The following is a 55,448-nucleotide window of genomic DNA, read 5'->3' on the forward strand; positions in this document are numbered from 1 at the left end:
CCATGTGAGAGTAGGTCATCGTCAAGATTAAATTCCGAAACCCCTATCTGCGTATGCAGGTAGGGGTTTTGTTTTGCTCGCAGAAAAAGTCTACTTCTCTGGCAACACAAAAATGCACAGTTATTTTCGAGTCAGGACACTAGAATAGGTCCAACATTTTTGGAGCCAGAGCCTTTATGCCAGATCCGGTTGACGCCCCTGGGCTGTCAGATTTACCACTGGACGGTTTGGTGGCGTGTCATGAGTGCGACTTGCTGATGCGCAAGCCTGAACTCGCCCATGGTGAGAAGGCCATTTGTCCACGCTGCGGTTATGAGCTGTATGCCCATCGGCACAATGTCGTGCAGCGCAGTCTCGCCTTGGTCATTGCCGCACTGTTGTTGTATATCCCCGCGAACTTTTTACCCATCATGCAGCTCCATCTACTCGGGCAGTCATCGAATGACACTGTCTGGAGCGGTGTTCTCGGTTTGTTCGATACCGGTATGCAGGGCGTAGCAGCAGTCGTATTCCTCTGCAGCATGGGGATTCCGCTGCTCAAGCTGCTCTGCCAATTGGTGGTGCTGCTGAGTATCCGATTCAATATCGGACGCAGCTACGGTTTGCTGCTCTACCGCATTTATCACCATCTTCGGGATTGGGGGATGCTTGAGGTTTACCTCATGGGCGTGCTGGTCGCGATCGTCAAATTGGCCGATATGGCGGCGATTACCGTAGGTCCCGGTTTGGCGTGCTTCATCAGTTTGTTGTTGGTCCAGGTCTGGCTGGAAGTGGTGATGTCGCCGCACCAGATCTGGCAGGCATTATCAGGAGAAGATGCCCATGCGGGCGATTGATGCGGGCATTCTGATTTGTGCCGAATGCCACGAGTTGAACAAGCAGGAAGCTGGCACCGACGAGCAGGTCTGCACCCGCTGTGGTGCGTTGGTTCATGCGCGCCGACCGAACAGCCTGATGCGTACCTGGGCGCTGCTGGTCACCGCTGCGATCATTTACATCCCGGCCAATGTGCTGCCGATCATGACCGTCAGTTCCCTGGGGCAGGGTGATCCGAGCACCATCATGTCCGGCGTGATCCAACTGGTTCAGCACGGCATGATTCCAATCGCGGCTGTGGTTTTTATCGCCAGTATTCTGGTTCCTACGTTCAAACTGGTGGGCATCGGGTTGCTGCTGTTTTCGGTGCAGCGCCGCCAGCCACTCTCCGCACGCCAACGTATATGGATGTACCGCTTTATCGAGTTCATCGGCCGCTGGTCGATGCTCGATATTTTTGTGATCGCCATCCTGGTGGCGGTTGTGAATTTCGGACGGCTAGCCAGCGTCGAAGCCAATCTTGGCGCCATCGCCTTCGCCAGTGTGGTGATTCTGACGATGCTTGCCGCAGTAACTTTCGATCCCCGACTGATTTGGGATAACACGGAGTCGGACGACGACCATGACTGATTTGCCTACAGCGAAAACCCGACCGGCCTCTAACTGGTCTGCCATTTGGGTATTGCCCCTGATCGCCTTGCTCATTGGCGGTTGGCTCGCCTGGCGTGCCTATAGCGAGACAGGCATTGAGATCCATGTGCGCTTCGAAAGCGGCGAAGGTATTCAGGCCAACAAGACCGAAGTCGTTTACAAAGGTATGTCGGTCGGTAAGGTGAAAGCCCTCACACTCGATGACGAAGGCAGCTCCAAAGGCGTGATCGCCACCATCGAGATGAATAAGGACGTGGAGCAATACCTCAGAACCAGCACGCGTTTCTGGCTGGTCAAGCCGAGCGTAACCCTGGCCGGTATCACGGGCCTGGAGACGCTGGTCTCGGGTAACTATGTGGCTGTCAGTCCGGGAGAGGGCGAACCGACCCGCAAGTTCAAGGCCCTGGCCGAAGAGCCGCCGCTGTCGGACGCCAAGCCTGGTCTGCACCTGACCATCAAGGCTGATCGTCTCGGTTCGCTGAATCGCGGCAGCCCGGTGTTCTACAAGCAGATCCAGGTCGGTCAGATCAAAAGCTATTTGCTGTCCGCGGACCAGAACACCGTTGAACTCAAAGTCTTCATCGAACCGACCTATGCCAGCCTGGTACGCAAACACACGCGTTTCTGGAATGCCAGCGGTATCAGCATCGATGCCAACCTGTCCGGTGTGAAAGTGCGTAGCGAGTCCCTCGCCAGCATCGTCGCTGGTGGTATTGCGTTTGCTACACCGGAAAACCGCAAGGACAGCCCGCCCACCGATCCAAGCCTGCCGTTCCGTCTCTACGAAGACTTCGATGCAGCCGCCGCCGGTATTCGGGTCAAGGTCAAACTCAGCGATTTCGAAGGCCTGCAGGCCGGTCGTACACCGGTGATGTACAAAGGCATTCAGGTCGGCAATCTGAAAGCGCTCAAGATTGACCCGGACCTCTCCAGTGCAACCGCCGAGCTGACGCTCGACCCATTGGCTGAGGATTACCTGGTCACCGGCACACAGTTCTGGGTGGTCAAACCATCAATTTCGCTTGCCGGTATCACCGGTCTGGAAGCATTGGTCAAAGGTAACTACATCGCCGTACGCCCTGGCGACAAGGGTGGCGCACCGCAGCGCGAGTTCGAAGCACGGGCCAAGGCTCCGCCGCTGGATCTGCGTTCGCCGGGCCTGCATCTGGTGCTGTTCACCGAAAACCTCGGCTCACTGGAAGTCGGCAGTCCGATTCTCTACAAGCAGGTCAAGGTGGGTTCGGTGCAGAGCTATCAGTTCTCTCGCACTAAAAAACAGCTGATGATCGGTGTGCACATCGAGAAGGAATACGAGGGGCTGGTCAACGCCTCGACGCGCTTCTGGAATGCCAGCGGTATTACGCTGACGGGTGGACTGACCGGCGGCATCCAGGTCAAAAGTGAGTCTTTGCAAAGCCTGATGGCCGGCGGCATTGCTTTCGAAACCCCGGAAGCCAAAGCGCCGTTGCAGAAGCGCATTCCACGTTTCCGTCTGTTCGCCAGTCATGAAGAGGCAAACCAGAAAGGCGCCGTGGTGACCATCAAGGTCGATCGCGCCGATGGTCTGCGCACGGGCACGCCGATCCGGTTCAAAGGCCTCGACGTCGGCAAGGTCGAAGACGTCGACCTCAGCGACGACCTGCAATCGGTGCTGCTGACTGCGCGAATCACGGAAGTGCCGGAGCGTATCGCTCGAGTGGGCAGTCAGTTCTGGGTGGTCAAACCTGAATTAGGTCTGATCAAGACGTCCAACCTTGAGACTCTGGTGACCGGGCAGTACATCGAAGTGCAACCGGCGCCGAAGAATCTCGGTCCGCAAAAGGACTTCGTAGCGCTGACCAATCCTCCGGAAACCGCCAAGGAAGAGGCCGGTTTGAGCCTGGTATTGAGTGCTGCTCGTCGAGGCTCGCTGAAGACCGGTGTGCCCGTCACCTATCGCGAAATCACGGTGGGCAAGGTGACTGGCTATGAGCTGGGCCAGACGGCGGATCGAGTGTTGGTACACATCCTGATCGAGCCGAAGTACGCGCCATTGGTGCGCAGTGGCACGCGGTTCTGGAACACCAGTGGTTTTGGTTTTGACTACGGCTTGTTCAAAGGCGCAACCATACGCACCGAATCGCTGGAGACGCTGATCCAGGGCGGTATCGCCTTTGCCACACCGGATGGCGACCGCATGGGTGTCCCGGCGCGGCCCGAGCAAACGTTTCCGCTGTTCGACAAGTTTGAAGATGAATGGCTGACTTGGGCGCCGAAGATTTCTATCGGTAAGTAACCTGAGGTTAATTTGGCGTTTATCAGGACGTCTTCGCGGGCAAGCCTGCGAAGACGGTCTACCTGACGCCGACGTCTCCGGTGGCTTATCATTAGCCCCCTAACGACGCCCACCCAAGGTTCCCCCGGCATGCTGGCTATTTTCCTCGAAACCCTGAACATCACTGCGCCGGTGTTTGCCATGCTGTTTCTGGGTGTGCTGCTCAAGCGCATCGACTGGATCAACGACAACTTCATCCATACTGCGTCGGCCCTGGTGTTCAATGTCACCATGCCGGCGTTGCTGTTTCTGGGCATCTTGCATGCCGACCTGCACGCTGCGTTGCAACCGGCGCTGCTGATCTACTTCTCGGTCGCGACCCTGATGTGCTTTGCAATTGCCTGGGGTTGGGCGATCTGGAAATGCCCGCGGGAAGATCGGGGCATTTACACCCAAGGCGCGTTTCGCGGCAATAACGGGGTAATCGGCCTGGCCCTGGCGGCGAGCATGTACGGCGACTATGGCATTTCCCTTGGGGCGATTCTCGCGGCGCTGGTGATCCTGTTTTACAACACGCTCTCAACCATTGTGCTGGCGGTCTATAGCCCGGTGATCAAGTCTGATCCGTGGAGTATCTGCAAAAGTGTGATGGCCAATCCGCTGGTCATCAGTGTGATTGCGGCCGCACCATTTGCCTGGTTCCAGATCGGCTTGCCGGGATGGCTGGAGAGGTCCGGTCAATATTTGGCGCAAACCACCTTGCCATTGGCATTGATCTGCATCGGTGGCACGTTGTCGCTGGCGGCAATGCGTAAAAGCGGCACGATGGCGCTGAGTTCAAGTCTGGTGAAGATGATCGGCCTGCCGGTGCTGGCGACACTCGGCGCCTGGCTCTGGGGCTTTCGTGGGGCGGAGTTGGGGATTCTGTTTCTGTACTTCGGCAGCCCGACCGCCGCGGCCAGTTTCGTCATGGCCCGGCAGGCCAATGGCAATCATGAACTGGCGGCGGCGATCATCGTGATTACTACACTGATGGCGGCGGTCACCACCAACATCGGGATCTTTCTGTTGCAGTGGGGTGGGTGGATCTAACCTCGGGATTTGCGGTGTTCTTCAGGTCGCCTACTCCGGCTTCTGATAGGTGTCGATCACTTCCTGCGCCGCCCGAAATGCATCGATCGCCGCCGGCACACCGGCATACACCGCGCAATGCAGCAGCGCTTCGCGAATCTCTTCCACCGTGCAACCGTTGTTCAACGCACCGCGCACATGGCCTTTCAGTTCTTGCGGGCACTTCAACGCGGTCAGCGCAGCGAGAGTGATCAGGCTGCGGGTTTTCAGCGGCAAACCTTCACGGTTCCACACGCCGCCCCAGGCGTGCTCATTGACGAAGTCCTGCAGCGGCTGGGTGAATTCGGTGGCGTTGCCCAGGGCGCGGTCGACGAACGCGTCGCCCATCACTTGGCGGCGGATTTCAACCCCAGGCTTCTTATCAGTGCTCATGGCATTTCCCTCTTGTGGTGTTGGCGACGCCAGGCGCGAAGCGAGGTGAACAGCAAAAACGCCACCAGCGCTGGCAGGACGAAAAACAGCATCAGGTGTTCAAGCTTGCCGGCCAGTGGCATGCCCGCGGTGAACGACACCACGTGCAGCCCATAGGCCAGGTACAAGCCCAAAAACAGCAGGCCTTCGGCGCGGGTCACCCGGTAGCCGGAATAGAACACAGGCAGGCACAGCAGCGCGACTCCAAGCATCACCGGCAAATCGAAATCCAGCGCGTTGGGCGAGACCGACAGTGGTGATGGCGCGATCAATGCGGTCAGCCCGAGCACGCCCAAGAGGTTGAACAGGTTGCTGCCGATCACGTTGCCCACCGCGATGTCCCGCTGACCGCGCAGCGCGGCGATCAACGAAGTGGCCAGTTCCGGCAGGGAGGTGCTGACGGCGACGATGGTCAGGCCGATGATCCGCTCCGACAACCCCAGGTCGGTCGCGACCGCCACCGCGGCGCCGAGCAACAAGTGCCCGGCGAACACCAGCATCGCCAGCCCGGCGACAATCATCAGCAGGCTGCTGAACCACGGTGCCTGCGACGCTTCATGAGCCCCTGATGGCGGACGGGTCGAGTGCCGCGACTGGCGCAGCAGCAAGCCCAGGTACAGCGCCAGCGCGGCCAGCAGCATCATGCCGTCGACCCGATTCAGTTCTTTGTTCCACGCCAGTACGAACACCAGCAGGCTGGCGCCGATCATCAGTGGAATATCCAGACGCACCAATTGTCGCGAAACCCGCAATGGAGTAATCAGCGCCGAGAGCCCGAGGGTGACGAGGATGTTGAAGATGCTGCTGCCGATCACGCTACCGACGGCGATGTCGGCGTTTTGCGCCAGGGTGGCTTGCAAGCTGACCGCCATCTGCGGTGCGCTGCTGCCGAGGGCCACGATGGTCAGGCCGATGATCAGCGGCCGCACATGCAGGCGCGCGGCCAGGCGTACCGCGGCGCGCACCATCAGTTCGGCGCCGGCGATCAATAAAAACAGACCGCAGAGCAATTCAATCACGCTGATCAGGGGTAAATCGGCCAGTCCGAAAATAGTCAGCGCTCCATCTATCAGTCGTCGAGGGCTTGCACGCGAACCTTCGCGGTGCCACTGCGCAGCATGCCCAACTGTTCGGCCGCTTCACGGGACACGTCGATCAGGCGCCCGCGAGAATACGGTCCACGGTCGTTGATGCGTACCACGCAGGATCTGTCGTTATTCAGGTTGGTAATCTTCACCCGGGTGCCGAATGGCAACTGGCGATGGGCAGCGGTCAGGCCATGCTGGTTGAAACGCTCACCGCTGGCGGTGTTTTTGCCATGGTGCTTGGCACCGTAATACGAAGCCGTGCCGGTCTTGTCGTAGCCGTGTGGATCGATGGTGTCGGTACTGGCACAACCGGCCAGCAGAGAGAGTAAGGCGCAAGCGCTGAGCAGACGTTTCATTTGGACGGCTCCCAAAATAAATGTGGCGAGGGCGCTTGCTCCCGCTCGACCAAGAAACGGTCGCAAAATCGGCTGATGCATTCTCGCTGAAAGAGTGCGGTTGCCGATTTGGGCCTGCTTCGCAGACCAGCGGGAGCAAGCTCCCTCGCCACAAGGAATGGAGCCAATATTGAAAGTTGGCTCCATTCTCATCAGCCTTCGAGCTTGCTTTTAAGCAGTTCGTTGACCTGTTGCGGGTTGGCCTTGCCTTTGGAGGCTTTCATGGCCTGGCCGACGAAGAAGCCGAACATCTTGCCGCGTTTGGCTTCGTCTGCCGCGCGGTATTGTTCGACCTGTTCAGCGTTGGCCGCGAGCATTTCGTCCAGTACCGCCGAGATCGCGCCGGTGTCGGTCACTTGCTTGAGGCCGCGTTTGTCGATGATTTCGTCCGCGCTGCCTTCGCCGTTGGCCATGGCTTCAAACACCACTTTGGCGATCTTGCCGGAGATAGTGTTGTCCTTGATGCGCAACAGCATGCCGCCCAGTTGCTCGGCCGAAACCGGCGACTGGTCGATGTCCAGGCCTTGCTTGTTCAGCAGGCTGCCCAGTTCAACCATGACCCAGTTGGCCGCCAGTTTGGCGTCGCCACTGATGCTCACGACTTTCTCGAAGTAATCGGCTTGTTCACGGCTGGTAGCCAGGACGCTGGCGTCATACACCGACAAACCGAACTGCTGCTGGAAACGCTCGCGTTTCTGCGGCGGCAGTTCCGGCAGGGTGGCGCGCACCTCGTTGAGGAACGAGTCCTCGATGACCACCGGCAGCAGGTCAGGGTCGGGGAAGTAACGGTAGTCGTTGGCTTCCTCTTTGCTGCGCATTGGACGGGTTTCGTCCTTGTTCGGATCGTACAGGCGAGTCTGCTGGATCACCTTGCCGCCGTCTTCGATCAGCTCGATCTGGCGCTGTACTTCGCTGTTGATTGCCTTCTCGATGAAACGGAACGAGTTAACGTTCTTGATCTCGCAGCGAGTACCGAACTCGGCCTGGCCTTTCGGACGGATCGACACGTTGCAGTCGCAACGCAGCGAGCCTTCGGCCATGTTGCCGTCGCAGATGCCCAGGTAGCGTACCAGCGCGTGGATCGCCTTGACGTAAGCTACGGCTTCCTTGGCGCTGCGCATGTCTGGTTCGGAAACGATTTCCAGCAGCGGCGTGCCAGCACGGTTCAGGTCGATGCCAGTGGCGCCGCTGAATTCTTCGTGCAGGCTTTTACCGGCGTCTTCTTCCAGGTGCGCGCGAGTGATGCCGACGCGTTTGACCGTGCCGTCTTCGAGGGCGATGTCCAGGTGGCCCTTGCCGACGATCGGCAATTCCATCTGGCTGATCTGGTAGCCCTTGGGCAGGTCCGGGTAGAAGTAGTTTTTGCGGGCGAACACGTTGTGCTGACCGATCTCGGCATCGATGGCCAGGCCGAACATCACCGCCATGCGCACTGCTTCCTGGTTCAGCACCGGCAATACGCCGGGCATGCCGAGGTCAACCAGGCTGGCCTGGGTGTTCGGCTCGGAACCGAAGGTGGTGGAACTACCGGAAAAGATTTTCGACCGGGTGGTGAGCTGGGTATGAATCTCCAGCCCGATCACGACTTCCCATTGCATGTGTTTCTCCTCAGAAGCCGGTTGGGGTGCGGGTGTGCCAGTCAGTGTTTTGCTGATACTGATGGGCAACGTTCAACAGGCGACCTTCCTGGAAATACGGGGCGAGCAGTTGCACGCCGACCGGCAGGCCATCGACAAAACCTGCAGGCATGGACAAGCCCGGCAGACCGGCGAGGTTGGCGGTGATGGTGTAGACGTCTTCCAGATACGCGGCGACCGGGTCGTTGTTCTTGGCGCCGAGCTTCCAGGCCGGGTTCGGCGTGGTTGGGCCGAGGATGATGTCGACCTCATTGAAGGCGGCCATGAAGTCGTTCTTGATCAGACGACGGATCTTCTGCGCCTTCAGGTAGTAGGCGTCGTAGTAACCGGCCGACAGCGCATAGGCACCGACCATGATCCGGCGCTGCACTTCCGGGCCGAAACCTTCGCCACGGGAACGCTTGTACAGGTCTTCCAGGTTTTTCGGGTCTTCGCAGCGATAGCCGAAACGCACGCCGTCGAAACGCGACAGGTTGGAAGACGCTTCCGCCGGGGCGATCACGTAGTACGCGGGAATCGCGTGCTGCATGTTCGGCAGGCTGATTTCCTTGATCACGGCGCCGAGCTTTTTCAGCTCTTCGACGCTGGCCATGACCAGGTCGGCGATGCGCGGGTCCAGGCCGGCGCTGAAGTATTCCTTCGGCACGCCGATGCGCAGGCCTTGCAGCGAACCGTTGAGGCCGGCGCTGTAATCAGGCACGGGCTCGTCGATGCTGGTGGAGTCCTGCGGGTCGAAACCGGCCATGCCTTGCAGCAGGATCGCGCAGTCTTCGGCGGTACGGGCCAGCGGGCCGCCCTGATCGAGGCTGGATGCGTAGGCGATCATGCCCCAGCGCGAAACACGACCGTACGTCGGTTTCAGGCCGGTTAGGTTGGTCAGCGCAGCGGGCTGACGAATGGAGCCGCCGGTGTCGGTGCCCGTTGCCGCCGGCAACAGACGAGCGGCCACCGCCGCCGCGGAACCGCCGGACGAACCGCCCGGAACATATTCCAGGTTCCACGGGTTTTTCACCGCGCCGTAGTAGCTCGACTCGTTGGCCGACCCCATGGCGAATTCGTCCATGTTGGTCTTGCCCAGAGTCACGGCCCCGGCAGCGGCCAGTTTGGCGACCACGGTGGCGTCGTACGGCGCCTTGAAGTTGTCGAGCATCTTCGAGCCGCAGCTGGTGCGGATGCCCTGGGTGCAGAACAGGTCTTTGTGGGCGATCGGCGCGCCGAGCAGGGCGCCGCTCTCACCGTTGGCCCGACGTGCGTCAGCGGCTTTCGCCTGCTGCAGTGCCAGGTCTTCGGTGAGGCTGATGAAACTGTTGAGCTGCGGGTCGAGCTGGGCGATGCGCGCCAGCAGGACTTTGGTCAGCTCTTCGGAGGAAAACTTTTTATCGGCGAGTCCGCGGGCGATCTCGGCCAGAGTCAATTGATGCATTGCAGGCTCTTTCCCTTTAGTCGATGACTTTCGGAACCAGGTACAGGCCGTTTTCGACCGCTGGTGCGATGGACTGATAGGCCTCGCGATGATTGGTCTCGGTCACGACGTCTGCACGCAGGCGCTGGCTGGCTTCCAGTGGGTGGGCCAGCGGCTCGATACCGTCGGTATTGACCGCTTGCATTTCGTCGACCAGCCCGAGAATGCTGTTCAGGGCCGAAGTGATGTGTGGAAGATCGGCATCATTGAGGCCAAGGCAGGCCAGATGAGCGATTTTTTCCACGTCGGAGCGTTCAAGCGCCATGGGAATCTCCAGTGGAAAACAAAACGGACCGCGTCCGTGTGTTAGATTGTCGGAACACTACCGCATATCTACGGTCTCAAGGCCGCGATTGTGGTGCTTGGTGCACAGAAAAGCAGCCAATTTAACATATTGGCGCCTTGCCCAAAATCCCTGTCGTTGTTAGAGTTTGCCGCACTTTTTTACCCACGCGTTGCCTAGGGTCCCTTTCCCATGTTCAAGAAACTGCGTGGCATGTTTTCCAGCGATCTTTCCATTGACCTGGGCACTGCCAACACCCTTATTTACGTGCGCGAGCGCGGTATCGTCCTGAATGAGCCATCGGTTGTGGCTATTCGGACACACGGTAACCAGAAAAGTGTCGTTGCTGTCGGCACCGAGGCCAAGCGCATGCTCGGTCGTACGCCGGGCAATATTGCAGCCATTCGTCCGATGAAGGACGGCGTGATCGCCGACTTCAGCGTTTGCGAAAAAATGCTGCAGTACTTTATCAACAAGGTTCACGAAAACAGCTTTTTGCAGCCTAGCCCTCGTGTGCTGATCTGCGTTCCATGCAAATCCACCCAGGTTGAGCGTCGTGCCATCCGTGAGTCGGCCCTCGGTGCCGGCGCCCGTGAAGTGTTCCTGATTGAAGAGCCAATGGCTGCTGCGATCGGTGCCGGCCTGCCGGTTGAAGAAGCTCGCGGTTCGATGGTTGTCGATATCGGTGGCGGTACCACTGAAATCGCGCTGATCTCCCTCAACGGTGTGGTCTATGCCGAATCCGTACGGGTTGGCGGCGACCGCTTCGACGAAGCGATCATCACCTACGTGCGTCGCAACTACGGCAGCCTGATCGGCGAATCCACCGCCGAGCGCATCAAGCAGGAAATCGGTACGGCCTACCCGGGCGGCGAAGTTCGTGAAGTCGACGTTCGTGGCCGTAACCTGGCCGAAGGCGTTCCACGCGCATTCACCCTGAACTCCAACGAAGTGCTGGAAGCTCTGCAAGAGTCGCTGGCCACTATCGTTCAGGCAGTGAAAAGTGCGCTGGAGCAATCGCCTCCGGAACTGGCTTCCGATATCGCCGAGCGTGGTCTGGTACTGACCGGTGGTGGCGCTTTGCTGCGCGACCTCGACAAGTTGCTGGCCCAGGAAACCGGTCTGCCGGTGATCGTCGCCGAAGACCCGCTGACCTGCGTTGCTCGCGGCGGTGGCCGTGCATTGGAAATGATGGATAAACACACCATGGACCTGCTGTCGAGCGAGTGATCTCGCCCGATGCATCTATGCTGGTGAGCCCGCAGGCAGCACTTTGCAGTGCTGCCTGTTGGCGTTTATCTTCTGTCAGTCTGCATCCAGGCCGGTTTGATGCCGTATGAATAAAGAGAACATTTGCCTGGGAGGAGCGGCTTATTAAACCGCTTTTCACCAAAGGCCCCTCACTGGGCGTGCGCTTGTTGGTGCTGGTCGTGCTATCGGTCGCGCTGATGGTGGTCGATGCCCGCTTCACACTGCTCAAGCCAGTGCGTAGCCAAATGTCGCTGGTGCTGATGCAGTCTTACTGGATCACCGACCTGCCACAGCGGCTATGGCAAGGTGTGGCCAGCCAATTCGGCAGCCGGACCGAACTGGTCGCCGAAAACGAAAAACTCAAAACCGAAAACCTGCTGTTGCAGGGCCGCATGCAAAAGCTTGCCGCCCTCACCGAGCAGAACGTTCGGCTGCGCGAGTTGCTCAACTCTTCCGCGCTGGTCAACGAGAAGGTCGAAGTGGCCGAGTTGATCGGCATGGACCCCAACCCCTTTACCCATCGCATCATCATCAATAAAGGTGAGCGCGACGGTGTGATCCTCGGTCAGCCGGTGCTCGATGCCCGTGGCCTGATGGGGCAGGTGGTCGAGTTGATGCCGTACACCTCTCGGGTACTGTTGCTGACCGACACCACCCACAGCATTCCGGTGCAGGTGAACCGTAACGGTCTGCGTGCGATTGCCAGCGGCACCGGCAACCCGGAACGCCTTGAGCTGCGTCATGTGGCCGATACCGCCGATATTAAGGAAGGCGATCTGCTGGTCAGCTCCGGCCTCGGTCAGCGTTTCCCGGCGGGTTACCCGGTAGCGACGGTCAAGGAAGTGATCCACGATTCCGGTCAACCGTTTGCCATTGTGCGTGCGGTGCCGACTGCCGCGCTGAACCGCAGTCGTTATTTGCTGTTGGTGTTCAGTGATGGTCGCACAGCCGAGGAGCGCGCCAACGAAGCCGCCCAAGCTCAAGAGGCTCTGGACCGGCAAGGTGGCGGGCCGATCATTCCTGCAACCGTGCCGAAACCGGCCGCGTCGGTGGTACCGGCTGCCGCTGCAACTCCGGCTGCCGCACCTGCCGCACCTGCCGCCGCGACCCCAGTCAAACCTGCCGCGTCCCATCCTGCTGCCGCCAAGCCACCCGCGACGGCGACGGCCGCCAAACCCAAACCCGCGGCCGTGAAGCCTGCTGCCAAACCGCCTGTCGCCGCGCCGGCCACTACTGGGGGAACAGAATAATGGGCGGTGCAACTTCCTCCCGAAACGGCTGGATGGTCTGGCTGACGTTCGCCATCGGCATGTTGCTCAGCGTTTCACCGCTGCCGCAATTCATGGAAATCCTGCGTCCTTTGTGGCTGGCCTTGCTGTTGGCCTTCTGGGCGTTGGCCATGCCGCAGAAAGTCGGCATGGTGACGGCCTGGTGCCTGGGGTTGGCCGAAGACGTGCTGTATGGCACGTTGCTGGGCCAGAACGCATTGATCCTCACGCTCATTACATTCCTGGTGCTGTCGCTGCAACAGCGCCTGCGCATGTTCCCGATGTGGCAGCAGAGCCTGGTGATCCTGGTGATCTTCGGCCTCGCCCAACTGGTTCAGTTGTGGCTGAGCGCCCTGACCGGTAATCGTCAGCCGACCCTGGCGCTGGTGTTGCCAGCGCTGGTCAGTGCGTTGCTCTGGCCTTGGATCAGCTTCGGTTTGCGCGGTTTGCGTCGACGCTACAAAATCAATTAATTCGGTCAGGCATGTGCTCGCACCCGGTGCCCTGTCTCGCCAAAAAGGAACAGTATTCGTGAGACAGGGCACTAGACAGGGAGATGTCTTGATGAAACAGCTGTACCTCGCCTCAGGCTCGCCGCGTCGGCGTGAACTGCTCGCTCAGATCGGCGTGCCGTTCACCACCATCAGCGCGGACATCGACGAAACCCCTTTCCCTGAAGAATCCCCATCGGCCTATGTCGAGCGTCTGGCGCGCGGCAAGGCCGAGGTCGGGCGCGGGGCGATCGTGTCCGACGCGGATTTCTGCGTGCTGGGCGCCGACACTGCCGTGGTGCTGGACGGGAAAATTCTCGGCAAACCGGTGGATGAAGCCGAAGCGTGCGCCATGCTTATGCTGTTGTCCGGGTGTGAGCATGAAGTGCTGACGGCGATTGCGGTGCACGATGGTGAACGTTGCGAGTCTCTGGTGGTGCGCAGTCTGGTGCGTTTTCGCACCATCGGCCGCGTTGAAGCGGCGGCCTATTGGGCCAGCGGCGAACCCCGGGACAAGGCGGGCGGCTACGGGATTCAAGGGCTGGGCGCGGTGTTCGTTACCGGGCTCAATGGCAGCTACTCGGCGGTGGTCGGTTTGCCGCTGTGCGAAACCGCAGAACTGCTCGGCCATTTCGGCATACCCTGTTGGCAAACCCTTAACGCGCACTGAGCGTCGTACTGACAAGATGCGGCCATTATCGTGAACATGCCAGAACGAGACCCTGCCATGAGTGAAGAGATCCTGATCAACATCACGCCGATGGAATCACGCGTGGCGGTGGTCGAAAACGGTGTTCTGCAAGAGGTCCATGTCGAACGCACGCAAAAACGCGGGATCGTCGGCAACATCTACAAAGGCAAGGTCGTTCGGGTATTGCCGGGCATGCAGGCCGCCTTCGTCGATATCGGGCTAGACCGCGCCGCATTCATTCACGCCTCGGAAATTTCCCTGCGCGAAGGCCCGGCGGTGGAGAGCATCAGCTCGCTGGTTCACGAAGGCCAAAGCCTGGTGGTGCAAGTCACCAAGGACCCGATCGGCTCCAAAGGCGCACGCCTGACCACGCAACTGTCGATCCCGTCGCGCTATCTGGTGTACATGCCGCGCACTGCCCACGTCGGTATTTCCCTGAAGATCGAAGACGAAGCCGAGCGCGAACGCCTCAAGCAAGTGGTCACCGACTGCGTGGAGAAAGAAGGTATCAAGGAAGCCGGCGGTTTCATTCTGCGTACCGCTGCCGAAGGGGCCGGAGCCGATGAAATCCTCATGGATATCCGCTACCTGCGCAGGCTTTGGGACCAGATCAACGCCCAGATCAAAACCATCAGCGCACCGAGTGTGATCTACGAAGACCTCGGCCTGGCGTTGCGCACCTTGCGCGACCTGGTGAGCCCGAAGATCGAAAAGATCCGCATCGACTCCCGGGAAACCTTCCAGAAAACCACACAGTTCGTCGCCGAACTGATGCCGGAAATCGCTGACCGTCTGGAGCATTATCCGGGCGAGCGGCCGATTTTCGACCTGTATGGCGTCGAAGACGAAATCCAGAAAGCCCTGGAGCGCAAAGTGCCGCTCAAGTCCGGCGGCTATCTGGTGGTCGACCCGGCGGAAGCCATGAGCACCATCGACGTCAACACCGGAGCCTTCGTCGGTCATCGCAATCTCGAAGAAACCATCTTCAAGACCAACCTCGAAGCCGCCACCGCCATTGCCCGTCAACTGCGTCTGCGCAACCTGGGCGGGATCATCATCATCGACTTCATCGACATGGAAGATGAAGAGCATCAGCGTCAGGTACTGCGCACCCTCGAGAAGCAACTGGAGCGCGATCACGCCAAGACCAACATCATCGGCATCACCGAGCTGGGCCTGGTGCAGATGACCCGCAAGCGCACCCGCGAAAGTCTCGAGCAAGTGCTGTGCGAACCGTGCAGCAGCTGCCAGGGGCGCGGCAAGCTCAAGACCCCGGAAACCGTCTGCTACGAGATCTTCCGCGAAATCCTGCGTGAGGCCCGTGCCTATCAGGCCGAAGGCTATCGCGTGCTGGCGAACCAGAAAGTGGTCGACCGCTTGCTCGATGAAGAGTCGGGCAATGTCGCTGAGCTCGAAGGGTTTATCGGGCGCACCATTCGGTTTCAGGTAGAAACCATGTATTCCCAGGAACAATACGACGTGGTGCTGCTCTGAAGCGTTGTATTTCAATTCCACTAGAACGGCTGGCCTCAGCTTTTTGCAGTATTTTTGCCATGGGAGCCAACTGACATGGACCGTCTGACACGCATTTTGGCCGCACTGACCCGCTGGGGTCTGGGCCTGTGTGCGTTGGTTTTGGTGTTGATGGCGCTGTTTGTCAGCCTCGGCCGGGAGCTGACACCGCTGGTGGCCGAATACCGTGCCGATGTCGAAACCAAAGCCAGCACCGCCGTGGGCATGCCGCTGCACATCGGCGAACTGGAGGGCAACTGGAGTGGCCTCGCCCCGGTTCTGCTGGCTCATGACGTGATGGTTGGCGAAGGCTCCAATGCCTTGCGCCTGGACCAGGTGCGCGCGGTGCCGGATCTGTGGGCCAGCCTGCTGGCGCGCGAAATACGCATCGCACATCTGGAGCTCAACGGCTTGAAGATCAGCCTCAAGGAAGGCGAGGACGGTCATTGGGCGCTGGAAGGGTTGCCGGTGCGGCAGGATCAGCCGCTGGACCCGGAGCAGTTGTTCAATCGTATGCAGATGGTCCAGCAATTGTCGGTGCTCGACAGTCAGGTGACCTTGCAGCCACTGGATCAGCCGCCGCTGACCCTGACCTACGTTGGCCTCAATCTGAGAACCGGTGTGTCGCGTCAGCGCCTCGACGCCCGTTTGACCCTGCCCGATGGCCAGCCGGTTGCGATGAGCCTGCGTACCCGTATCCGCGCCAGCCAGTGGCAGGACGGCGAGGTTGAGGCTTATTTGAGCCTGCCGCAAAGCGATTGGTCGAAATGGTTGCCCGAGCGCCTGACCCAACAATGGAATTTCTCCGAGATCAAGGCCGGTGGCGAGCTCTGGGTGAACTGGAGCGAGGGCGCCCTGCAAAGCGCCGCGATCCGTTTGAACGCACCGCAACTCAAGGGCGCCTACGCCGAGCGCAAGCCAATCCAGATCAACAATCTGGCGCTTAACGGCTATTTCCAGCGCAGCTCCACGGGTGTGCTGGTGACCCTGGATTCCCTGGCGATGAGCCTGGGTGAAACTCGCTGGGAATCGAAACTGCAATTTCAACAAACCGCGGCGACCGACGAGACGCCAGAGCTTTTGCATCTGCAAGCCGACCGCATCGACCTGACGCCGCTCACCCCGTTACTGAACGCTTTGGGGCCGCTTCCGGAAGGTGTCGCTACGGCCGTCGAGCGGCTCAAGGTCACCGGGGTATTGCGCAACGTGCTGATCGACTTGCGCCCCGCGGCTACCGATGACAGCAAGTTCAGCTTTGCCGCCAATCTGGAGCGGGTCGGCTTCGACGCCTATCACGGCGCACCGGCGGCGCGAAACGTCAGTGGCAGCATCAGCGGCGATCTCGGGCAGGGTGAGTTGCGCATGGACAGCAAGGATTTCTCCCTGCACCTGGACCCGATTTTCGCCAAGCCATGGCAGTACATTCAGGCCAATGCGCGGTTGAACTGGAAGCTCGATAAAGAAGGTTTCACCCTGATCGCGCCGTACCTGAAGGTGCTGGGCGAAGAGGGCAAGATTGCCGGCGACTTCCTGATTCGCCTGCATTTCGATCACACCCAGGAAGACTACATGGACCTGCGGGTCGGCCTGATCGACGGCGACGGTCGCTACACCGCCAAGTACCTGCCGGCCGTGTTGAGCCCGGCGCTGGACGAGTGGCTGCGTACGGCGATTCTCAAAGGTGCGGTGGATGAAGGTTTCTTCCAGTACCAGGGATCGCTGAACCATGGCGCCCCGGAAACGGCTCGCAGCATCAGCCTGTTTTTCAAGGTTCATGATGCCGAGCTGGCGTTTCAGCCGGGTTGGCCGCATGTCAGCAAAGTCAGCGGCGATGTATTCATTGAAGACAGCGGTGTGCGGATTCTCGCGAACAAGGGGCGATTGCTCGACACCCAGGTCAACGACGTCTACGTCAATATTCCCCATGTGCCTGCCGGACAGAATCCTCACCTGTTCCTCGATGGCACGTTCGCCGGCGGGTTGGGCGATGGCCTGAAGATTCTGCAGGAAGCACCGATCGGCACGGCCGATACGTTCGCCGGCTGGGAGGGCGAGGGCGATCTGCAAGGCAAACTCAACCTGGATGTACCGCTGGTCAAAGGTGAGCAACCGAAAATCCTCGTCGACTTCAAGACCGACAAGGCCCGCTTGAAACTTCGCGAGCCCATCCTGGAACTGACACAACTCAAGGGCGACTTCCGCTTCGACAGCGCCAAGGGGTTGAGCGGACAGAAGATCACCGCGCGAGCGTTCGACAAGCCCGTGACCGCGCAGATTTTTGCCGATGGCAGTGCGGGCAAGCTCAACACTCGGGTCACCGCAGCGGGTCAGGTCGAGGTCAAGAAACTCACCGAGTGGCTGAACGTCACTCAGCCGCTACCGGTGTCTGGTGTGGTCCCTTATCAGCTGCAACTGAACCTTGATGGCGCCGACAGCCAATTGATAGTCAGCTCCGATCTAAAAGGCGTGGCGGTGGATTTGCCGGCGCCGTTCGGCGTGGCGGCGGATGTCGGCCGCGACACCGTGTTCCGCATGACCCTGCAAGGACCGGAGCGGCGTTACTGGGTCAACTACGGTGAGCTGGCGAACTTCACGTTTGCGGCCCCGACTGGCAACTTCGTCGACGGTCGCGGTGAGTTGTTTCTCGGCGGTGGTGATGCTGTGCTGCCCGGCAACAAAGGCCTGCGCATACGCGGTGTACTGTCCGAGCTGGATGTGTCTCCCTGGCAGGATCTTGTCAGCAAGTATGCTGGCCAGGATCCAGGCGGCAGCGCCAAGCAATTGCTCAGCGGCGCGGATTTCAAGGTTGGCAAGCTCAGCGGTTTCGGCACCACCCTTGATGAGGCGTCGGTGCAGTTGACGCGCAAGCCGGCCGCCTGGGCGCTGCAACTCGACAGTCAGCAGGCCAAGGGTACCGTCGGTATTCCCGATGCCAAAGCCACACCGATTGCGGTCAATCTGCAGTACGTACGTTTGCCGGCCCCAGACCCGACGGTGCTGGCCGACGAGAATTCGCCGGATCCGCTGGCCACCGTGGACCCGACGAAAATCCCGGCGCTGGATATCACCATCAATCAACTGTTCCAGGGCCAGGACCTGGTGGGCGCCTGGCTATTGAAAGTTCGCCCGACCGGCAAGGGCATCGCCCTCAACTCCCTGGATATGGGACTCAAGGGCATCTTCCTGCAGGGCAGCGGCGGTTGGGAAGGCGCGCCCGGCAATTCCAGCAGTTGGTACAAGGGCCGGGTCAGTGGCAAGAACCTTGCCGATGTGCTCAAGGGCTGGGGCTTTGCGCCGAGCGTCACCAGTGAAGAGTTTCACATGGATGTCGACGGTCGCTGGCCTGGCTCACCGGCGTGGCTGGCCACCAAGCGCTTCTCCGGCAGCCTCGATGCGTCGCTCAATAAAGGTCAGTTTGTTGAAGTCGAGGGCAGCGCCCAGGCTCTACGGGTATTTGGCCTGCTCAACTTCAACTCCATTGGCCGCCGCTTGCGCCTGGACTTTTCCGACCTGTTCGGCAAAGGCTTGAGCTATGACCGGGTCAAAGGGCTGTTGGTCGCGAGCAACGGGGTCTACGTGACCCGTGAGCCGATCCGGCTGACCGGCCCGTCGAGCAACCTGGAACTCAACGGCACCCTGGACCTGGTGGCTGATCAGGTCGATGCCAAGTTGCTGGTGACCTTGCCGGTGACCAACAATCTGCCGATTGCCGCGCTGATCGTCGGTGCGCCAGCCGTCGGTGGGGCGCTGTTCCTGATCGATAAGCTGATCGGTGATCGCGTGGCGCGCTTTGCCAGCGTCAGATACACGGTCAAAGGTCCGTGGAAAGAGCCGAAAATCACCTTCGACAAGCCTTTTTGAAAAGCCACTTTCCAAGCCTATGGAGTAGCATGGCCGTAAGTCCCCTGCAGGAGCTGCCGCAGGCGGCTCCTACAGGTATGTGTTGATTCCAGATAAGGAAATGGCCATGTCTGTAGCAGTCATTCAAATGGTCAGCCAGAGCGACGTGCTGGCCAACCTGTCCCAGGCCCGTCGTCTGCTTGAGCAGGCGGCGTCCGGTGGCGCGCGGCTTGCCGTGCTGCCGGAAAACTTCGCTGCCATGGGCCGTCGCGACATTGCCGACATTGGCCGCGCCGAAGCGCTGGGCGAAGGCCCGATCCTGCCGTGGTTGAAACAGACCGCCCGCGACCTCAAGTTATGGATAGTGGCCGGCACGTTGCCGTTGCCGCCGGCGGATGAACCGATGGCCAAAGCGCATGCATGCTCGTTACTGGTGGATGACCAGGGCGAGACCGTGGCGCGGTACGACAAGCTGCACCTGTTCGACGTGGACGTGGCGGACAATCGCGGGCGTTATCGCGAATCCGATGACTATGCTTATGGCAGTGGCGTGGTGGTTGCCGATACGCCGGTCGGTCGAGTCGGCCTGACGGTGTGTTACGACTTGCGCTTCCCGGAGCTGTACAGCGAATTGCGTGCTGCCGGCGCGGAATTGATTACCGCCCCGTCGGCCTTTACCGCGGTGACCGGCGCGGCCCATTGGGACGTGCTGATTCGCGCGCGGGCCATCGAGACTCAATGTTACGTGCTCGCGGCCGCCCAGGGTGGCACTCATCCGGGACCGCGAGAAACCTTTGGTCATGCCGCGATAATCGATCCATGGGGGCGCGTGCTGGCACAACAGGATCAGGGCGAGGCCGTGCTGCTGGCCGAACGCGACAGCAGCGAACAGGCGGCCATCAGGGCGCGGATGCCGGTGTCCACTCACCGGCGCTTTTTCTCGCAGGGCGCTCAGCGACCTGCATCAGAACGACGAATTTAAGGCGTAAAGCATATGAGCGAGTTGTTGTCCTCTGTCAGTGAACACCTCCTGGCGCCCGGCGGCGTAACGATCGAGAGCCTGCAAGGTGTGCTCGGCGATCTGGCCGGCCCGGGGATCGATGCCGCCGACCTGTATTTCCAGGGGCAGATTTCCGAGTCCTGGGCGCTGGAAGACGGGATCGTCAAGGAAGGCAGCTTCAACCTCGACCAGGGTGTCGGCGTGCGTGCGCAATCGGGTGAAAAAACCGGTTTCGCCTACAGCAATGCGATCACCCTCGAAGCGCTGGGCGCGGCGGCCCGTGCGGCCCGTTCGATCTCCCGGGCCGGGCAGAATGGCACCGTGCAGGCGTTCACTACCCAGGATGTCGCTCAGTTGTACGGGCCGGACAACCCGCTGGAAGTAATGACCCGCGCCGAGAAAGTCGAGCTGCTCAAGCGCATCGACGTGGCGACCCGCGCCCTCGACCCGCGTATTCAGCAAGTCACCGTGAGCATGGCCGGGGTCTGGGAGCGGATTCTGATCGCCTCCACCGATGGTGGCCTGGCGGCGGATGTGCGGCCGCTGGTGCGTTTCAACGTCAGCGTGATCGTTGAGCAGAACGGTCGTCGTGAGCGCGGCGGCCATGGCGGTGGCGGTCGTACCGACTACCGCTATTTCCTCAGCGAAGACCGCGCCATGGGTTATGCCCGTGAAGCGTTGCGTCAGGCACTGGTGAATCTGGAAGCCATCCCGGCGCCGGCCGGTACGTTGCCGGTGGTGTTGGGTTCGGGTTGGTCCGGCGTGTTGCTGCACGAAGCCGTCGGTCACGGTCTGGAAGGCGATTTCAACCGCAAGGGCAGTTCGGCCTACAGCGGGCGCATGGGCGAGATGGTTGCATCGAAGCTTTGTACCATCGTCGATGACGGCACCCTCGCCGGCCGCCGAGGTTCGCTGAGCGTCGACGACGAAGGCACGCCGACCGAGTGCACCACGCTGATCGAAAACGGCGTGCTCAAGGGTTATATGCAGGACAAGCTCAACGCGCGCCTGATGGGCGTGGCCCGCACCGGCAACGGTCGTCGCGAATCCTACGCGCACCTGCCGATGCCGCGCATGACCAACACTTACATGCTCGGTGGCGAAAGCGACCCGGCGGAAATCATCGCCTCGGTGAAAAAAGGCATCTACTGCGCCAATCTCGGCGGCGGTCAGGTGGACATCACCAGTGGCAAGTTTGTGTTCTCCACCAGCGAGGCGTACCTGATCGAAGACGGCAAGATTACCGCCCCGGTCAAAGGCGCGACGTTGATCGGCAACGGGCCGGAAGCCATGAGCCGGGTGTCGATGGTTGGTAATGATCTGGCGCTGGACAGCGGTGTGGGAACGTGTGGCAAGGATGGGCAGTCGGTGCCGGTGGGTGTCGGCCAGCCAACGCTGAAAATCGATGCGATCACCGTGGGTGGCACAGGATCGTAAGGGGCTCTTGAAAGCGTGAAGCTTCGGGTGAGTTGCGAGGCAACTCACCCGATTCGGGACTTAACGCAAACCGCGTTGAGTCTCGTCCAGCTCACGGATGTACTTGAAGATTTTACGGCTCGAAGCCGGTGGCTTGTTGGTCGCCAGTTCGTGCTGGGCCTGACGGATCAGGGAGCGCAATTGTTGACGATCGGCCTCCGGGTAATCGACGACGAACTTCTCCAGGACGGCGTCGTCGCCTGCGATCAAGCGATCGCGCCAGCGTTCCAGGCCGTGGAAACGTTCGTTGTACTGCCGGGTGGAGGCATCGAGTTGATCGAGCAGGGTGAGAATGGCGCCAGTGTCCTGATCGCGCATAAGCTTGCCGATAAACTGAAGGTGCCGTTTACGCGCGATGTTCGCGGTGTGCTTGGGCGCATCGGCCAGAGCCCGGCGCAAAGCGTCGGTCAACGGCAGTTTTGCCAGCAGGTCAGGCTTGAGTGTTGTAAGGCGCTCGCCGAGGTCAACCAGAGCATGCAGCTCGCGTTTGACCTGGGATTTGCTTTTTTCTCCCGTATCGAGGGAGTCGTCGTAAGAATCAACCATGGTGGCCGTCCGCAAAGAAACGCCGCCATGATAACCAGTCGGGGGCCGCTTGTCCGGCCCGGTCGCTCGATGACCGTTACCGAAAGCAGAATTTGAGTGGAGAACAGCATGAGTGCAGTTGAAAGCGTCGGCCCACAAGCGTTGCCGGCACTGCAAGAGCAAGTTGAGCAGATCATTGCTGAAGCCAAGCGCCAAGGCGCCAGTGCCTGTGAAGTGGCGGTGTCGCTGGAGCAGGGCCTGTCGACCACGGTGCGTCAGCGGGAAGTCGAAACCGTTGAGTTCAACCGCGACCAGGGCTTTGGCATCACCTTGTATGTAGGGCAGCGCAAAGGCTCGGCCAGCACCTCGGCCAGCGGTTCGGAAGCGATTCGCGAAACCGTCGCTGCTGCGCTGGCGATTGCCAAGCACACGTCCGAAGACGAAGCCGCAGGCTTGGCGGATGCCGCGCTGATGGCCAAGGAGCTGCAGGATTTCGACCTGTTCCACCAATGGAGTATCACACCGGAGCGAGCCATCGAGCAGGCCCTGGCCTGTGAAGCGGCGGCGTTTGCCGCCGACAGTCGGATCAAGAACGCCGACGGCACCACCCTCAGCACTCATCAGGGTTGCCGTGTGTACGGCAACAGCCACGGTTTTATCGGCGGTTACGCCTCGACCCGTCACAGCCTCAGCTGCGTGATGATCGCCGAAGCCGATGGCCAGATGCAGCGTGATTACTGGTACGACGTGAACCGGCAGGGCAATTTGTTGACCAGCCCGGAGAGCATCGGCCAGCGTGCCGCGCAACGGGCGGCGAGCCGCTTGGGCGCACGCCCGGTACCGACCTGCGAAGTGCCGGTGCTGTTTTCTGCGGAACTGGCCGGCGGTTTGTTCGGCAGTTTCCTCTCGGCGATTTCCGGCGGCAGTCTGTATCGCAAGTCTTCGTTCCTCGAAGGCACGCTGGGGCAGAAACTGTTCCCGCAATGGCTGACCATCGATGAACGTCCGCACTTGATGCGCGCTTTGGGCAGCTCTGCCTTCGACGGCGATGGCCTGGCGACCTACGCCAAGCCGTTCGTGGAAAACGGCGAGCTGGTGTCCTACGTGCTTGGCACCTATTCCGGCCGTAAGCTGGGCATGCCGAGCACCGCGAATGCCGGCGGCGTGCACAACCTGTTCGTCACCCATGGCGATGAAGATCAGGCGGCCCTGTTGCGCCGCATGGGTCGTGGCCTGCTGGTCACTGAATTGATGGGGCAGGGCCTGAACATGGTCACTGGCGATTACTCCCGTGGCGCAGCGGGTTTCTGGGTCGAGAACGGCGAAATCCAGTTCGCGGTCCAGGAAGTGACTATTGCCGGCAACATGCGCGACATGTTCAAGCAGATCATTGCGGTCGGTAATGACCTGGAATTGCGCAGCAACATTCGCACAGGTTCGGTGTTGATCGAGCGGATGACGGTGGCAGGTAGTTAAGCTGCGGTTGCTGCACAAAAAAAATGCGCCACCCGATTGGGTGGCGCTTTTTTTTTGGATCAAAATATCGCAGCTTCGTCAGCGCCTACGCATCTGTGGGCGCAACCGAAAGCCGAAATCCATTGATCTTTATTCGCCTTCGTCGAAGAAGTTGTTGATCAGCGCCACCAGTGCATCCATAGCTTCCTGCTCTTGTTCACCTTCGGTTTTCAGGTGGATTTTGGTGCCCTTGCCGGCCGCGAGCATCATCATGGCCATGATGCTTTTGCCATCGACCATCGTTTCCGGTGTACGGCCAGCTCTGATCTGGCAAGGGAACTGCCCGGCGACGCCAACGAATTTTGCAGACGCGCGGGCATGCAGGCCCAGCTTGTTGATGATTTCGATTTCCAGAGCAGGCATCGCGATGTGAATCCTTTAGCTGAGGTCGCGGTGGCGAACCTGGACGTTCTTCAGGGATTGTTGCAGGACCTGGCCCAGACGTTCGGTCAGGTAGACAGAGCGGTGATGCCCGCCGGTGCAGCCAATGGCAATGGTGACATAGGCGCGGTTGCTGGCGGCAAAGCGGGGCAGCCACTTGAGCAGGTAGGAGGAAATGTCCTGGAACATTTCCTCGACATCCGGCTGCGCCGCCAGGTAGTCGGCCACCGGTTGATCGAGCCCGGACTGTGCCCGCAGCTCCGGTTTCCAGTAAGGGTTAGGCAGGCAGCGCACGTCGAACACCAGATCGGCGTCCACCGGCATGCCACGCTTGAACCCGAAAGACTCCACCAGAAACGCAGTACCGGGCTCCGGCTGATTCAGCAGGCGCAGCTTGATGGTATCGCGCAGCTGATACAGGTTCAGATTGGTGGTGTTGACCTTGAGGTCGGCCAGGTCGGCGATCGGCCCCAGCAGATTGGTTTCGTCCTCTATCGCCTCCGCCAGCGAGCGATTGGCACTGCTCAGCGGGTGACGGCGGCGGGTTTCCGAAAATCGTTTGAGCAGGGTCTCTTCATCGGCGTCCAGATACAGCACATCGCACTGGATATGCCGGCTGCGGACTTCTTCCAGCAATTCGGGAAACCGTGACAGGTGGCTCGGCAAGTTGCGTGCATCGATGGACACGGCCACCAGAGGTTGTGCCAGTTCGGTGTGAATCAGTGCGCGTTCGGCCAGTTCCGGCAACAGACCGGCCGGCAGGTTGTCGATGCAGTAGTAGCCGTTGTCCTCGAGAACATCGAGGGCAGTGCTTTTACCTGAGCCGGAGCGGCCGCTGACGATGATCAGGCGCATGATTAGTGACCGTTTTGCTCGTCCAGGACAACCTGATACAAGGCTTCGTTGCTCGGGGCGCTGCGCAGTTTTTCACGCACTTCCTTGCGATCAAGCATGCTGGCGATCTGGCGCAGCAACTCCAGGTGCGCATCGGTGGCGGCTTCGGGGACCAGCAGTACAAACAGCAGGTCAACCGGAGCGCCGTCGATGGCGTCGAAATCGATGGGTGCATCCAGGTGCATCAAGGCACTGATGGGCGATCCGCAGCCCTTGAGACGGCAGTGGGGGATGGCGATACCGTTGCCAAAGCCGGTGGAACCGAGTTTTTCACGGGCGACCAGACTCTCGAAGACATCCTGCATGGCCAGATCCGGCACTTCGCGATGGATGAGGTTGGCAATTTGCTCGAGGGCTTTCTTTTTACTGCCGCCCGGCACGTTCACCAGGGAACGGCCGGGGGTCAGGATGCTTTCAAGTCGGATCATGGGTTGGGAGTGTTAACGACCGGTCGCGCCCTGGAGGAGGCTCTGGGTCTTTTCCTTATGCTTTTTGAGTTGTTTATCCAGCTTGTCGGTCAGTGCGTCGATCGCTGCGTACATATCGGTATGTTCCGCGTTAGCGACCACCTCATTGCCGGGAATATGCAGCGTGGCTTCGATTTTCTGCTTGAGCTTCTCGACCGTCATCGTGACCTGCACGTTGGTGATCTTGTCGAAATGCCTCTCTAATCGTTCGAGTTTTTCGCCGATGTAGGTGCGAAGAGGTTCGGTCACTTCCAGTTGGTGTCCACTGATGTTGACTTGCATACAGCTTCTCCTTCGTTGCCAGTGCATAAAGCGGTAGATCCGATGATCTACCACTGGAACGCTGTGGCGTGGCTCTACATCAACCGCTTGCGTTCGCTCGAAGGCGCGATTCCTAGGGATTCGCGGTACTTGGCGACGGTGCGGCGAGCCACCTGAATGCCTTGTGCCTCCAGTAAACCAGCGATCTTGCTGTCACTCAACGGCTTTTTCTGATTTTCCGCGGCAACCAGTTTTTTGATGATCGCGCGGATCGCCGTAGACGAGCATTCACCGCCTTCGGAGGTACTGACGTGGCTGGAAAAAAAGTATTTCAGTTCATAGATGCCCCGTGGGGTATGCATGAATTTTTGCGTGGTCACCCGTGAAATCGTCGATTCGTGCATGCCCACCGCTTCGGCGATGTCATGCAGCACCAGCGGTTTCATGGCCTCGTCGCCGTACTCCAGGAAGCCGCGTTGATGCTCGACGATCTGGGTGGCCACTTTCATCAGGGTTTCGTTGCGGCTTTGCAGGCTCTTGATGAACCAGCGAGCCTCCTGCAACTGATTACGCATGAAGGTGTTGTCAGCGCTGGTATCGGCGCGGCGTACGAAGCCGGCGTATTGGGCGTTGACCCGCAGGCGCGGCACCGACTCCTGGTTCAGTTCCACCAGCCAGCGCTCGTTGTCCTTGCGCACGATCACGTCGGGAACGACGTATTCGGCTTCGGTGGACTCGATTTGCGACCCCGGGCGCGGGTTGAGGCTCTGGACCAGTTCGATCACCTGGCGCAGTTCATCTTCCTTGAGCTTCATACGGCGCATCAGCTGGCTGTAGTCGCGGCTGCCGAGCAGGTCGATGTAATCGGTGACCAGGCGCTTGGCCTCGGTCAGCCAAGGGGTCTTGGCGGGCAGTTGGCGCAGTTGCAGCAGCAGGCATTCACCGAGGTTGCGGGCGCCGATACCGGCGGGCTCGAATTGCTGGATGCGGTGCAGGACGGCTTCGATTTCGTCCAGTTCGATGTCCAGTTCCGGATCGAAGGCCTCGAGGATTTCCTCGAGGGTTTCGTCCAGATAGCCCTGATTGTTGATGCAGTCGATCAGGGTCACGGCGATCAGGCGATCGGTGTCGGACATCGGTGCCAGGTTCAGTTGCCAGAGCAAATGGCTTTGCAGGCTTTCACCGGCCGAAGTACGGGTGGTGAAATCCCACTCGTCGTCATCGTTGCTCGGCAGGCTGCTGGCGCTGGTCTGGTAGACGTCTTCCCAGGCGGTATCGACAGGCAATTCGTTGGGAATGCGCTCGTTCCAGTCGCCTTCCTCAAGGTTATCCACCGTCGGGGCGGTTTCCTGGTAGGAGGGTTCCTGAATGTCGGTGTTGGGTTGCTGTTCGGCTTTGTCGGCCAAGGGGTCTGCGTTATCGAAGTCGTCGCCTTCTTCCTGGCGTTCGAGCATCGGATTGGACTCCAGGGCCTCCTGGATTTCCTGTTGCAGGTCCAGGGTCGACAATTGGAGCAGGCGGATGGCCTGTTGCAGCTGCGGTGTCATCGTCAGCTGCTGGCCCATTCTCAAGACTAGCGATGGTTTCATGGCAGGGGCTTAACACCTTATTCGCCGGCGCACATGCGCCATCCACTACAGGGCGCCGAAGCGCCAAACATAAGCAAATTATATGCCTGAAACTGAAGTGTTTGCCTAGAGCGCTGTAACAATAAAAAACTATTGATTTTTTATTGATATGAGCACCAAGGCGACTGGCCAGGCACCTCAGCGCTTACAGGCGGAACTCATGGCCCAGATACACTTCCTTGACCAGTTCGTTGGCCAGGATGGTGGCGGAGTCGCCTTCAGCGATCAGCTGGCCATCGTTGACGATGTAGGCGGTTTCGCAGATGTCCAGGGTTTCACGGACGTTGTGGTCAGTGATCAGCACGCCAATGCCTTTGGCCTTGAGGTGGTGGATGATCTGCTTGATGTCGCCCACCGAGATCGGGTCCACGCCGGCGAAGGGTTCGTCGAGGAGGATGAATTTCGGGTTGGTGGCCAGTGCCCGGGCGATTTCCACCCGACGGCGTTCACCACCGGACAGGCTCATGCCAAGGCTGTCACGAATGTGGTGGATGTGAAATTCCTGCAGCAGGCTTTCCAGCTCTTTGCGGCGACCGGCCTTGTCGAGCTCCTTGCGGGTCTCGAGGATGGCCATGATATTGTCGGTCACCGACAGCTTGCGGAAGATCGACGCTTCTTGCGGAAGATAGCCGATACCGGCCTTCGCGCGACCGTGCATCGGCTGGTGGCTGACGTCCAGGTCATCGATCAGTACGCGACCCTGATCGGCCTGTACCAGACCCACGATCATGTAAAAACAGGTGGTTTTGCCGGCGCCGTTGGGGCCAAGCAGGCCGACGATCTGGCCGCTGTCGATGGACAGGCTGACGTCACGCACGACCTGGCGGCTCTTGTAGCTCTTGGCCAGATGCTGAGCTTTCAGAGTTGCCATTACTGGGTTTTCTCGTCGGTTTTCTTCTTCGGCTGGATCACCATGTCGATACGCGGACGTGTCTCGGTGACCTTGCTGCCCGTGGCGCGACCGGCGCTGGCGAGTTTCTTGATCGTGTCATAGACGATTTTTTCGCCCTGGGTGACGTTGTTGTCCTTGTCGACAACTTTGGCCTTGTCGATCAGTACGACGCGGTTTTGCGCTGCGTGGTACTGGATGGTTACGCCCCAGCCCTGAACAGGCTTGGTGTCGCCAGCGGTCTGCAGTTGCTCGAAGTAGGCGAGGTTGCCCACCGAGGTCACCACATCGATCTCGCCTGTTGGCGTGCGGGTGATGGTCACGGTGTTGCCCTTAACGATCATCGAGCCCTGAGTGATGATCACATCACCTTTATAGGTGGCAACACCGTTCTTGTCGTCCAGTTGGGCGTCGTCGGCCTGGATGCGGATAGGCTGCGCTTGATCGGTCGGCAGAGCCCAGGCGCTCACGCTTCCCAGTGCTGCGCTCAGACTGAGCAAAATAGGGAGGGTTTTAACGAGCCTCATACTGTCCTCTTACGTTCGATAGCAGGTGTATCCTGCTTTCTTTCAAGTACGCTTTCATTCCGTTGCCTGTCGATACACCGCCGGCGCCATCGATTCTAACGGGTTGATCGGTCTGCGCATATTGCTGCTGCGGGAACACTGTCATACGGGTGGTGGTAATCAGGGTTTTACGGTTTTTTTCGTCGAAACGCGTGATACGTACCGAGTCGATCAGCTCGACCTGGGTGCCGTCCGGGTTGACTTCGCCGCGTTCGCTCTGGACGTGCCAAGGGAATTCGGTGCCACGAAACATGTTCAGGTCAGGGTTGGACAGCAACGTCACTTCCGTCGCCTTCAGGTGTTCGACCTTGTCGGACGTCATTTCATACTGCAGTTTGCCGTCCGGCAGGTACTGCACGCTGTGGGCGTTGGTTGCGTAATAGTCGATCATGGCTTCATCGACATGCGCCACTGGCTTGTCGAGGAAGCGTTCCGGGCTGATGTTCCAATAGCCGACCGCAGCGAATAGCGCCGCGATGCAACCGAATATCAGGATGTTGCGAATCTTTTTGCTCAGCATGATGGGCTCACAGGTACGCGGCGTTGGCCGCATCGAGGCGGCCCTGGGCGCGCAGGATCAATTCGCAGAATTCGCGCGCGGCACCCTCGCCGCCACGGGCCTGGGTGATGCCGTGGGCGTGTTCGCGCACGAAGCTGGCGGCGTTGGCCACGGCCATGCCCAGACCGACGCGGCGAATCACCGGCAGGTCCGGCAGGTCGTCGCCGAGGTAGGCCACTTGTTCATAGTTCAGGTTGAGTTGGGCAAGGAGCTCGTCGAGCACCACCAGTTTGTCTTCGCGACCCTGGTACAGGTGTGGAATGCCGAGGTTCCTGGCTCGTCGTTCGACCACCGGGGTCTTGCGTCCGCTGATGATAGCGGTCTGCACGCCGGCTGCCATCAACATCTTGATGCCTTGGCCGTCGAGGGTGTTGAAAGTCTTGAATTCGCTGCCGTCTTCGAGGAAGTACAGGCGCCCGTCGGTCAGCACTCCGTCGACGTCGAATACCGCCAGTTTGATCTGTTTGCCGCGTTGCAGCAGGTCCGTGCTCATTACATTACTCCAGCGCGCAGCAAATCGTGCATGTTCAGGGCGCCGACCGGGCGGTCTTCGCTGTCGACAACGACCAGTGCATTGATCTTGTGGTCTTCCATGATTTTCAACGCCTCGGCAGCCAGCATCTCGGCACGTGCGGTCTTGCCGTGGGCGGTCATCACCTGCTCGATGGTGGCGCTGTGGATGTCGATGCTGCGGTCCAGGGTGCGACGCAGATCGCCGTCGGTGAAGATCCCGGCAAGTTTACCGTTGGCTTCCAGAATCACGGTCATGCCCAGGCCCTTGCGGGTCATTTCCATCAATGCGTCCTTGAGCAGGGTGCCGCGCTTAACCTGCGGCAGCTCTTGCCCGGCGTGCATGACGTTTTCCACTTTCAACAGCAGGCGTCGACCAAGTGCGCCGCCTGGGTGGGAAAAGGCGAAATCTTCAGCGGTAAAACCGCGGGCTTCCAGTAGCGCCACCGCCAGGGCATCGCCCATCACCAGAGCGGCGGTGGTCGATGAGGTTGGCGCCAGGTTCAGCGGGCAGGCTTCGTGCTCGACGTGAACGTTGAGGTTGACCTCGGCAGCCTTGGCCAGTGCCGAATCGGGATTGCCGGTGACGCTGATCAATTTGATGCCCAGGCGCTTGATCAGTGGCAGCAGGGTAACGATTTCATTGGTGGAACCGGAGTTCGACAGTGCCAGGATGATGTCGTCACGCGTGATCATACCCATGTCGCCGTGGCTGGCTTCGGCTGGATGCACGAAGAACGCCGTGGTGCCGGTGCTGGCCAGGGTGGCGGCAATCTTGTTGCCGATGTGCCCCGATTTGCCCATGCCGACCACGACTACGCGGCCTTTGCTGGCCAGAATCATCTCGCAAGCGCGTACGAAATCCGCGTCGATATGGGGTAACAAGCCTTGCACGGCTTCCAGTTCGAGACGGATGGTGCGTTGTGCAGATTGAATCAGGTCGCTGGATTGGCTCATGTCAGAAATCGTATAGCCTGATGAAAAGGCGGCGATTATAACGGTAATGATCAAAACCCTCACGCAAGTTCGTCGCGGTTTGTCATTCCTTGTTACCGAGACCCTCTAAATAGATGATTTCAGGTGGTCATGTTGCTGAACGTGCCCGGCTTGGGCCTTGGGCGCTTGGCATTTGCAGTGATATAGTTCGCCGCCAGTTCGGCCTGCCCGGGAAGGTATGTGCTTTCGTCAGAAAGCCAGGCGTCCGAGTGAGAGGCTGCATCGCAAGGAGTTTAGATGAGTGCCGATAACGCCTACGCGGTCGAGCTGAAGGGACTGACCTTCAAGCGCGGTGCGCGCAGCATTTTCAATAACATCGATATCCGCATACCACGCGGCAAGGTCACCGGCATCATGGGGCCTTCCGGGTGTGGCAAGACCACGCTGTTGCGGTTGATGGGGGCCCAATTGCGCCCCACCAGCGGCGAAGTCTGGGTCAATGGCCAGAACCTGCCGACGTTGTCGCGCAGCGATTTGTTCGATGCGCGCAAGCACATGGGCGTGCTGTTTCAGAGCGGCGCGTTGTTTACCGATCTCGATGTATTCGAGAACGTCGCCTTTCCGCTGCGTGTTCATACCACACTGCCGGAAGAGATGATTCGCGATATTGTCCTGCTCAAATTGCAGGCCGTGGGCTTGCGTGGCGCCATTGACCTGATGCCTGACGAATTGTCCGGCGGTATGAAGCGTCGAGTCGCGCTGGCCCGGGCGATTGCCCTCGATCCGCAAATTCTCATGTACGACGAGCCTTTTGTCGGCCAGGACCCGATCGCCATGGGCGTGCTGGTGCGCCTGATCCGCCTGCTCAACGATGCGCTGGGCATCACCAGCATCGTGGTCTCCCACGATCTGGCCGAGACCGCGAGCATCGCCGACTACATCATTGTGGTGGGTGACGGGCAAGTGTTGGGGCAGGGCACACCCAAGGAATTGATGACTTCGCAGGAACCACGGATTCGCCAGTTCATGACTGGTGAACCCGACGGCCCGGTCGCATACCACTTTCCAGCGACGGATTACCGCGCAGATCTTCTGGGGAAGCGCTGATGCGCAAGATTTCATTAATAGAAAGAGTGCGCCGTTTCGGCCACGCCGGCATCGATGTGCTGGCGGTATTCGGGCGTTCGGCGCTGTTCCTGTTTCATGCCTTGCTCGGTCGCGGTGGCATTGGCGGCAGTTTTGGCCTGCTGGTCAAGCAACTGCATTCGGTTGGCGTGATGTCCCTGGTGATCATCGTGGTCTCCGGGGTGTTCATCGGTATGGTGCTGGCGCTGCAGGGCTTCAATATCCTGTCCAGCTATGGCTCGGAGCAGGCTGTCGGGCAGATGGTTGCGCTGACACTGCTGCGTGAACTGGGGCCGGTCGTCACGGCCTTGCTGTTCGCCGGGCGTGCGGGTTCGGCGCTGACCGCCGAAATCGGCAACATGAAATCCACCGAGCAACTGTCCAGTCTGGAAATGATCGGGGTTGACCCGCTCAAGTACATTATTGCTCCGCGCCTGTGGGCCGGCTTCATTTCCCTGCCGGTGCTGGCAATGATTTTCAGCGTGGTGGGTATCTGGGGCGGTTCGTGGGTGGCCGTCGACTGGCTGGGTGTCTATGAAGGCTCCTACTGGTCGAACATGCAAAACAGCGTGACGTTTGTCGACGATGTGCTGAACGGCATTATCAAAAGCATCGTTTTTGCCTTCGTCGTGACCTGGATCGCCGTATTCCAAGGCTATGACTGCGAGCCCACTTCCGAGGGGATCAGTCGTGCCACTACCAAGACCGTGGTGTACGCCTCTTTGGCGGTACTCGGCCTGGACTTTATTCTGACCGCCTTGATGTTTGGAGATTTCTGATGCAAAACCGCACCCTGGAAATCGGTGTCGGCCTTTTCTTGCTGGCTGGCATCCTGGCTTTGCTGTTGCTTGCGTTGCGGGTCAGTGGCCTGTCCCCGAGCCCGAGCACCGATACTTATAAACTTTATGCATATTTCGATAATATCGCCGGTTTGACTGTCAGAGCTAAAGTGACCATGGCCGGTGTGACCATTGGCAAGGTCACTGCGATCGATCTGGATCGCGACAGCTTCACCGGTCGGGTGACCATGCAACTGGAAAAGCGCGTAGATAACCTGCCGACTGACTCCACTGCATCTATCCTGACCGCTGGCCTGTTGGGTGAGAAATACATCGGTATCAGTGTGGGTGGGGAACAAGCCCTGCTCAAGGATGGTGGAACCATCCACGACACGCAGTCGTCGCTGGTGCTCGAGGACCTGATCGGTAAATTTCTGCTCAATACCGTTAGCAAAGACGCCAAATGAGGAGCTTTTCAATGATCTCTATCTTGCGACGTGGCCTGTTGATATTGCTCGCAGCCTTGCCGTTGATGGCTAACGCCATGGCGGCGCAGTCGGCGCACGATCTGGTTCAGGACACCACGACCCGGATGCTCGCCGACCTGTCGGCCAATAAAGAGAAGTACAAGCAGGATCCACAAGACTTTTATACGGCGTTGAACACCATCGTCGGTCCTGTGGTGGATGCCGAGGGCATTTCCAAAAGCATCATGACCGTCAAATACTCGCGCAAAGCAACGCCCGAGCAAATGAAGACGTTTGAAGAAAACTTCAAAAAAGGTCTGTTCCAGTTTTATGGCAACGCATTGCTCGAATACAACAACCAGGGCATTACTGTTGAGCCTGCCAAGGATGAATCGGGAGACCGTACCAGCGTTGGCATGACGGTCAAAGGCAGCAGCGGCGCGATCTATCCCGTGTCTTACACACTCGAAAAGATCAACGGCGAATGGAAGCTGCGTAACGTCATCATCAACGGCATCAATATCGGCAAGCTATTCCGCGATCAGTTCGCTGATGCGATGCAGCGCAATGGCAACGACCTGGACAAGACCATCAATGGTTGGGCCGGGGAAGTCGCCAAAGCCAAGGAAAACACCGAAAAAGCTGTCGAGAAGAAAGCCCAATGAGTGAGTCGGCCATTCGCATGAGCGAAACCGGCGAGCTGCTGCTCAGCGGTGTGCTGGATTACCGGACCGGCCCGAACTTGCGCAAGCAGGGGCAGGTACTGATCAAGTCCAGCAAGGCGCCTGCGCTGGTGGTCGATTGCTCCGCAGTGGAGAAGTCCAGCAGTGTCGGCTTGTCGCTGCTGCTGTGCTTCATGCGCGATGCCCAGGTGGCCGGCAAGGCCTTGAGCATTCGCGCGATGCCCGAAGACATGCGCAAAATCGCTCAGGTCAGCGAATTGACCGAGCTGTTGGCGCACCCCTGAACCGCATCTATAAAGAAGCCCCCCGTCAGAGTCCTGCTTCGCGGGGTTCGCAGGCGCGGGGCTTTTTTGTATGATGTCCGACCCGCGCGCACAGGGCGCCGATTGAGGTTGAGCATGCAGGCCGTAGAAGTGAAGAGCTTCCTTGAAGGAAAGCTGCCAAACACGAAGGTGGAAGTTGAAGGCGAAGGCTGCAATTTCCAGCTGAACGTGATTAGCGATGAACTGGCGGCGTTGAGCCCGGTGAAGCGTCAGCAGCAGGTCTATGCCCATTTGAACCCGTGGATTGTCGATGGCAGCATCCATGCGGTCACTATGAAATTTTTCAGCAGCGCGGCCTGGGCCGAGCGCACCTGAGCCCAAGGGCGTCGAGATTCTTATGGATAAATTGATTATTACTGGTGGCGCTCGTCTTGATGGCGAGATCCGCATCTCCGGGGCAAAGAACTCGGCCTTGCCGATCCTGGCTGCCACCTTGCTGTGCGATGGCCCGGTGACCGTGGCCAACCTGCCGCACCTGCACGACATCACCACCATGATCGAGCTGTTCGGTCGCATGGGCATTGAGCCTGTGATCGACGAGAAGCTCAGCGTCGAAATCGACCCACGCACCATCAAGACCCTGATCGCGCCGTACGAACTGGTTAAAACCATGCGCGCCTCGATCCTGGTGCTGGGCCCGATGGTTGCCCGTTTCGGTGAAGCCGAAGTTGCACTGCCTGGCGGTTGCGCCATCGGTTCGCGTCCGGTTGACCTGCACATCCGTGGTCTTGAAGCCATGGGCGCGGTCATCGACGTCGAAGGCGGCTACATCAAGGCCAAGGCCCCTGAAGGCGGCCTGCGCGGTGCGCACTTCTTCTTCGACACCGTCAGCGTGACCGGTACCGAGAACATCATGATGGCGGCCGCTCTGGCCAAGGGCCGCAGCGTTCTGGCCAACGCCGCTCGCGAGCCTGAAGTCGTCGACCTGGCGAACTTCTTGAACGCCATGGGCGCGAAGGTTTCCGGCGCCGGCACCGACACCATCACCATCGATGGCGTCGAGCGTCTGCACACGACCACTTACAAAGTGATGCCTGACCGTATCGAGACCGGCACCTATCTGGTGGCGGCAGCGGTCACCGGCGGGCGTGTGAAGGTCAAGGACACCGATCCGACCATCCTCGAAGCCGTTCTGGAAAAACTTCGTGAATCCGGTGCCGAAATCACTACCGGTGAAGACTGGATCGAGCTGAACATGCACGGCAAGCGGCCGAAAGCCGTCAACGTGCGGACCGCTCCATACCCGGCGTTCCCGACCGACATGCAAGCGCAATTCATCTCCCTCAACGCCATTGCCGAAGGCACTGGTGCGGTGATCGAGACGATCTTCGAAAACCGTTTCATGCACGTTTACGAACTGCACCGCATGGGCGCGCACATTCAGGTTGAAGGCAACACCGCCATCGTCACCGGCATCGAAAAGCTCAAGGGCGCGCCAGTCATGGCCACCGACCTGCGTGCTTCGGCCAGCCTGGTGATCTCGGCGCTGATCGCCGAAGGCGATACCCTGATCGATCGCATCTACCACATCGACCGTGGTTATGAGTGCATCGAAGAGAAGCTGCAGATGCTCGGCGCCAAGATCCGCCGCGTACCGGGCTAGTTTCTGCTGCATGGGCGCAGGGACGCGTCCGTTGATTTGTTGAAGTCGAGCCGGTTTCCGGCTCGATGTGTGTCCGGCGCCGTTTGCGACCGGGCATGAGTACCTTGATAAGGACTGACGTTTCCCATGTTGACTATCGCACTGTCCAAGGGCCGCATCCTTGACGACACCCTGCCGCTTCTGGCTGAAGCGGGCATCGTGCCGACCGAGAATCCGGACAAGAGCCGCAAGCTGATCATCCCCACGACCCAGGCCGATGTGCGCTTGCTGATCGTGCGTGCCACCGATGTGCCGACCTATGTCGAGCATGGTGCCGCCGATCTGGGCGTCGCCGGTAAAGACGTGCTGATGGAATACGGCGGCCAGGGTCTGTACGAACCGCTGGACCTGCAAATCGCCCAGTGCAAACTGATGACGGCCGGTAAAGTCGGCGCAGTCGAGCCCAAGGGCCGTCTGCGCATTGCCACCAAGTTCGTCAATGTCGCCAAGCGCTACTATGCCGAACAGGGTCGTCAGGTCGACATCATCAAGCTCTACGGCTCGATGGAACTGGCGCCGCTGATCGGCCTGGCGGACAAGATCATCGACGTGGTCGACACCGGTAACACGCTGCGGGCCAATGGCCTGGAGCCACAGGATTTCATCGCTGCCATCAGCTCCCGTCTGATCGTCAACAAGGCGTCGATGAAAATGCAGCATGCCCGTATCCAGGCGTTGATCGACACCCTGCGCAAGGCAGTGGAGTCTCGACACCGCGGCTGATTCACCTGCGCGACCTTGAGTCGCGCCCGTCTATCCGCCTCATAGCCAGAATTCTCGGGTGCCCAAGCGGATCAACGGCTAGCTTAGGGCGCCCGAGTTTTTGCCAATCCTATGAGGCTCTCGCTATGACCGCACCGACTGCAATTCGCCGACTCAACGCTGCTGACCCGGATTTCGCACATCATCTGGATCATCTGCTGAGCTGGGAAAGTGTGTCTGACGACTCGGTCAATCAGCGGGTGCTGGACATCATCAAGGCCGTGCGCGAGCGTGGCGATGCGGCGGTGGTCGAGTTCACCCAGAAGTTCGATGGCCTGCAAGTGGCGTCCATGGCGGACTTGATCCTGCCGCGCGAACGCCTGGAACTGGCATTGACCCGCATCACCGTGCCTCAGCGCGAAGCCCTGGAAAAAGCCGCGACCCGTGTGCGCAGCTACCACGAAAAGCAGAAACAGGACTCCTGGAGCTACACCGAAGCCGATGGCACGGTGCTGGGCCAGAAGGTCACGCCACTGGATCGCGCCGGTCTGTACGTGCCGGGCGGCAAGGCGTCCTACCCGTCCTCGGTGCTGATGAACGCGATTCCGGCCAAGGTGGCGGGCGTGACCGAAGTGGTCATGGTCGTGCCGACCCCGCGCGGTGAAGTCAACGAACTGGTGCTGGCCGCAGCCTGCATCGCCGGCGTCGACCGGGTGTTCACCATCGGCGGCGCGCAGGCGGTTGCGGCGCTGGCTTACGGCACCGAAAGCGTGCCGAAGGTCGACAAAGTGGTTGGCCCGGGCAACATCTATGTCGCCACCGCCAAGCGCCACGTGTTCGGCCAGGTCGGCATCGACATGATCGCCGGCCCGTCGGAGATTCTGGTGGTGTGTGACGGCCAGACCGATCCGGACTGGATCGCCATGGACCTGTTCTCCCAGGCCGAGCACGACGAAGACGCCCAGGCGATTCTGGTCAGCCCGGACGCCGAGTTCCTCGACAAGGTGGCGGCAAGCATCGCCAAACTGCTGCCAACCATGGAGCGCGCCGAGATCATCGAAACCTCGATCAATGGCCGTGGTGCGCTGATCAAGGTTCGCGACATGGAACAGGCCATCGAAGTGGCCAACCGCATTGCCCCAGAGCACCTGGAGCTGTCGGTCGCCGATCCACAGGCCTGGCTGCCGCAGATCCGTCACGCCGGCGCGATCTTCATGGGCCGCCACACTTCCGAGGCCCTGGGCGACTACTGCGCAGGTCCGAACCACGTATTGCCGACCTCCGGCACTGCGCGCTTCTCTTCGCCGCTGGGTGTTTACGACTTCCAGAAACGTTCGTCGATCATCTTCTGCTCCGAGCAGGGTGCCTCCGAACTGGGCAAGACCGCCTCCGTACTGGCCCGTGGCGAATCGCTGAGCGCTCACGCCCGCAGTGCTGAATACCGCATTCTTGATGACAAGCAGGGGAACTGAACATGAGTAAATTCTGGAGCCCGTTCGTCAAGAATCTGGTGCCTTATGTGCCGGGCGAGCAGCCGAAACTGGCCAAACTGGTGAAGCTCAACACCAACGAAAACCCGTACGGTCCATCGCCAAAAGCCCTGGCGGCGATGCAAACCGAACTGAACGACAACCTGCGTCTGTACCCGGACCCGAACAGCGACCTGCTCAAGCAAGCCGTTGCCAAGTACTACGGCGTGCAGGGCAATCAGGTGTTCCTCGGTAACGGTTCCGATGAAGTCCTGGCGCACATATTTCACGGTTTGCTGCAGCACGATAAACCGCTGCTGTTCCCGGACATCAGCTACAGCTTCTACCCGGTTTACTGCGGGTTGTATGGCATCAAGTTCGATGCGGTTGCGCTGGACGAGCAGTTCCAGATCAACCCGGCGGACTATGCCAAGCCGAACGGCGGGATCATCTTCCCGAACCCGAATGCGCCGACCGGTTGCCTGTTGGCGCTGGACGCTGTTGAGCAAATCCTCAAGGCCAGCCCGGATTCGGTGGTCGTGGTGGATGAGGCTTACGTCGACTTCGGCGGTGAAACGGCGATCACGCTGGTGGACCGTTATCCGAACCTGTTGGTGACGCAGACCCTGTCCAAGTCCCGTTCCCTGGCCGGCCTGCGGGTTGGTCTGGCCGTGGGGCACCCGGATCTGATCGAGGCACTGGAGCGGATCAAGAACAGCTTCAACTCCTACCCGCTGGATCGTCTGGCGATTGTGGGGGCTGCGGCGGCGTTCGAAGATCGCGAGTATTTCGACAAGACTTGCCGGTTGGTCATCGAGAGTCGGGAGCAAGTGGTCGCGCAACTGGAAGCGAAAGGGTTTGAAGTGTTGCCGTCTGCGGCGAACTTCATTTTCGCCCGTCACCCGAAGCACGATGCGGCGGGGCTGGCGGCGAAGTTGCGCGAACAGGGCGTGATTGTTCGGCACTTCAAGCAAGAGCGGATTGCCCAGTTCCTGCGGATTTCCATCGGCACGCCGGAGCAGAATCAGGCACTGATCGACGGCCTTGGCGACCTCTAGACCAAAACTGTTCCTGTGGGAGCGAGCGGTGCGGCTCGTTCCCACAGGGTCCCGCTTACTCTTCTTCTTTTTCCTGGATCGGCGCCGGCGGCGGACGCAGACCGATTTCTGCGGTGAGCTTGAGTTCTTTACCGTTGCGCATCACCTGAATCGTGACCTTGTCGGTCGGTTTGATGCGCGCCACCTGGTTCATTGACTTGCGACCATCGCCAGCCGGTTCACCGTCGATGCTGAGGATCACGTCGCCCAATTGCAGGCCGGCCTTTTGCGCCGGGCCGTCACGGAAAATCCCCGCGACCACAATTCCCGGGCGTCCCGACAGGCCAAACGATTCCGCCAGTTCCTGACTCAACGGTTGCACTTCGATGCCGAGCCAGCCGCGAATCACCTGGCCGTGTTCGATGATCGACTTCATCACTTCCATCGCCAGTTTGACCGGGATCGCGAAGCCGATGCCTTGCGAGCCACCGGACTTGGAGAAGATTGCCGTGTTGATGCCGGTCAGGTTGCCGTTGGCGTCCACCAGTGCACCGCCGGAGTTGCCGGGGTTGATCGCGGCGTCGGTCTGGATGAAGTCTTCGTAGTTGTTCAGGCCCAACTGATTGCGCCCGGTGGCACTGATGATCCCCATGGTCACGGTCTGGCCGACGCCGAACGGGTTGCCGATGGCCAGGGCCACGTCACCGATGCGCAGGTTGTCAGAACGGCCGACGGTGATCGACGGCAGGTTTTTCAAGTCAATCTTCAATACCGCGAGGTCGGTCTCCGGGTCGCTGCCGATGACCCGGGCCAGGGTTTCACGACCATCCTTGAGCGCTACCACAATCTGGTCGGCACCGCTGGTCACGTGGTTGTTGGTCAGCAGGTAACCTTCCGGGCTCATGATCACGCCCGAACCGAGGCTCGACTCCATGCGCTTCTGCTTGGGCGAGTTGTCGCCGAAGAAGCGGCGGAACTGCGGGTCTTCAAACAGCGGATGGCTGGGTTTGTTGACCACTTTGGTGGTGTAAAGGTTGACCACCGACGGCGCAGCCGTGGTCACCGCATCGGCATAGGACACCGGGCCCTGCTGCACACCAAGGGTTTGCGGGGCTTGTTGCAGATTGACGTCGAGGCTTGGCAGCCCGACCCACTGCGGGTAACGCTGAATAATCAGTAGAGCGACAAGCACGCCGGCCAACAGCGGCCAGCCGGAAAAACGCAGCGCCTTGAGCATTAAGCACGTCCTGAGAGGTTGCAGGCGGTATGAGACCGCCCATAATGTCGCGCATTATACGAGGCCGCGCGCGCCTCTGAACGGGATATTTAGGAGTCTTTTATGGCCGTCGCCCTGAGCACCCTGGTCGAAGAAGCCGACCGTTACCTGGCAAGTGCGAAGATTGCCGATTACTGCCCCAACGGCTTGCAGGTCGAAGGCCGGCCGCAAGTAATGCGCATCGTCAGCGGTGTCACCGCCAGCCAGGCGTTGCTGGACGCCGCGGTGGAGGCCCAGGCCGATCTGGTGCTGGTGCATCACGGCTATTTCTGGAAAGGCGAGAACCCGTGCATCACCGGCATGAAGCAGCGCCGGTTGAAAACCCTGCTCAAGCACGACATCAGCCTGCTGTCCTATCACTTGCCGCTGGACCTGCACCCTGAAGTCGGCAACAACGTACAGCTTGCCCGGCAATTGGACATTACCGTCGAAGGCCCGCTGGATCCGGACAACTTGAAAATCGTCGGCCTGGTCGGCTCGTTGAGCGAACCGATGACCCCCCGCGATTTCGCCCGTCGGGTACAGGAAGTCATGGGGCGCGAGCCGTTACTGATCGAAGGCAGCGAGATGATTCGTCGGGTCGGCTGGTGCACCGGTGGCGGCCAGGGTTACATTGACCAGGCGGTGTTGGCCGGTGTCGATCTGTACCTCAGCGGCGAGGCCTCCGAGCAGACGTTCCACAGCGCCCGGGAAAACGACATCAGTTTCATCGCCGCCGGCCACCATGCCACCGAGCGTTACGGTGTGCAGGCTTTGGGTGATTACCTGGCGCGACGTTTCGCCCTCGAGCACATCTTCATCGATTGCCCGAACCCGATTTGACTACAGGGCTGGAGCCCAAACGAGGGGGTATATTCATATACCCTTTCGATCTAGCCACCGTCCTGATTAGAAGAGGGCGCTGTGCTAGGATTCCCCGCTCGAACACGGCCCGCAGGCCGTCCATAAGATCGTTTTCGTGAGTAGCCATGGTCGACAAACTGACGCATCTGAAACAGCTGGAGGCCGAAAGCATCCACATCATCCGCGAGGTCGCCGCCGAGTTCGATAACCCGGTGATGCTGTACTCCGTCGGTAAAGACTCCGCCGTGATGCTGCACCTTGCGCGCAAGGCATTCTTCCCGGGCAAACTTCCGTTTCCGGTGATGCACGTCGACACCCAGTGGAAGTTCAAGGAAATGTACGCGTTCCGCGACCGCATGGTCGAAGAGCTCGGCCTGGACCTGCTGGTACACGTCAACCCCGAGGGTGTTGCGCAGGGTATCAACCCGCTGACCCACGGCAGTGCCAAGCACACCGACATCATGAAGACCGAAGGCCTCAAGCAGGCCCTCGACAAGTATGGCTTCGACGCCGCATTCGGTGGCGCCCGTCGCGACGAAGAGAAGTCCCGTGCCAAAGAGCGCGTGTATTCCTTCCGTGACAGCAAGCACCGCTGGGACCCGAAAAACCAGCGCCCGGAGCTGTGGAACGTCTACAACGGCAAGGTCAACAAGGGTGAATCGATCCGCGTATTCCCGTTGTCGAACTGGACCGAACTGGACATCTGGCAGTACATCTACCTGGAAGGCATCCCGATCGTACCGCTGTATTTCGCAGCCGAGCGTGATGTCATCGAGATGAACGGCACCTGGATCATGATCGACGACGAACGCCTGCTCAATCACCTGAGCGACGAAGACAAGGCGCGCATCGTCAAGAAGAAGGTCCGTTTCCGTACACTGGGCGACTACCCGTTGACCGGTGCTGTCGAGTCCGAGGCCACCAGCCTGACCGACATCATTCAGGAAATGCTCCTGACGCGAACTTCCGAACGCCAGGGCCGAGTCATCGATCACGATGGCGCCGGTTCCATGGAAGAAAAGAAACGTCAGGGTTATTTCTAAGGGGTTGTCATGTCGCACGCATCTGATTTGATCAGCGAGGACATCCTCGCCTACCTGGGCCAGCATGAACGCAAGGAAATGCTGCGCTTTCTGACTTGTGGCAACGTCGACGACGGCAAGAGCACCCTGATCGGGCGCCTGCTGCACGACTCCAAAATGATCTACGAAGATCATCTGGAAGCCATTACCCGCGACTCGAAAAAAGTCGGCACCACCGGCGAAGACATCGACCTGGCATTGCTGGTCGACGGCTTGCAGGCCGAGCGTGAGCAGGGCATCACCATCGATGTCGCCTACCGCTATTTCTCTACCGCCAAGCGCAAATTCATCATCGCCGATACCCCCGGCCATGAGCAGTACACCCGCAACATGGCCACCGGTGCATCCACCTGTGACCTGGCGATCATCCTGGTCGACGCCCGTTACGGCGTGCAGACCCAGACCCGTCGCCACAGCTTTATCGCCTCGTTGCTGGGCATCAAGCACATCGTTGTCGCCATCAACAAGATGGACCTCAACGGCTTCGACGAAAGCGTATTTGAGTCGATCAAGGCCGATTACCTGAAGTTCGCCGAAGGCATCGCGTTCAAGCCGAGCACCATGGCGTTCGTGCCGATGTCCGCGCTCAAGGGCGACAACGTGGTGAACAAGTCCGAGCGCTCGCCGTGGTACACCGGCCAGTCGCTGATGGAAATCCTTGAGACCGTCGAAATCGCCAGCGACCGCAACTACACCGACCTGCGTTTCCCGGTGCAGTACGTCAACCGTCCGAACCTGAACTTCCGTGGTTTCGCCGGCACCCTGGCCAGCGGCATCGTGCACAAGGGCGACGAAGTCGTTGTGTTGCCGTCGGGCAAGAGCAGCCGCGTGAAATCCATTGTCACCTTCGAAGGTGAGCTGGAGCATGCAGGCCCTGGTCAAGCGGTGACGCTGACCATGGAAGACGAGATCGACATTTCCCGTGGCGACTTGCTGGTGCACGCCGATAACCAGCCGCAAGTGACCGACGCCTTCGACGCCATGCTGGTGTGGATGGCCGAAGAGCCGATGCTGCCGGGCAAGAAGTACGACATCAAGCGCGCCACGACTTACGTGCCGGGCTCGATCACCAGCATCGTCAATCGCGTGGACGTGAACACCTTGGCCGAAGGCCCTGCCAGCTCGTTGCAGCTGAACGAGATCGGTCGGGTCAAGATCAGCCTCGACGCGGCCATTGCGCTGGACGGTTACGACAGCAACCGCACCACGGGTTCGTTCATCGTCATCGACCGTTTGACCAACGGCACGGTCGCGGCCGGCATGATCATCGCTCAGCCGCTGGCGCATGGCAGCAGCTCCCACCACGGCAAACTGGCCCATGTAGCCACCGAAGAACGCGCCCAGCGCTTCGGTCAGCAACCGGCCACCGTGTTGTTCAGCGGCCTGTCGGGCGCTGGCAAAAGCACCCTGGCGTATGCGGTTGAACGCAAGCTGTTCGACATGGGGCGCGCGGTGTTTGTACTCGATGGCCAGAACCTGCGTCATGACCTGAACAAAGGTCTGCCGCAGGATCGCGCCGGGCGCACCGAGAATTGGCGTCGTGCGGCGCACGTTGCGCGTCAGTTCAACGAAGCCGGCCTGCTGACACTGGCGGCGTTCGTTGCCCCGAGTGCCGAAGGTCGTGAGCAGGCCAAGGACCTGATCGGCAAGGAGCGTCTGCTGACGGTCTACGTCCAGGCCTCGCCGACGGTCTGCGCCGAGCGTGATCCGCAAGGTCTGTACGCGGCGGGTGGCGACAACATCCCGGGCGAATCCTTCCCGTACGACGTGCCGCTGGATGCCGATCTGGTGATCGACACCCAGTCGCTGTCGCTGGAAGAAAGCGTCAAGCAAGTGCTGGATCTGCTGCGCAAGCGTGGCGCGATCTAAGCATTAGCTGAAAACAAAAAGCCCGCAGATGAGTGATCATCTGCGGGCTTTTTTGTGTCCGGGAGGGCACCTTCGCGGGCACCTCAAGAATTCACTGGATACTCCCGGTGCATTTGTCCCAACAGCGCATCCTTGTCCTGCCACAATTGATTGATCCACCCCTGAAACTCCAGGCGATACACCCCGTCCTGGTCGTAGTTCTTGCCAACGAACTGCGGTGGAATCTTCAGCTCCTGAAAGTGCACCACTACATCCTTCACATTGCCGCAGAGCAAATCCCAATAGCCTGGACGCCCGGCCGGGTAGTGGATGGTCACGTTGACGATGGCTTCCAGCTGGTCGCCCATGGCATCCAGCACGAATGCAATGCCGCCCGCTTTCGGTTTGAGCAGGTAGCGGAACGGTGAACTCTGCTGGGCGTGTTTGCCCTCGGTAAAGCGTGTGCCTTCGACGAAGTTGAAAATTCCCACCGGGTTATTGCGGAACTTGTCGCAGGTCTTGCGGGTGGTCTCCAGGTCTTTGCCCTTCTTCTGCGGATGCTTTTCCAGATAGGCCTTGGAGTAACGCTTCATGAACGGAAAACCCAACGCCCACCACGCCAGGCCAATCACCGGTACCCAGATCAGTTCCTGTTTGAGGAAGAACTTCAGCGGGCGGATGCGACGGTTGAGCACGTACTGCAACACCATGATGTCGACCCAGCTCTGGTGGTTGCTGGTGATCAGATAGGAGTGCCGATAGTCCAGGTCTTGCAAGCCGCTGAGGTGCCAGCGTGTGCGGCAAACCAGATTCATCCAGCCCTTGTTGTTACTGATCCACGCTTCGTGGGTATGACTCATCAGCCAACGCGCGAAACGTTGGGTGAGGGCGAACGGCAACACTTTGAACAGCGCCACACAGAACAGAAACGAGCAGAGCAGAATCGTATTCAGCGCCAACAGCAGCGAGGCGATCACGCCGCGCACGGGTGCAGGTAGAAAATCCAGCATTTAAATATCCATAGGTCGGTTGGCCGCTTGAATCGCGGTCAACGCGATGGTGTACACGATGTCGTCGACTTGCGCGCCACGCGGCAGGTCGTTCACCGGTTTGCGCAGGCCTTGCAGCATTGGCCCGAGGCTGACGCAGTCGGCGCTACGTTGCACGGCTTTGTGGGTGGTATTGCCGGTGTTCAGGTCGGGGAACACGAACACCGTGGCACGACCGGCCACCTGACTGTTCGGCGCCAGTTGCCGGGCCACGGTTTCGTTGGCAGCGGCATCGTATTGCAACGGGCCGTCGATCAGCAGTGAGTGTTGCTGTTCGTGGGCGAGCAAGGTGGCCTCGCGAACCTTCTCGACTTCTTCGCCGCTGGCCGATTCACCGCTGGAGTAGCTGATCATCGCCACTCGCGGAGTGATGCCGAACGCCGCTGCCGAATCGGCGCTTTGCAAGGCGATCTCGGCCAGTTCGCTGGCGCTCGGGTGCGGGTTCATCACGCAGTCGCCGTAGACCAGCACTTCTTCGGGGAACAGCATGAAGAACACCGACGACACCAGGGTGCAACCCGGCGCGGTCTTGATCAGTTGCAGGGCCGGGCGGATGGTGTTGGCGGTGGAGTGAATGACCCCGGACACCAGCCCGTCGACTTCATCCAGCGCCAGCATCATGGTGCCGATCACCACGGTGTCTTCCAGTTGCTGCTCGGCCATCGGCGCGTTGAGGCTTTTGGTCTTGCGCAGCGCAACCATCGGCTCGACATAACGCTCGCGAATCAGGTCCGGGTCGAGGATTTCCAGCCCCGGTGGCAACTCGATGCCTTGGGCGCGGGCGACCGCCTCGACGTCTGCCGGTTTGGCCAGCAATACACAACGGGCAATGCCCCGGGCCTGGCAGATCGCAGCGGCTTGCACGGTCAACGGCTCGCTGCCTTCAGGCAACACGATGCGCTTGTTGGCGGCCTGGGCGCGCTGGATCAGTTGATAGCGGAACACCGCGGGCGACAGGCGCATTTCCCGTGGCGTGCCGCAGCGTTGGTGCAGCCAGTTGGCGTCGAGGTGGCTGGCGACGAAATCGGTGATGATCTCCGCGCGCTCGCGGTCGTCGATCGGGATTTCCTTGTTCAAACCGTTCAACTGGTTGGCGGTGTCGTAGGAACCGGTACTCACCGACAACACCGGCAGGCCGGCCTGCAAGGCGCCACGGCACAGCTCCATGATGCGTGGGTCGGGCAGGGTGTCGCTGGTCAGCAGCAGGCCGGCCAGGGGCACACCGTTCATCGCTGCGAGGCTGACCGCTAGGATGATGTCGTCGCGATCGCCGGGGGTCACCACCAGCACGCCGGGCTTGAGCAGCTCCACGGTGTTGCGCACGGTGCGGGCGCAAATGATGATTTTGGTCATGCGCCGGGTTTCGTAGTCTCCGGCATTGAGCACCTGAGCGCCCATCAACTCGGCCACGTCACGGGTGCGCGGCGCGTTCAGCTCCGGTTGAAACGGGATGCAGCCGAGCAGACGGAAGTCGCCACTGCGCAGCAACGGCGAGTGCTCTCTCAGGCGCGAGGCGAAGACGTCCATGCTTTCGTCGGTCTTGACCTTGTTGAGGATCACGCCCAGCACTTTCGGGTCCTTCGGCCCGCCGAACAATTGCGCCTGCAATTCCACCCGGCCGGACAATTCGGTCAGCACTTCGTTTTCCGGCGCCGAAACCAGAATCACGTCGGCGTCGAGGCTCTTGGCCAAGTGCAGGTTGACCCGCGCGGCGTAGCTGGCGCTGCGGGTCGGGACCATGCCTTCGACAATCAGCACGTCCTTGCCGATAGCGGCTTGCTGGTAAAGGGTGATGATTTCTTCGAGCAATTCGTCCAGCTGACCGTCGCCGAGCATCCGCTCGACATGGGCCAGGCCCAGCGGCTGAGGCGGTTTCAAACCGTGGGTGCGGGCCACCAGTTCGGTGGAGCGTTCAGGGCCGGTGTCGCCCAGGTGCGGTTGGGCAATCGGTTTGAAAAAGCCGACTTTGAGGCCGGCCCGCTCAAGGGTACGCACCAGCCCGAGGCTGATGGAGGTCAGACCCACACCAAAATCGGTGGGCGCGATAAAAAAAGTTTGCATGCGGATTCTCTAAGGGTGCATGGCAATGGTGAACGCCTATGGCTGGCGTTCTACCGATATTCAGTGGTCAAGGTTATCGCTAACCGAGCCTTGTGCGCACCAACCGCAATCAAAGGGCTGGCCTATTTTTTCATTGCGCAGCGCAGGGTCCAGCACCCAGGCCCGGGATTGCCACGGCGGCTGGTGCCGCAGGTGTTGGGTATGGCCGCAGGACAGCTCGGCCACCCAGTGCCCGTCCTCGTCCTGATGAAAACCTGTAATGGTCGAGGCTTTCATTGCACCCCGTTTGTCTGGGTTGTGTTCGCTTTCGGGCGATTGCTTCGCTAAACTTGGACATTCATCTTTCTTATGCAAAAGGTCTCGCCCCATGCTGATCGCCGCCAATAAGGCTGTCTCCATCGACTATACCCTGACCAACGACGCTGGTGAGGTCATCGACAGCTCCGCCGGCGGCGCGCCGCTGGTCTACCTGCAAGGCGCAGGTAACATCATCCCGGGCCTGGAAAAGGCACTGGAAGGCAAAGCAGTCGGTGACGAACTGACTGTTGCCGTAGAACCTGAAGATGCCTACGGCGAATACGCAGCCGAACTGGTCAGCACCCTGAGCCGCAGCATGTTCGAAGGCGTCGACGAACTGGAAGTGGGCATGCAGTTCCACGCTTCCGCTCCGGACGGCCAGATGCAGATCGTCACCATTCGCGATCTGGACGGCGACGATGTCACCGTCGACGGCAACCACCCGCTGGCCGGTCAGCGCCTGAATTTCCAGGTCAAGATCGTTGCCATCCGTGATGCCAGCCAGGAAGAAATCGCTCATGGTCACGTCCATGGCGAAGGTGGCCATCACCACTGATTTTCTGCGCTAAGCTTTCGAGAACTGGAGAGGCGCCCGAGGGCGCCTTTTTAGTCCGCGGCTGTCCTTGGCGACATGACCAAGTGGCTGTTTCGAGAAGAACACGGGAAATTTGGAGTCCGTCATGAGTGCTTTTCACGACCTTACATTGAAAGCTTTGGATGGCCAGGAGTTACCTCTGGCGCCCTTCAAAGGGCACGTCGTGCTGGTGGTCAACGTCGCCTCCAAATGTGGCTTGACCCCACAGTACGCTGCTCTGGAAAACCTCTACCAGCAATACAAGGGCAAGGGTTTCAGCGTGCTGGGCTTGCCGTGCAACCAGTTTGCCGGGCAGGAACCGGGCACAGAGCAGGAAATCCAGGCGTTCTGCAGCCTCAACTATGGCGTGACCTTTCCGTTGTCCAGCAAGCTGGAAGTCAACGGTCACGAACGTCATCAGCTGTACCGCCTGTTGGCGGGCGAGGGCGCGGAGTTTCCGGGCGACATCACCTGGAACTTCGAAAAATTCCTGTTGGGCAAGGACGGTCGCGTATTGGCGCGGTTCTCGCCGCGTACGGCGCCGGATGATCCTTCTGTTATCCAGGCGATTGAAAAAGCTCTGAGTTAAAAGCGCAGATCAAGATCAAAAGATCGCAGCCTTCGGCAGCTACAGGTATTCACATTCCTCTGTAGAAGCTGCCGAAGGCTGCGATCTTTTCGTTTCTAATCCTTAATCACTCAAATCAATAGTGCTGTTCAAGGCAGGGCGCCCTCCATATTATCGCCGTCATAAAGCCTATGTCCCGTGGAGCGTCCAATGCCTGTCAAAGCCCTGTTCAAGCCTTTTCACCTCGGCGCTCTCGATCTGCCGACCCGCGTCGTCATGGCACCGATGACCCGCTCGTTTTCGCCGGGCGGCGTGCCCAACTCCAAAGTGATTGAATACTACCGTCGCCGCGCTGCCGCCGGAGTTGGCCTGATCATCACCGAAGGCACCACGGTCGGTCACAAGGCCTCCAACGGTTACCCGAACGTGCCGCACTTCTACGGTGAAGCCGCACTGGCCGGCTGGAAAAAAGTCGTCGATGCAGTGCATGCCGAAGGCGGCAAGATCGTTCCGCAGCTGTGGCATGTGGGCAGCGTGCGCCGTATCGGCACCGAGCCGGATGCCAGCGTGCCAGGTTATGGTCCGTCGGAAAAACTGAAAGACGGACAGGTCGTGGTTCACGGCATGACCCAGCAGGATATCCAGGAGGTGATCGCTGCGTTCGCCCAAGCCGCCAAAGACGCCCAGAGCATCGGCATGGACGGCGTGGAAATCCACGGTGCCCATGGTTATCTGGTGGACCAGTTCTTCTGGGAAGGCAGCAACCAGCGCACCGACGAATACGGTGGCAGCCTGGCCAACCGTTCGCGCTTCGCCATCGAATTGATTCAGGCGGTGCGCGCAGCAGTCGGCGAGGGATTCCCGATCATCTTCCGTTTCTCCCAGTGGAAGCAGCAGGACTACACCGCGCGTCTGGTGCAGACGTCAGAGGCGTTGGGCGAATTTCTCAAGCCGTTGTCCGACGCCGGCGTGGATATTTTCCACTGCTCGACACGCCGTTTCTGGGAGCCGGAGTTCGACGGTTCCGAACTGAACCTGGCCGGCTGGACCCGTAAGCTCACCGGCAAGCCGACCATCACCGTTGGCAGCGTCGGCCTGGATGGCGAGTTCCTGCAATTCATGGTCAACACCGACAAGATCGCACAGCCGGCCAGCCTGGAAAAACTGCTGGAACGTTTGAATAACGATGAGTTCGACCTGGTGGCGGTGGGGCGTGCGTTGTTGGTGGACCCGGACTGGGCGCAGAAAGTGCGTGACGGTCGTGAGCAGGACATCCTGCCATTCAGCCGTGATGCGTTGATGACGCTGGTGTAAATGGCGACTGAAAAGGCCTTTTCGCGGGCAAGCCTCGCTCCTACAAGGGCGAGGCTTGCCCGCGAAGCTTTTAAGGTAACAACGCTGCATCGGATAGAACTTGTTCCTGCGCACAAGCCCCCCGCAACTGCCCCTCGAACTGCTCGATAATCGCCGCCCAGCCCTGACGGCTTGCATGCTGGCGGGCATTGAGCCGCATGCAGCGCAAGGTTTCGCGCTCCTCCAGCAGCCAACGTGCCGCATCGCAGAACGCCTGTTCATCCCCGGGCATGGCCAATACGCCGTTATAGCCATGGCGAATATGCTGAGCCGCCGCAGCTTGATCGTACGCCACCACCCCCAGCCCTGAGGCCAATGCCTCAAGCACCACATTGCCGAAGGTTTCGGTCAGGCTCGGAAACAGAAACACATCCCCCGAGGCATAGTGACTGGCCAGCGCTTCGCCGCGTTGTGAGCCGCAAAAAATCGCCTCGGGCAATTCCTTTTCCAGCGTCGATCGTTGCGGACCGTCACCGACCACAATCAATTTCATGTTGCGCTGTGGATAAGTGGTTTTCAGCGCGTCGAAACTGCGCTTGAGCAGGCCAAGATTCTTCTCCTGGGCCAGGCGTCCTACGTGGATGAAGGCGATGTCATCCTCGGCCAGTCCCCATTGCTCACGCAGCGGTTTCAGTCGTTTGACCGGATGAAACAACTGGCTGTCGACGCCTCGAGAGAGTAACGCCAGACGCTCGAAACTGCGCCGCTCCAGCTCCAGTCGCTGGCTGGCGCTGGGCACCAGGGTCAGGGTCGAGCGATTGTGAAACCAGCGCAGGTAGTGGGTCAGCAAGCGCGTCAGCAACCCGAGCCCATACTGGCTGGAATACTGCTGAAAATTGGTATGGAAGCCGCTGACCACCGAAATCCCCAAACGCCGTGCCGCACGTAACGCCGACAACCCCAGCGGTCCTTCGGTGGCGATGTACAACACGTCCGGGCGATGGCGCTTCCAGCGCCGCAGCAGCTTGTGCATCGACGACTGGCCCCATTGCAGGCCGGGATAACCCGGCAGCGGCCAGCCTCGACACAGCAGCAACTCATCATTGCTGCCCGTCAGCGGGTCGCCGCCCTGACGTGGCCGCACCAACTCGACCTGATGCCCGCGCGCGCGCAAACCGTCGAACAAGCGGCCAAGAGTATTGGCCACGCCGTTGATTTCCGGGGGGAAGGTTTCGGTGATCAGAGTGATATGCAGAGCTGTCGTCATGACCTCAGTGTCGGCTGAGGCCATGTCGTCATTGTGACGGTGGGATGATGGATATATGACGCGATTAACTGCGTTCCGCCACCAGATTCTCCGCGCCACGCTCACGCACCCAGAACAGCGTCGCACCAGCCACGGCCGCCGGCATCATCAAAATGTTCACCACCGGAATCAGCAGCACCAGATATACGATCCCGCCAAAACTCATGCTCTGCCAGCGCTTCTTGCGCAGCCAGGCGAGCATCTCGTTCCAGCCCAGCTTGTGGTTGTCCGCCGGGTAGTCGATGTATTGGATCGCCATCATCCACACTCCGAACAGCAGCCACAGCGGTGCGGCAATGATGTTGACCACCGGGATGAACGACAGGATGAACAGCCCGATGGCCCTTGGCAGGAAGTAGCCGAGCTTGCGCATTTCCCGGGTCAGGGTACGGGGGATCATGGCGATCAGTTCGCCCCAGCTGAAGGTCGGGAAATCGTCGGTGCCGCGTACCACCACTTCGACTTTCTCCGCGAGGAAGCCGTTGAACGGTGCGGCAATAACGTTGGCGAGCATTGTGAAAGTGAAGAACACCATCAACACCACCAACACCACGAATAGCGGCCAGAGGATATAGCTGAGGAAGCTCAACCAATCGGGCAGGGACGGCATCAGCGTATCGACCCATAGGCTGAACTGATGACCGGCCAGATAGATCAATCCGACGAACAGCACCAGGTTGATCGCCAGTGGCAGCAACACGAACAGACGCAGACTTGGGCTCAGGACCAGATTGAGGCCTTCGCGCAGGTATTGCGGGCCGGACAGAACGGGGGCGGGCATAACGTGCTCCGAACAAGAGGGAAACGCGCCGACCTTACCGGCTTTGCCTGAGGTGCGAAAGCGCGGTAGCGGCATCGACATTAACTGTAACAAAGGCGTCTATACATTCACTGCAACGGAATAGAGACCGCCTATGAGCTGGATTGTTAAACCGTATTTCCTTAATCTTCGCCCCCTCGATACGCTGCACCCATTCTTTTACAGGACTGTCGAGCCCAAGCCTTCCCCAAGTGCTTTCAGCGGTCCTTTTTTATTCCCGCCGGCAATCCGGCGTTCCGCGCCCAGTGTTTCGGGCCGGTCAACAGGAGCAGGTCATGTCTGAAGTTCGTCATTCGCGAGTGATTATTCTCGGTTCCGGCCCTGCCGGTTACAGCGCTGCTGTCTATGCGGCCCGTGCCAACCTCAAGCCACTGCTGATCACCGGCATGCAAGCCGGCGGTCAACTGACCACCACCACCGAAGTCGACAACTGGCCGGGCGACGTCCACGGCCTGACCGGCCCGGCGCTGATGGAACGGATGAAAGAGCACGCCGAGCGCTTTGAAACCGAGATCGTGTTTGATCACATCAATGCCGTGGACTTCGCTGCCAAGCCGTACACCCTGATTGGCGACAGCGCGACTTACACCTGCGACGCCCTGATCATCGCTACCGGTGCCAGCGCTCGTTACCTGGGCCTGCCGTCGGAAGAAACGTTCATGGGCAAAGGCGTTTCGGCCTGCGCGACCTGTGACGGTTTCTTCTATCGCAACAAGCCAGTGGCTGTGGTCGGTGGCGGTAATACCGCTGTCGAAGAAGCGCTGTACCTGGCCAACATCGCCAGCACCGTGACCCTGATTCACCGTCGCGAAACGTTCCGCGCCGAGAAGATCCTGATCGACAAGCTCAATGCCCGGGTTGCCGAAGGCAAGATCATCCTGAAGCTGAACGCGACCCTGGACGAAGTGTTGGGCGACAACATGGGCGTGACCGGTGCTCGCCTGAAGAACAACGATGGCAGCTTCGACGAAATCAAAGTCGACGGCGTGTTCATCGCCATTGGCCACACCCCGAACACGTCGTTGTTCGAAGGTCAGCTGACGTTGAAAGACGGCTACCTGGTTGTACAGGGCGGCCGTGACGGCAACGCCACTGCCACCAGCGTCGAAGGTATCTTTGCTGCCGGTGACGTGGCCGACCACGTTTATCGTCAAGCCATCACCTCGGCCGGCGCCGGCTGCATGGCGGCACTGGACACCGAGCGTTACCTCGACGGCCTGCAGAACGTTTCGTTCTGATTCCTTAGAAAACAAAAAAACCGGCTTCGGCCGGTTTTTTTGTGGGCAGACGATTCTGCCTCAGGACAATTTCGCCAGGCACGCCTCAAGAATATCCAGCCCTTCTTCCAGCACGGCGGCCTCAGTGGTCAATGGCGCGAGCAGCCGAATGATGTGGCGCGACTTGCCGCTGGGCATCAGCAGCAAGCCCGAGTCTCGGGCCAGCGCCAGCAGTTGTGTCAATTGCGCCGAAGCCGGTGTGCCGTCGGCATTGATCAGTTCGATGCCGCGCATCGCACCCACGCCGGTCAAACGGCCCAGATACGGTGACAGTCCGCGTGCCCGCCAGGCTTCGTAGCGGCTGACAATCGCTTCTTCCTGCTGCGTGCCCCAGGCATGCAGATGTGCATCACTCATTTCGTCCAGGGTCGCCAGCGCGGCGGCGCAGGCGATGGGATTGCCTGAGTAGGTGCCGCCCAATCCGCCCTTGGGCAAGTTGTCGACTAGCGACTTGCGCCCGACAACCGCACCCAGCGGCACGCCACCGGCAATGCTTTTACCCAGCAGGATCAGGTCCGGCTCAATGCCCAGTCGCGAAAACGCAAACCGCTGGCCGGTGCGGCCGAAGCCGGACTGGATTTCATCGGCAATCAGCAAAATGCCTTTGTCATCACAGAAACGCCGCAGCGCCTGGGCGAATTCCACATCCATCGCCAGAAACCCGCCTTCGCCCTGTACCGGTTCGACGATAAAACAGGCCACGTCATTCACGTCGATCTCGACGCTGAACAGCCGATCCATCGCCTTCAGGGCCTCGGCGCAGGTCACGTCATTGTCTTTGCTGGGGAAGGGCAGGTGGTACACCGGCCCCGGCAGCACGCCGACTTTCTGCTTGTAAGGCGCGACCTTGCCGTTGAGGTTGAGAGTGGCCAGCGTGCGGCCGTGGAAGGCGCCGTCAAAGGCAATGATCGCGGTGCGGCCGGTGGCGCCGCGGACGATCTTCAGGGCGTTTTCCGCCGCTTCCGCGCCGCTGTTGGTGAGCATGCCGCTGACCGGGTAATCCACTGGAATAAACGCGGCCAGGCGATCCATGAGTTCGATGTAAGGCACATGGGGAGCCGCGTTGAACGCGTAGTGGGTCAGGCGGGTGGCTTGTTCACGAATGGCCTCGACGATGCGTGGATGGCAATGGCCGAGGTTCAGTACGCCGATTCCCCCGACAAAGTCGATGTAGCGCTTGCCATCGGTGTCCCAGACTTCGGCATTTTTGCCGTGGCTGAGACTGATGGGGTGAACAATGGAAATCGACTGACTGATGGTTTCGCTGCGCATGAATGGCTGACTCTGAAGAAGGGATGCTTCTTTTTATCTAAGCCGCGAGCAGAGGTGTCCGGCAAACGAAATAAAGTTGCCGGGTCAATCTTAAAAGTCGGGATGTGCCCTGATACCGATCGATGGCGACGCATAATCTGTGGCGAGGGAGCAAGCTCCCTCGCCACAGGTTTAGCGACGAGTCAGTGGCTGCTGAGCGAACTTCACACCCGCCAAGCCATGGGCAATCAACGCCCGGATATTGCCGTGGTCGCTGCCTTCGGGCGTAGCTACCACCGAGCGATAATGCTCGCCAAACGCCAACAGCGCTTCTTCATCGCTCAGACCTTCCAGCAGCGCCAGGCCCAGTGTCTTGCACGAGCCTTCGTTCTGCCCGGCTGCGTTTTCCACGCCACCGTTGTTGAAAGCCTGGGGCTGGTAGTCATAACCGGCGGCAATGAACGCCAGGGTGTCGGCGAAAACGTGTTCGCCACTCTTGAGGCTGGCGCGCAGGGTGTTCAAATCACTCATTGGGTTTTCCTTTGGCGAACGCCGCTTGTTGGTCGGCGCTGGCTTCTTTCTGGTATTGGGCTTTCCACTCGGCGTACGGCATGCCGTAAACCACTTCGCGGGCTTCATCGAGGCTGACGTCGATCTGGCGTTCGTCAGCGGCGGCCTTGTACCACTTGGACAGGCAGTTGCGGCAGAAACCCGAGAGGTTCATCAGGTCGATGTTCTGCACGTCCTTGCGGCTGTCCAGGTGGGCAACCAGCCGGCGAAAGGCGGCGGCTTCAAGTTCCAGGCGTTGTTGATCGTTCATGATGGGCTCTGTGCAATCAAATCGTGGCGCGGATGATAAAAGCCTGGCGAGCGATACGCCAGACGCGG

The 55,448-nt window shown here is 59.8% G+C and carries 56 protein-coding genes; 30 read left to right on the plus strand and 26 right to left on the minus strand.

Annotated elements, in window-relative coordinates:
- The first annotated feature begins 176 nt into the window (after window positions 1–176).
- From AC07VO_RS14735 to AC07VO_RS14750, 4 genes are all read left to right on the plus strand, one after another.
- Window positions 177–836, plus strand: coding sequence for a paraquat-inducible protein A (locus AC07VO_RS14735; RefSeq protein WP_064620340.1), 660 nt, complete (start codon window positions 177–179; stop codon window positions 834–836).
- On the plus strand, window positions 823–1,446 hold the full coding sequence (locus AC07VO_RS14740; protein WP_007941211.1) for a paraquat-inducible protein A: 624 nt from the start codon (window positions 823–825) through the stop codon (window positions 1,444–1,446). The genes AC07VO_RS14735 and AC07VO_RS14740 overlap by 14 nt, the downstream gene beginning before the upstream one ends.
- Window positions 1,439–3,742, plus strand: a complete 2,304-nt coding sequence (locus AC07VO_RS14745; RefSeq protein ID WP_064620337.1) for a PqiB family protein — start codon at window positions 1,439–1,441, stop codon at window positions 3,740–3,742. The genes AC07VO_RS14740 and AC07VO_RS14745 overlap by 8 nt, the downstream gene beginning before the upstream one ends.
- A gap of 129 nt (window positions 3,743–3,871) precedes the next feature.
- Window positions 3,872–4,813, plus strand: coding sequence for an AEC family transporter (locus AC07VO_RS14750; protein WP_018927222.1), 942 nt, complete (start codon window positions 3,872–3,874; stop codon window positions 4,811–4,813).
- 30 nt (window positions 4,814–4,843) lie between these two features.
- Here AC07VO_RS14750 and AC07VO_RS14755 read toward each other — a convergent pair whose 3' ends face one another.
- The 6 genes from AC07VO_RS14755 to gatC all read right to left on the minus strand — a co-directional run bounded on the left by AC07VO_RS14755 (window position 4,844) and on the right by gatC (window position 10,110).
- Window positions 4,844–5,224 carry a carboxymuconolactone decarboxylase family protein gene (locus AC07VO_RS14755; protein WP_007941215.1) on the minus strand — a complete coding sequence of 127 codons (381 nt, stop codon included), beginning with the start codon at window positions 5,222–5,224 and terminating at the stop codon, window positions 4,844–4,846.
- A complete protein-coding gene (locus AC07VO_RS14760; protein WP_064620328.1) occupies window positions 5,221–6,282 on the minus strand; it encodes a calcium/sodium antiporter in 1,062 nt (353 codons plus the stop codon). The genes AC07VO_RS14755 and AC07VO_RS14760 overlap by 4 nt, the downstream gene beginning before the upstream one ends.
- A gap of 50 nt (window positions 6,283–6,332) precedes the next feature.
- Window positions 6,333–6,707 carry a septal ring lytic transglycosylase RlpA family protein gene (locus AC07VO_RS14765; protein ID WP_064620325.1) on the minus strand — a complete coding sequence of 125 codons (375 nt, stop codon included), beginning with the start codon at window positions 6,705–6,707 and terminating at the stop codon, window positions 6,333–6,335.
- 191 nt (window positions 6,708–6,898) lie between these two features.
- Window positions 6,899–8,344: an Asp-tRNA(Asn)/Glu-tRNA(Gln) amidotransferase subunit GatB gene (gene gatB, locus AC07VO_RS14770; protein WP_018927219.1), complete on the minus strand. Its 1,446-nt coding sequence runs from the start codon at window positions 8,342–8,344 to the stop codon at window positions 6,899–6,901.
- Window positions 8,345–8,354: 10 nt separating this feature from the next.
- Window positions 8,355–9,806: an Asp-tRNA(Asn)/Glu-tRNA(Gln) amidotransferase subunit GatA gene (gene gatA, locus AC07VO_RS14775; protein ID WP_086944699.1), complete on the minus strand. Its 1,452-nt coding sequence runs from the start codon at window positions 9,804–9,806 to the stop codon at window positions 8,355–8,357.
- 16 nt (window positions 9,807–9,822) lie between these two features.
- Window positions 9,823–10,110: an Asp-tRNA(Asn)/Glu-tRNA(Gln) amidotransferase subunit GatC gene (gene gatC / locus AC07VO_RS14780; RefSeq protein ID WP_007901429.1), complete on the minus strand. Its 288-nt coding sequence runs from the start codon at window positions 10,108–10,110 to the stop codon at window positions 9,823–9,825.
- A 210-nt stretch (window positions 10,111–10,320) separates the two neighbouring features.
- On the opposite strand from gatC, the gene mreB reads away from it, so the two are divergent.
- The 8 genes from mreB to tldD all read left to right on the plus strand — a co-directional run bounded on the left by mreB (window position 10,321) and on the right by tldD (window position 21,618).
- Window positions 10,321–11,358, plus strand: a complete 1,038-nt coding sequence (mreB, locus tag AC07VO_RS14785) for a rod shape-determining protein MreB (protein WP_002555108.1) — start codon at window positions 10,321–10,323, stop codon at window positions 11,356–11,358.
- 143 nt (window positions 11,359–11,501) lie between these two features.
- A complete protein-coding gene (gene mreC, locus AC07VO_RS14790; RefSeq protein ID WP_081626525.1) occupies window positions 11,502–12,629 on the plus strand; it encodes a rod shape-determining protein MreC in 1,128 nt (375 codons plus the stop codon).
- The gene (gene mreD, locus AC07VO_RS14795) at window positions 12,629–13,120 is read left to right on the plus strand and encodes a rod shape-determining protein MreD (protein ID WP_086944700.1); all 492 of its coding nucleotides are present in this window, start codon (window positions 12,629–12,631) and stop codon (window positions 13,118–13,120) included. Before mreC ends, mreD begins: the two co-directional genes overlap by 1 nt.
- A gap of 91 nt (window positions 13,121–13,211) precedes the next feature.
- Window positions 13,212–13,808 (plus strand): Maf family protein, encoded by a 597-nt coding sequence (locus tag AC07VO_RS14800; RefSeq protein WP_086944701.1) that lies wholly within the window; start codon window positions 13,212–13,214, stop codon window positions 13,806–13,808.
- A 57-nt stretch (window positions 13,809–13,865) separates the two neighbouring features.
- A complete protein-coding gene (rng, locus tag AC07VO_RS14805; RefSeq protein WP_007941226.1) occupies window positions 13,866–15,323 on the plus strand; it encodes a ribonuclease G in 1,458 nt (485 codons plus the stop codon).
- A gap of 75 nt (window positions 15,324–15,398) precedes the next feature.
- Window positions 15,399–19,202: a YhdP family protein gene (locus AC07VO_RS14810; protein ID WP_086944702.1), complete on the plus strand. Its 3,804-nt coding sequence runs from the start codon at window positions 15,399–15,401 to the stop codon at window positions 19,200–19,202.
- A gap of 106 nt (window positions 19,203–19,308) precedes the next feature.
- Entirely contained in the window at window positions 19,309–20,163 is an 855-nt protein-coding gene (locus AC07VO_RS14815) for a carbon-nitrogen hydrolase family protein (RefSeq protein WP_086944703.1), read from the plus strand.
- 12 nt (window positions 20,164–20,175) lie between these two features.
- Window positions 20,176–21,618, plus strand: coding sequence for a metalloprotease TldD (tldD, locus tag AC07VO_RS14820; protein WP_018927212.1), 1,443 nt, complete (start codon window positions 20,176–20,178; stop codon window positions 21,616–21,618).
- A gap of 60 nt (window positions 21,619–21,678) precedes the next feature.
- On the opposite strand, the gene yjgA is transcribed toward tldD, so the two are convergent.
- Window positions 21,679–22,203 (minus strand): ribosome biogenesis factor YjgA, encoded by a 525-nt coding sequence (gene yjgA / locus AC07VO_RS14825; protein WP_007941230.1) that lies wholly within the window; start codon window positions 22,201–22,203, stop codon window positions 21,679–21,681.
- A gap of 108 nt (window positions 22,204–22,311) precedes the next feature.
- On the opposite strand from yjgA, the gene pmbA reads away from it, so the two are divergent.
- Window positions 22,312–23,658: a metalloprotease PmbA gene (pmbA, locus tag AC07VO_RS14830; protein WP_086944704.1), complete on the plus strand. Its 1,347-nt coding sequence runs from the start codon at window positions 22,312–22,314 to the stop codon at window positions 23,656–23,658.
- Window positions 23,659–23,787: 129 nt separating this feature from the next.
- Here pmbA and AC07VO_RS14835 read toward each other — a convergent pair whose 3' ends face one another.
- The 10 genes from AC07VO_RS14835 to AC07VO_RS14880 form a co-directional block, all read right to left on the minus strand.
- The gene (locus AC07VO_RS14835; protein ID WP_018927210.1) at window positions 23,788–24,060 is read right to left on the minus strand and encodes an HPr family phosphocarrier protein; all 273 of its coding nucleotides are present in this window, start codon (window positions 24,058–24,060) and stop codon (window positions 23,788–23,790) included.
- Window positions 24,061–24,075: 15 nt separating this feature from the next.
- Window positions 24,076–24,933, minus strand: a complete 858-nt coding sequence (rapZ, locus tag AC07VO_RS14840) for an RNase adapter RapZ (protein ID WP_018927209.1) — start codon at window positions 24,931–24,933, stop codon at window positions 24,076–24,078.
- Between the two features lie 2 nt (window positions 24,934–24,935).
- Window positions 24,936–25,400 (minus strand): PTS IIA-like nitrogen regulatory protein PtsN, encoded by a 465-nt coding sequence (gene ptsN, locus AC07VO_RS14845; protein ID WP_018927208.1) that lies wholly within the window; start codon window positions 25,398–25,400, stop codon window positions 24,936–24,938.
- 12 nt (window positions 25,401–25,412) lie between these two features.
- Window positions 25,413–25,721, minus strand: a complete 309-nt coding sequence (hpf, locus tag AC07VO_RS14850; protein WP_007941242.1) for a ribosome hibernation-promoting factor, HPF/YfiA family — start codon at window positions 25,719–25,721, stop codon at window positions 25,413–25,415.
- 74 nt (window positions 25,722–25,795) lie between these two features.
- Window positions 25,796–27,289: an RNA polymerase factor sigma-54 gene (locus AC07VO_RS14855; protein WP_064620307.1), complete on the minus strand. Its 1,494-nt coding sequence runs from the start codon at window positions 27,287–27,289 to the stop codon at window positions 25,796–25,798.
- Window positions 27,290–27,473: 184 nt separating this feature from the next.
- Complete coding sequence (gene lptB / locus AC07VO_RS14860) at window positions 27,474–28,199, minus strand: LPS export ABC transporter ATP-binding protein (protein ID WP_018927206.1); 726 nt, start codon at window positions 28,197–28,199, stop codon at window positions 27,474–27,476.
- Window positions 28,199–28,744, minus strand: coding sequence for a lipopolysaccharide transport periplasmic protein LptA (gene lptA, locus AC07VO_RS14865; RefSeq protein WP_064620302.1), 546 nt, complete (start codon window positions 28,742–28,744; stop codon window positions 28,199–28,201). Before lptA ends, lptB begins: the two co-directional genes overlap by 1 nt.
- Window positions 28,731–29,303, minus strand: a complete 573-nt coding sequence (lptC, locus tag AC07VO_RS14870) for an LPS export ABC transporter periplasmic protein LptC (protein ID WP_019581167.1) — start codon at window positions 29,301–29,303, stop codon at window positions 28,731–28,733. The genes lptA and lptC overlap by 14 nt, the downstream gene beginning before the upstream one ends.
- 7 nt (window positions 29,304–29,310) lie before the next feature.
- Window positions 29,311–29,835 (minus strand): KdsC family phosphatase, encoded by a 525-nt coding sequence (locus AC07VO_RS14875; protein ID WP_064620298.1) that lies wholly within the window; start codon window positions 29,833–29,835, stop codon window positions 29,311–29,313.
- Entirely contained in the window at window positions 29,835–30,809 is a 975-nt protein-coding gene (locus tag AC07VO_RS14880) for a KpsF/GutQ family sugar-phosphate isomerase (RefSeq protein WP_086944705.1), read from the minus strand. Before AC07VO_RS14880 ends, AC07VO_RS14875 begins: the two co-directional genes overlap by 1 nt.
- A 276-nt stretch (window positions 30,810–31,085) precedes the next feature.
- Between AC07VO_RS14880 and AC07VO_RS14885 the strand changes: the two genes are divergently transcribed.
- The 10 genes from AC07VO_RS14885 to hisC all read left to right on the plus strand — a co-directional run bounded on the left by AC07VO_RS14885 (window position 31,086) and on the right by hisC (window position 39,036).
- The gene (locus tag AC07VO_RS14885; protein WP_018927201.1) at window positions 31,086–31,895 is read left to right on the plus strand and encodes an ATP-binding cassette domain-containing protein; all 810 of its coding nucleotides are present in this window, start codon (window positions 31,086–31,088) and stop codon (window positions 31,893–31,895) included.
- A complete protein-coding gene (gene mlaE / locus AC07VO_RS14890; protein WP_026286502.1) occupies window positions 31,895–32,692 on the plus strand; it encodes a lipid asymmetry maintenance ABC transporter permease subunit MlaE in 798 nt (265 codons plus the stop codon). Before AC07VO_RS14885 ends, mlaE begins: the two co-directional genes overlap by 1 nt.
- Window positions 32,692–33,159, plus strand: a complete 468-nt coding sequence (mlaD, locus tag AC07VO_RS14895) for an outer membrane lipid asymmetry maintenance protein MlaD (RefSeq protein ID WP_007941252.1) — start codon at window positions 32,692–32,694, stop codon at window positions 33,157–33,159. Before mlaE ends, mlaD begins: the two co-directional genes overlap by 1 nt.
- Window positions 33,160–33,170: 11 nt before the next feature.
- Window positions 33,171–33,824, plus strand: coding sequence for an MlaC/ttg2D family ABC transporter substrate-binding protein (locus AC07VO_RS14900; RefSeq protein WP_018927198.1), 654 nt, complete (start codon window positions 33,171–33,173; stop codon window positions 33,822–33,824).
- Window positions 33,821–34,126: an STAS domain-containing protein gene (locus AC07VO_RS14905; RefSeq protein ID WP_086944706.1), complete on the plus strand. Its 306-nt coding sequence runs from the start codon at window positions 33,821–33,823 to the stop codon at window positions 34,124–34,126. The genes AC07VO_RS14900 and AC07VO_RS14905 overlap by 4 nt, the downstream gene beginning before the upstream one ends.
- 114 nt (window positions 34,127–34,240) lie before the next feature.
- Entirely contained in the window at window positions 34,241–34,480 is a 240-nt protein-coding gene (locus AC07VO_RS14910) for a BolA family protein (protein ID WP_018927196.1), read from the plus strand.
- Window positions 34,481–34,502: 22 nt separating this feature from the next.
- Window positions 34,503–35,768 carry a UDP-N-acetylglucosamine 1-carboxyvinyltransferase gene (gene murA / locus AC07VO_RS14915; protein WP_018927195.1) on the plus strand — a complete coding sequence of 422 codons (1,266 nt, stop codon included), beginning with the start codon at window positions 34,503–34,505 and terminating at the stop codon, window positions 35,766–35,768.
- Between the two features lie 126 nt (window positions 35,769–35,894).
- Window positions 35,895–36,530, plus strand: coding sequence for an ATP phosphoribosyltransferase (hisG, locus tag AC07VO_RS14920; protein ID WP_007941260.1), 636 nt, complete (start codon window positions 35,895–35,897; stop codon window positions 36,528–36,530).
- Between the two features lie 125 nt (window positions 36,531–36,655).
- Window positions 36,656–37,981 carry a histidinol dehydrogenase gene (hisD, locus tag AC07VO_RS14925; protein ID WP_018927194.1) on the plus strand — a complete coding sequence of 442 codons (1,326 nt, stop codon included), beginning with the start codon at window positions 36,656–36,658 and terminating at the stop codon, window positions 37,979–37,981.
- 2 nt (window positions 37,982–37,983) lie between these two features.
- On the plus strand, window positions 37,984–39,036 hold the full coding sequence (gene hisC / locus AC07VO_RS14930; RefSeq protein ID WP_018927193.1) for a histidinol-phosphate transaminase: 1,053 nt from the start codon (window positions 37,984–37,986) through the stop codon (window positions 39,034–39,036).
- 55 nt (window positions 39,037–39,091) lie between these two features.
- Here hisC and algW read toward each other — a convergent pair whose 3' ends face one another.
- Window positions 39,092–40,252, minus strand: coding sequence for a Do family serine endopeptidase AlgW (gene algW, locus AC07VO_RS14935; RefSeq protein WP_018927192.1), 1,161 nt, complete (start codon window positions 40,250–40,252; stop codon window positions 39,092–39,094).
- 102 nt (window positions 40,253–40,354) lie between these two features.
- Between algW and AC07VO_RS14940 the strand changes: the two genes are divergently transcribed.
- The 3 genes from AC07VO_RS14940 (at window position 40,355) to cysN (ending at window position 44,085) form a co-directional block, all read left to right on the plus strand.
- Window positions 40,355–41,113 carry a Nif3-like dinuclear metal center hexameric protein gene (locus tag AC07VO_RS14940; protein ID WP_018927191.1) on the plus strand — a complete coding sequence of 253 codons (759 nt, stop codon included), beginning with the start codon at window positions 40,355–40,357 and terminating at the stop codon, window positions 41,111–41,113.
- Window positions 41,114–41,259: 146 nt separating this feature from the next.
- The gene (cysD, locus tag AC07VO_RS14945) at window positions 41,260–42,177 is read left to right on the plus strand and encodes a sulfate adenylyltransferase subunit CysD (RefSeq protein ID WP_007941268.1); all 918 of its coding nucleotides are present in this window, start codon (window positions 41,260–41,262) and stop codon (window positions 42,175–42,177) included.
- A 9-nt stretch (window positions 42,178–42,186) separates the two neighbouring features.
- A complete protein-coding gene (cysN, locus tag AC07VO_RS14950; protein WP_018927190.1) occupies window positions 42,187–44,085 on the plus strand; it encodes a sulfate adenylyltransferase subunit CysN in 1,899 nt (632 codons plus the stop codon).
- Window positions 44,086–44,168: 83 nt separating this feature from the next.
- Here the strand turns inward: cysN and yihG are convergent, their stop codons facing one another.
- Genes yihG through AC07VO_RS14965 form a run of 3 tightly spaced genes read right to left on the minus strand, consistent with a single transcriptional unit; the run spans window position 44,169 to window position 47,573 of the window.
- The gene (gene yihG, locus AC07VO_RS14955) at window positions 44,169–45,074 is read right to left on the minus strand and encodes a 1-acylglycerol-3-phosphate O-acyltransferase, YihG family (RefSeq protein ID WP_086944707.1); all 906 of its coding nucleotides are present in this window, start codon (window positions 45,072–45,074) and stop codon (window positions 44,169–44,171) included.
- Entirely contained in the window at window positions 45,075–47,174 is a 2,100-nt protein-coding gene (gene pta, locus AC07VO_RS14960) for a phosphate acetyltransferase (RefSeq protein WP_495007604.1), read from the minus strand. It abuts the gene before it with no gap.
- A gap of 60 nt (window positions 47,175–47,234) precedes the next feature.
- Window positions 47,235–47,573, minus strand: coding sequence for a DUF3565 domain-containing protein (locus AC07VO_RS14965; protein WP_064621356.1), 339 nt, complete (start codon window positions 47,571–47,573; stop codon window positions 47,235–47,237).
- Between AC07VO_RS14965 and AC07VO_RS14970 the strand changes: the two genes are divergently transcribed.
- From AC07VO_RS14970 to AC07VO_RS14980, 3 genes are all read left to right on the plus strand, one after another.
- The gene (locus AC07VO_RS14970; protein ID WP_007942189.1) at window positions 47,542–48,027 is read left to right on the plus strand and encodes an FKBP-type peptidyl-prolyl cis-trans isomerase; all 486 of its coding nucleotides are present in this window, start codon (window positions 47,542–47,544) and stop codon (window positions 48,025–48,027) included. The two genes, AC07VO_RS14965 and AC07VO_RS14970, sit on opposite strands and share 32 nt — an antisense overlap.
- Window positions 48,028–48,151: 124 nt before the next feature.
- Window positions 48,152–48,634, plus strand: a complete 483-nt coding sequence (locus AC07VO_RS14975; RefSeq protein WP_064620279.1) for a glutathione peroxidase — start codon at window positions 48,152–48,154, stop codon at window positions 48,632–48,634.
- Window positions 48,635–48,823: 189 nt separating this feature from the next.
- Window positions 48,824–49,927, plus strand: a complete 1,104-nt coding sequence (locus tag AC07VO_RS14980) for an NADH:flavin oxidoreductase (RefSeq protein WP_086944708.1) — start codon at window positions 48,824–48,826, stop codon at window positions 49,925–49,927.
- A gap of 70 nt (window positions 49,928–49,997) precedes the next feature.
- On the opposite strand, the gene AC07VO_RS14985 is transcribed toward AC07VO_RS14980, so the two are convergent.
- Together AC07VO_RS14985 and cysZ are read right to left on the minus strand one after the other, a co-directional pair.
- Window positions 49,998–51,197 carry a glycosyltransferase family 4 protein gene (locus AC07VO_RS14985; RefSeq protein ID WP_018927184.1) on the minus strand — a complete coding sequence of 400 codons (1,200 nt, stop codon included), beginning with the start codon at window positions 51,195–51,197 and terminating at the stop codon, window positions 49,998–50,000.
- Between the two features lie 40 nt (window positions 51,198–51,237).
- Complete coding sequence (gene cysZ / locus AC07VO_RS14990) at window positions 51,238–51,993, minus strand: sulfate transporter CysZ (RefSeq protein WP_086944709.1); 756 nt, start codon at window positions 51,991–51,993, stop codon at window positions 51,238–51,240.
- Window positions 51,994–52,307: 314 nt separating this feature from the next.
- Between cysZ and trxB the strand changes: the two genes are divergently transcribed.
- On the plus strand, window positions 52,308–53,270 hold the full coding sequence (gene trxB / locus AC07VO_RS14995) for a thioredoxin-disulfide reductase (protein WP_018927182.1): 963 nt from the start codon (window positions 52,308–52,310) through the stop codon (window positions 53,268–53,270).
- Between the two features lie 60 nt (window positions 53,271–53,330).
- Here trxB and AC07VO_RS15000 read toward each other — a convergent pair whose 3' ends face one another.
- From AC07VO_RS15000 to AC07VO_RS15010, 3 genes are all read right to left on the minus strand, one after another.
- Window positions 53,331–54,581 carry a 2-aminoadipate transaminase gene (locus AC07VO_RS15000; RefSeq protein ID WP_018927181.1) on the minus strand — a complete coding sequence of 417 codons (1,251 nt, stop codon included), beginning with the start codon at window positions 54,579–54,581 and terminating at the stop codon, window positions 53,331–53,333.
- Window positions 54,582–54,752: 171 nt separating this feature from the next.
- On the minus strand, window positions 54,753–55,091 hold the full coding sequence (locus tag AC07VO_RS15005) for a HopJ type III effector protein (RefSeq protein ID WP_018927180.1): 339 nt from the start codon (window positions 55,089–55,091) through the stop codon (window positions 54,753–54,755).
- Window positions 55,084–55,380: a DUF1244 domain-containing protein gene (locus AC07VO_RS15010; protein ID WP_018927179.1), complete on the minus strand. Its 297-nt coding sequence runs from the start codon at window positions 55,378–55,380 to the stop codon at window positions 55,084–55,086. The genes AC07VO_RS15005 and AC07VO_RS15010 overlap by 8 nt, the downstream gene beginning before the upstream one ends.
- Between the last annotated feature and the right edge of the window lie 68 nt (window positions 55,381–55,448).

It is taken from the genome of Pseudomonas sp. GW821-FHT03E01 (assembly GCF_059420765.1).

Bases quoted from the DNA above. Each gene is read 5' to 3' on its own strand.
- lptA (WP_064620302.1), bottom strand. From the start codon at position 28,744: ATGAGGCTCGTTAAAACCCTCCCTATTTTGCTCAGTCTGAGCGCAGCA.
- gatC (WP_007901429.1), bottom strand. From the start codon at position 10,110: ATGGCGCTTGAACGCTCCGACGTGGAAAAAATCGCTCATCTGGCCTGC.
- AC07VO_RS14970 (WP_007942189.1), top strand. From the start codon at position 47,542: ATGCTGATCGCCGCCAATAAGGCTGTCTCCATCGACTATACCCTGACC.
- AC07VO_RS14745 (WP_064620337.1), top strand. From the start codon at position 1,439: ATGACTGATTTGCCTACAGCGAAAACCCGACCGGCCTCTAACTGGTCT.
- cysZ (WP_086944709.1), bottom strand. From the start codon at position 51,993: ATGCCCGCCCCCGTTCTGTCCGGCCCGCAATACCTGCGCGAAGGCCTC.
- AC07VO_RS15005 (WP_018927180.1), bottom strand. From the start codon at position 55,091: ATGAGTGATTTGAACACCCTGCGCGCCAGCCTCAAGAGTGGCGAACAC.
- AC07VO_RS14755 (WP_007941215.1), bottom strand. From the start codon at position 5,224: ATGAGCACTGATAAGAAGCCTGGGGTTGAAATCCGCCGCCAAGTGATG.
- AC07VO_RS14900 (WP_018927198.1), top strand. From the start codon at position 33,171: ATGATCTCTATCTTGCGACGTGGCCTGTTGATATTGCTCGCAGCCTTG.
- rng (WP_007941226.1), top strand. From the start codon at position 13,866: ATGAGTGAAGAGATCCTGATCAACATCACGCCGATGGAATCACGCGTG.
- AC07VO_RS14875 (WP_064620298.1), bottom strand. From the start codon at position 29,835: ATGAGCACGGACCTGCTGCAACGCGGCAAACAGATCAAACTGGCGGTA.
- AC07VO_RS14965 (WP_064621356.1), bottom strand. From the start codon at position 47,573: ATGGAGACAGCCTTATTGGCGGCGATCAGCATGGGGCGAGACCTTTTG.
- cysN (WP_018927190.1), top strand. From the start codon at position 42,187: ATGTCGCACGCATCTGATTTGATCAGCGAGGACATCCTCGCCTACCTG.
- hpf (WP_007941242.1), bottom strand. From the start codon at position 25,721: ATGCAAGTCAACATCAGTGGACACCAACTGGAAGTGACCGAACCTCTT.
- ptsN (WP_018927208.1), bottom strand. From the start codon at position 25,400: ATGATCCGACTTGAAAGCATCCTGACCCCCGGCCGTTCCCTGGTGAAC.
- mreD (WP_086944700.1), top strand. From the start codon at position 12,629: ATGGGCGGTGCAACTTCCTCCCGAAACGGCTGGATGGTCTGGCTGACG.
- yjgA (WP_007941230.1), bottom strand. From the start codon at position 22,203: ATGGTTGATTCTTACGACGACTCCCTCGATACGGGAGAAAAAAGCAAA.
- pta (WP_495007604.1), bottom strand. From the start codon at position 47,174: ATGCAAACTTTTTTTATCGCGCCCACCGATTTTGGTGTGGGTCTGACC.
- AC07VO_RS14750 (WP_018927222.1), top strand. From the start codon at position 3,872: ATGCTGGCTATTTTCCTCGAAACCCTGAACATCACTGCGCCGGTGTTT.
- AC07VO_RS15000 (WP_018927181.1), bottom strand. From the start codon at position 54,581: ATGCGCAGCGAAACCATCAGTCAGTCGATTTCCATTGTTCACCCCATC.
- yihG (WP_086944707.1), bottom strand. From the start codon at position 45,074: ATGCTGGATTTTCTACCTGCACCCGTGCGCGGCGTGATCGCCTCGCTG.
- AC07VO_RS14880 (WP_086944705.1), bottom strand. From the start codon at position 30,809: ATGAGCCAATCCAGCGACCTGATTCAATCTGCACAACGCACCATCCGT.
- tldD (WP_018927212.1), top strand. From the start codon at position 20,176: ATGAGCGAGTTGTTGTCCTCTGTCAGTGAACACCTCCTGGCGCCCGGC.
- AC07VO_RS14940 (WP_018927191.1), top strand. From the start codon at position 40,355: ATGGCCGTCGCCCTGAGCACCCTGGTCGAAGAAGCCGACCGTTACCTG.
- AC07VO_RS14910 (WP_018927196.1), top strand. From the start codon at position 34,241: ATGCAGGCCGTAGAAGTGAAGAGCTTCCTTGAAGGAAAGCTGCCAAAC.
- AC07VO_RS14800 (WP_086944701.1), top strand. From the start codon at position 13,212: ATGAAACAGCTGTACCTCGCCTCAGGCTCGCCGCGTCGGCGTGAACTG.
- AC07VO_RS14885 (WP_018927201.1), top strand. From the start codon at position 31,086: ATGAGTGCCGATAACGCCTACGCGGTCGAGCTGAAGGGACTGACCTTC.
- trxB (WP_018927182.1), top strand. From the start codon at position 52,308: ATGTCTGAAGTTCGTCATTCGCGAGTGATTATTCTCGGTTCCGGCCCT.
- AC07VO_RS14815 (WP_086944703.1), top strand. From the start codon at position 19,309: ATGTCTGTAGCAGTCATTCAAATGGTCAGCCAGAGCGACGTGCTGGCC.
- mlaD (WP_007941252.1), top strand. From the start codon at position 32,692: ATGCAAAACCGCACCCTGGAAATCGGTGTCGGCCTTTTCTTGCTGGCT.
- AC07VO_RS14740 (WP_007941211.1), top strand. From the start codon at position 823: ATGCGGGCGATTGATGCGGGCATTCTGATTTGTGCCGAATGCCACGAG.
- gatB (WP_018927219.1), bottom strand. From the start codon at position 8,344: ATGCAATGGGAAGTCGTGATCGGGCTGGAGATTCATACCCAGCTCACC.
- hisG (WP_007941260.1), top strand. From the start codon at position 35,895: ATGTTGACTATCGCACTGTCCAAGGGCCGCATCCTTGACGACACCCTG.
- AC07VO_RS14855 (WP_064620307.1), bottom strand. From the start codon at position 27,289: ATGAAACCATCGCTAGTCTTGAGAATGGGCCAGCAGCTGACGATGACA.
- hisD (WP_018927194.1), top strand. From the start codon at position 36,656: ATGACCGCACCGACTGCAATTCGCCGACTCAACGCTGCTGACCCGGAT.
- AC07VO_RS15010 (WP_018927179.1), bottom strand. From the start codon at position 55,380: ATGAACGATCAACAACGCCTGGAACTTGAAGCCGCCGCCTTTCGCCGG.
- algW (WP_018927192.1), bottom strand. From the start codon at position 40,252: ATGCTCAAGGCGCTGCGTTTTTCCGGCTGGCCGCTGTTGGCCGGCGTG.
- pmbA (WP_086944704.1), top strand. From the start codon at position 22,312: ATGAGTGCAGTTGAAAGCGTCGGCCCACAAGCGTTGCCGGCACTGCAA.
- rapZ (WP_018927209.1), bottom strand. From the start codon at position 24,933: ATGCGCCTGATCATCGTCAGCGGCCGCTCCGGCTCAGGTAAAAGCACT.
- AC07VO_RS14905 (WP_086944706.1), top strand. From the start codon at position 33,821: ATGAGTGAGTCGGCCATTCGCATGAGCGAAACCGGCGAGCTGCTGCTC.
- hisC (WP_018927193.1), top strand. From the start codon at position 37,984: ATGAGTAAATTCTGGAGCCCGTTCGTCAAGAATCTGGTGCCTTATGTG.
- gatA (WP_086944699.1), bottom strand. From the start codon at position 9,806: ATGCATCAATTGACTCTGGCCGAGATCGCCCGCGGACTCGCCGATAAA.
- murA (WP_018927195.1), top strand. From the start codon at position 34,503: ATGGATAAATTGATTATTACTGGTGGCGCTCGTCTTGATGGCGAGATC.
- AC07VO_RS14835 (WP_018927210.1), bottom strand. From the start codon at position 24,060: ATGCCTGCTCTGGAAATCGAAATCATCAACAAGCTGGGCCTGCATGCC.
- AC07VO_RS14810 (WP_086944702.1), top strand. From the start codon at position 15,399: ATGGACCGTCTGACACGCATTTTGGCCGCACTGACCCGCTGGGGTCTG.
- AC07VO_RS14735 (WP_064620340.1), top strand. From the start codon at position 177: ATGCCAGATCCGGTTGACGCCCCTGGGCTGTCAGATTTACCACTGGAC.
- cysD (WP_007941268.1), top strand. From the start codon at position 41,260: ATGGTCGACAAACTGACGCATCTGAAACAGCTGGAGGCCGAAAGCATC.
- lptC (WP_019581167.1), bottom strand. From the start codon at position 29,303: ATGCTGAGCAAAAAGATTCGCAACATCCTGATATTCGGTTGCATCGCG.
- AC07VO_RS14980 (WP_086944708.1), top strand. From the start codon at position 48,824: ATGCCTGTCAAAGCCCTGTTCAAGCCTTTTCACCTCGGCGCTCTCGAT.
- mreB (WP_002555108.1), top strand. From the start codon at position 10,321: ATGTTCAAGAAACTGCGTGGCATGTTTTCCAGCGATCTTTCCATTGAC.
- AC07VO_RS14975 (WP_064620279.1), top strand. From the start codon at position 48,152: ATGAGTGCTTTTCACGACCTTACATTGAAAGCTTTGGATGGCCAGGAG.
- AC07VO_RS14765 (WP_064620325.1), bottom strand. From the start codon at position 6,707: ATGAAACGTCTGCTCAGCGCTTGCGCCTTACTCTCTCTGCTGGCCGGT.
- mlaE (WP_026286502.1), top strand. From the start codon at position 31,895: ATGCGCAAGATTTCATTAATAGAAAGAGTGCGCCGTTTCGGCCACGCC.
- AC07VO_RS14985 (WP_018927184.1), bottom strand. From the start codon at position 51,197: ATGGCCTCAGCCGACACTGAGGTCATGACGACAGCTCTGCATATCACT.
- lptB (WP_018927206.1), bottom strand. From the start codon at position 28,199: ATGGCAACTCTGAAAGCTCAGCATCTGGCCAAGAGCTACAAGAGCCGC.